The sequence below is a fragment of the Ruegeria sp. BHSA163 genome, from assembly GCF_059613365.1.
The window spans coordinates 114,477-170,577 of the sequence record NZ_JBXWSJ010000002.1; the positions used below are offsets into that span (position 1 = coordinate 114,477).

55 protein-coding genes, 2 tRNA genes and 1 pseudogene (2 of these 58 only partly in view) are annotated in these 56,101 nt (G+C 52.3%); 37 read left to right on the forward strand and 21 right to left on the reverse strand.

What is annotated here, in order from left to right; all coding sequences use genetic code 11:
* The 3 genes in view from AC2FNV_RS01830 to AC2FNV_RS01840 are tightly spaced (each overlapping or abutting the next) and all read right to left on the reverse strand, a layout consistent with a single transcriptional unit that may run on beyond the window.
* Positions 1-119, reverse strand: partial view of a TadE/TadG family type IV pilus assembly protein gene (locus AC2FNV_RS01830; RefSeq protein ID WP_170610318.1) — the start only. 445 nt of this gene lie to the left of the window's left edge; only the first 119 of its 564 coding nucleotides appear in the window; the start codon lies at positions 117-119; its stop codon lies off the left edge, out of view.
* Entirely contained in the window at positions 116-745 is a 630-nt protein-coding gene (locus tag AC2FNV_RS01835; protein ID WP_170603877.1) for a TadE/TadG family type IV pilus assembly protein, read from the reverse strand. The genes AC2FNV_RS01830 and AC2FNV_RS01835 overlap by 4 nt, the downstream gene beginning before the upstream one ends.
* Positions 742-2,559, reverse strand: coding sequence for a TadE/TadG family type IV pilus assembly protein (locus AC2FNV_RS01840; protein WP_170603876.1), 1,818 nt, complete (start codon positions 2,557-2,559; stop codon positions 742-744). The genes AC2FNV_RS01835 and AC2FNV_RS01840 overlap by 4 nt, the downstream gene beginning before the upstream one ends.
* Before the next feature lie 322 nt (positions 2,560-2,881).
* Between AC2FNV_RS01840 and AC2FNV_RS01845 the strand changes: the two genes are divergently transcribed.
* The 9 genes from AC2FNV_RS01845 (at position 2,882) to rpoD (ending at position 14,950) form a co-directional block, all read left to right on the forward strand.
* Positions 2,882-4,312 (forward strand): Glu/Leu/Phe/Val family dehydrogenase, encoded by a 1,431-nt coding sequence (locus AC2FNV_RS01845; protein WP_170603875.1) that lies wholly within the window; start codon positions 2,882-2,884, stop codon positions 4,310-4,312.
* Between the two features lie 24 nt (positions 4,313-4,336).
* A complete protein-coding gene (locus AC2FNV_RS01850; RefSeq protein ID WP_496772240.1) occupies positions 4,337-5,308 on the forward strand; it encodes a hypothetical protein in 972 nt (323 codons plus the stop codon).
* 141 nt (positions 5,309-5,449) lie between these two features.
* Positions 5,450-6,703: a sarcosine oxidase subunit beta family protein gene (locus AC2FNV_RS01855; protein ID WP_170603874.1), complete on the forward strand. Its 1,254-nt coding sequence runs from the start codon at positions 5,450-5,452 to the stop codon at positions 6,701-6,703.
* 55 nt (positions 6,704-6,758) lie between these two features.
* Positions 6,759-7,022 carry a sarcosine oxidase subunit delta gene (locus tag AC2FNV_RS01860; RefSeq protein WP_170475986.1) on the forward strand — a complete coding sequence of 88 codons (264 nt, stop codon included), beginning with the start codon at positions 6,759-6,761 and terminating at the stop codon, positions 7,020-7,022.
* Positions 7,019-9,952: a sarcosine oxidase subunit alpha family protein gene (locus tag AC2FNV_RS01865; RefSeq protein WP_496772243.1), complete on the forward strand. Its 2,934-nt coding sequence runs from the start codon at positions 7,019-7,021 to the stop codon at positions 9,950-9,952. The genes AC2FNV_RS01860 and AC2FNV_RS01865 overlap by 4 nt, the downstream gene beginning before the upstream one ends.
* Positions 9,945-10,490, forward strand: coding sequence for a sarcosine oxidase subunit gamma (locus AC2FNV_RS01870; protein WP_170603872.1), 546 nt, complete (start codon positions 9,945-9,947; stop codon positions 10,488-10,490). Before AC2FNV_RS01865 ends, AC2FNV_RS01870 begins: the two co-directional genes overlap by 8 nt.
* A 34-nt stretch (positions 10,491-10,524) precedes the next feature.
* Positions 10,525-10,821: a hypothetical protein gene (locus tag AC2FNV_RS01875; protein ID WP_170475980.1), complete on the forward strand. Its 297-nt coding sequence runs from the start codon at positions 10,525-10,527 to the stop codon at positions 10,819-10,821.
* Between the two features lie 80 nt (positions 10,822-10,901).
* On the forward strand, positions 10,902-12,848 hold the full coding sequence (gene dnaG / locus AC2FNV_RS01880; protein ID WP_170603871.1) for a DNA primase: 1,947 nt from the start codon (positions 10,902-10,904) through the stop codon (positions 12,846-12,848).
* 113 nt (positions 12,849-12,961) lie between these two features.
* The gene (gene rpoD / locus AC2FNV_RS01885) at positions 12,962-14,950 is read left to right on the forward strand and encodes an RNA polymerase sigma factor RpoD (protein ID WP_170475976.1); all 1,989 of its coding nucleotides are present in this window, start codon (positions 12,962-12,964) and stop codon (positions 14,948-14,950) included.
* 191 nt (positions 14,951-15,141) lie between these two features.
* On the opposite strand, the gene AC2FNV_RS01890 is transcribed toward rpoD, so the two are convergent.
* On the reverse strand, positions 15,142-16,164 hold the full coding sequence (locus AC2FNV_RS01890) for a helix-turn-helix domain-containing protein (RefSeq protein ID WP_170603870.1): 1,023 nt from the start codon (positions 16,162-16,164) through the stop codon (positions 15,142-15,144).
* 95 nt (positions 16,165-16,259) lie between these two features.
* Between AC2FNV_RS01890 and AC2FNV_RS01895 the strand changes: the two genes are divergently transcribed.
* The 5 genes from AC2FNV_RS01895 (at position 16,260) to ribD (ending at position 19,137) form a co-directional block, all read left to right on the forward strand.
* Entirely contained in the window at positions 16,260-16,487 is a 228-nt protein-coding gene (locus tag AC2FNV_RS01895; RefSeq protein ID WP_170603869.1) for a hypothetical protein, read from the forward strand.
* Positions 16,488-16,618: 131 nt separating this feature from the next.
* Complete coding sequence (locus tag AC2FNV_RS01900) at positions 16,619-17,014, forward strand: hypothetical protein (RefSeq protein WP_170603868.1); 396 nt, start codon at positions 16,619-16,621, stop codon at positions 17,012-17,014.
* A 17-nt stretch (positions 17,015-17,031) separates the two neighbouring features.
* On the forward strand, positions 17,032-17,445 hold the full coding sequence (locus AC2FNV_RS01905) for a secondary thiamine-phosphate synthase enzyme YjbQ (protein ID WP_170603867.1): 414 nt from the start codon (positions 17,032-17,034) through the stop codon (positions 17,443-17,445).
* Between the two features lie 121 nt (positions 17,446-17,566).
* Positions 17,567-18,037 carry a transcriptional regulator NrdR gene (gene nrdR, locus AC2FNV_RS01910; RefSeq protein ID WP_170475967.1) on the forward strand — a complete coding sequence of 157 codons (471 nt, stop codon included), beginning with the start codon at positions 17,567-17,569 and terminating at the stop codon, positions 18,035-18,037.
* Complete coding sequence (gene ribD / locus AC2FNV_RS01915; protein WP_170603866.1) at positions 18,034-19,137, forward strand: bifunctional diaminohydroxyphosphoribosylaminopyrimidine deaminase/5-amino-6-(5-phosphoribosylamino)uracil reductase RibD; 1,104 nt, start codon at positions 18,034-18,036, stop codon at positions 19,135-19,137. The genes nrdR and ribD overlap by 4 nt, the downstream gene beginning before the upstream one ends.
* Here ribD and AC2FNV_RS01920 read toward each other — a convergent pair.
* From AC2FNV_RS01920 to AC2FNV_RS01930, 3 genes are all read right to left on the reverse strand, one after another.
* A complete protein-coding gene (locus tag AC2FNV_RS01920; protein WP_170604311.1) occupies positions 19,134-21,122 on the reverse strand; it encodes a capsule polysaccharide biogenesis protein in 1,989 nt (662 codons plus the stop codon). The two genes, ribD and AC2FNV_RS01920, sit on opposite strands and share 4 nt — an antisense overlap.
* A gap of 15 nt (positions 21,123-21,137) precedes the next feature.
* Positions 21,138-22,271, reverse strand: coding sequence for a polysaccharide biosynthesis/export family protein (locus tag AC2FNV_RS01925; protein ID WP_367648107.1), 1,134 nt, complete (start codon positions 22,269-22,271; stop codon positions 21,138-21,140).
* A gap of 80 nt (positions 22,272-22,351) precedes the next feature.
* Positions 22,352-23,650: a capsule polysaccharide biogenesis protein gene (locus AC2FNV_RS01930; protein WP_170603865.1), complete on the reverse strand. Its 1,299-nt coding sequence runs from the start codon at positions 23,648-23,650 to the stop codon at positions 22,352-22,354.
* 139 nt (positions 23,651-23,789) lie between these two features.
* On the opposite strand from AC2FNV_RS01930, the gene AC2FNV_RS01935 reads away from it, so the two are divergent.
* Positions 23,790-24,377 (forward strand): riboflavin synthase, encoded by a 588-nt coding sequence (locus tag AC2FNV_RS01935; RefSeq protein WP_170475961.1) that lies wholly within the window; start codon positions 23,790-23,792, stop codon positions 24,375-24,377.
* Here the strand turns inward: AC2FNV_RS01935 and AC2FNV_RS01940 are convergent.
* On the reverse strand, positions 24,372-25,433 hold the full coding sequence (locus tag AC2FNV_RS01940) for a phosphatase PAP2 family protein (RefSeq protein ID WP_254442444.1): 1,062 nt from the start codon (positions 25,431-25,433) through the stop codon (positions 24,372-24,374). The two genes, AC2FNV_RS01935 and AC2FNV_RS01940, sit on opposite strands and share 6 nt — an antisense overlap.
* A 322-nt stretch (positions 25,434-25,755) precedes the next feature.
* Between AC2FNV_RS01940 and ribB the strand changes: the two genes are divergently transcribed.
* The 4 genes from ribB to AC2FNV_RS01960 all read left to right on the forward strand — a co-directional run bounded on the left by ribB (position 25,756) and on the right by AC2FNV_RS01960 (position 28,288).
* Entirely contained in the window at positions 25,756-26,877 is a 1,122-nt protein-coding gene (gene ribB / locus AC2FNV_RS01945) for a 3,4-dihydroxy-2-butanone-4-phosphate synthase (protein WP_170475959.1), read from the forward strand.
* Positions 26,878-26,879: 2 nt separating this feature from the next.
* Positions 26,880-27,431 carry a 6,7-dimethyl-8-ribityllumazine synthase gene (locus AC2FNV_RS01950; protein ID WP_170475957.1) on the forward strand — a complete coding sequence of 184 codons (552 nt, stop codon included), beginning with the start codon at positions 26,880-26,882 and terminating at the stop codon, positions 27,429-27,431.
* Positions 27,428-27,913, forward strand: coding sequence for a transcription antitermination factor NusB (nusB, locus tag AC2FNV_RS01955; protein ID WP_170475955.1), 486 nt, complete (start codon positions 27,428-27,430; stop codon positions 27,911-27,913). Before AC2FNV_RS01950 ends, nusB begins: the two co-directional genes overlap by 4 nt.
* A gap of 69 nt (positions 27,914-27,982) precedes the next feature.
* The gene (locus AC2FNV_RS01960) at positions 27,983-28,288 is read left to right on the forward strand and encodes a hypothetical protein (protein ID WP_170603864.1); all 306 of its coding nucleotides are present in this window, start codon (positions 27,983-27,985) and stop codon (positions 28,286-28,288) included.
* Between the two features lie 208 nt (positions 28,289-28,496).
* Here AC2FNV_RS01960 and AC2FNV_RS01965 read toward each other — a convergent pair whose 3' ends face one another.
* Together AC2FNV_RS01965 and AC2FNV_RS01970 are read right to left on the reverse strand one after the other, a co-directional pair.
* On the reverse strand, positions 28,497-28,922 hold the full coding sequence (locus AC2FNV_RS01965; RefSeq protein WP_170603863.1) for an SRPBCC family protein: 426 nt from the start codon (positions 28,920-28,922) through the stop codon (positions 28,497-28,499).
* On the reverse strand, positions 28,919-29,239 hold the full coding sequence (locus tag AC2FNV_RS01970; RefSeq protein WP_170475950.1) for an ArsR/SmtB family transcription factor: 321 nt from the start codon (positions 29,237-29,239) through the stop codon (positions 28,919-28,921). The genes AC2FNV_RS01965 and AC2FNV_RS01970 overlap by 4 nt, the downstream gene beginning before the upstream one ends.
* Positions 29,240-29,349: 110 nt before the next feature.
* Between AC2FNV_RS01970 and AC2FNV_RS01975 the strand changes: the two genes are divergently transcribed.
* Positions 29,350-29,781, forward strand: coding sequence for an MmcB family DNA repair protein (locus tag AC2FNV_RS01975; RefSeq protein ID WP_170475948.1), 432 nt, complete (start codon positions 29,350-29,352; stop codon positions 29,779-29,781).
* A 4-nt stretch (positions 29,782-29,785) separates the two neighbouring features.
* On the opposite strand, the gene AC2FNV_RS01980 is transcribed toward AC2FNV_RS01975, so the two are convergent.
* Positions 29,786-29,974 (reverse strand): DUF6324 family protein, encoded by a 189-nt coding sequence (locus tag AC2FNV_RS01980; RefSeq protein ID WP_170475946.1) that lies wholly within the window; start codon positions 29,972-29,974, stop codon positions 29,786-29,788.
* A 74-nt stretch (positions 29,975-30,048) separates the two neighbouring features.
* Here AC2FNV_RS01980 and AC2FNV_RS01985 point away from each other — a divergent pair, with 74 nt between their 5' ends.
* The 4 genes from AC2FNV_RS01985 to AC2FNV_RS02000 all read left to right on the forward strand — a co-directional run bounded on the left by AC2FNV_RS01985 (position 30,049) and on the right by AC2FNV_RS02000 (position 33,214).
* Complete coding sequence (locus AC2FNV_RS01985) at positions 30,049-30,531, forward strand: GNAT family N-acetyltransferase (protein WP_170603862.1); 483 nt, start codon at positions 30,049-30,051, stop codon at positions 30,529-30,531.
* A 47-nt stretch (positions 30,532-30,578) separates the two neighbouring features.
* Positions 30,579-30,655 (forward strand) — tRNA-His (locus tag AC2FNV_RS01990).
* Positions 30,656-30,893: 238 nt separating this feature from the next.
* A complete protein-coding gene (locus AC2FNV_RS01995; protein WP_174823110.1) occupies positions 30,894-31,709 on the forward strand; it encodes a hypothetical protein in 816 nt (271 codons plus the stop codon).
* 368 nt (positions 31,710-32,077) lie between these two features.
* On the forward strand, positions 32,078-33,214 hold the full coding sequence (locus AC2FNV_RS02000) for a DUF1996 domain-containing protein (protein ID WP_170603861.1): 1,137 nt from the start codon (positions 32,078-32,080) through the stop codon (positions 33,212-33,214).
* A 549-nt stretch (positions 33,215-33,763) separates the two neighbouring features.
* Here AC2FNV_RS02000 and AC2FNV_RS02005 read toward each other — a convergent pair.
* Together AC2FNV_RS02005 and AC2FNV_RS02010 are read right to left on the reverse strand one after the other, a co-directional pair.
* Positions 33,764-35,179 (reverse strand): site-specific integrase, encoded by a 1,416-nt coding sequence (locus tag AC2FNV_RS02005; RefSeq protein ID WP_367648106.1) that lies wholly within the window; start codon positions 35,177-35,179, stop codon positions 33,764-33,766.
* A 256-nt stretch (positions 35,180-35,435) separates the two neighbouring features.
* A tRNA-Cys gene (locus AC2FNV_RS02010) sits at positions 35,436-35,509 on the reverse strand.
* A gap of 221 nt (positions 35,510-35,730) precedes the next feature.
* Between AC2FNV_RS02010 and AC2FNV_RS02015 the strand changes: the two genes are divergently transcribed.
* The 3 genes from AC2FNV_RS02015 (at position 35,731) to AC2FNV_RS02025 (ending at position 38,738) form a co-directional block, all read left to right on the forward strand.
* The gene (locus AC2FNV_RS02015) at positions 35,731-36,384 is read left to right on the forward strand and encodes a protein-L-isoaspartate O-methyltransferase family protein (protein ID WP_170475932.1); all 654 of its coding nucleotides are present in this window, start codon (positions 35,731-35,733) and stop codon (positions 36,382-36,384) included.
* A gap of 95 nt (positions 36,385-36,479) precedes the next feature.
* Positions 36,480-37,898: a TolC family outer membrane protein gene (locus AC2FNV_RS02020; RefSeq protein ID WP_170603859.1), complete on the forward strand. Its 1,419-nt coding sequence runs from the start codon at positions 36,480-36,482 to the stop codon at positions 37,896-37,898.
* 75 nt (positions 37,899-37,973) lie between these two features.
* Positions 37,974-38,738 (forward strand): hypothetical protein, encoded by a 765-nt coding sequence (locus tag AC2FNV_RS02025; protein ID WP_170603858.1) that lies wholly within the window; start codon positions 37,974-37,976, stop codon positions 38,736-38,738.
* Between the two features lie 3 nt (positions 38,739-38,741).
* Here AC2FNV_RS02025 and AC2FNV_RS02030 read toward each other — a convergent pair whose 3' ends face one another.
* Positions 38,742-40,199 (reverse strand): cobyric acid synthase, encoded by a 1,458-nt coding sequence (locus AC2FNV_RS02030; protein ID WP_170603857.1) that lies wholly within the window; start codon positions 40,197-40,199, stop codon positions 38,742-38,744.
* A gap of 378 nt (positions 40,200-40,577) precedes the next feature.
* On the reverse strand, positions 40,578-40,898 hold the full coding sequence (locus AC2FNV_RS02035; RefSeq protein WP_039525333.1) for a DUF6280 family protein: 321 nt from the start codon (positions 40,896-40,898) through the stop codon (positions 40,578-40,580).
* A 219-nt stretch (positions 40,899-41,117) separates the two neighbouring features.
* Here AC2FNV_RS02035 and efp point away from each other — a divergent pair, with 219 nt between their 5' ends.
* Positions 41,118-41,681, forward strand: a complete 564-nt coding sequence (gene efp / locus AC2FNV_RS02040; RefSeq protein ID WP_170475925.1) for an elongation factor P — start codon at positions 41,118-41,120, stop codon at positions 41,679-41,681.
* Positions 41,682-41,731: 50 nt separating this feature from the next.
* On the opposite strand, the gene AC2FNV_RS02045 is transcribed toward efp, so the two are convergent.
* Both AC2FNV_RS02045 and ygfZ read right to left on the reverse strand, forming a co-directional pair.
* Positions 41,732-42,673: an ABC transporter transmembrane domain-containing protein gene (locus tag AC2FNV_RS02045; protein WP_170475924.1), complete on the reverse strand. Its 942-nt coding sequence runs from the start codon at positions 42,671-42,673 to the stop codon at positions 41,732-41,734.
* A 111-nt stretch (positions 42,674-42,784) separates the two neighbouring features.
* Positions 42,785-43,522: a CAF17-like 4Fe-4S cluster assembly/insertion protein YgfZ gene (ygfZ, locus tag AC2FNV_RS02050; protein WP_170603856.1), complete on the reverse strand. Its 738-nt coding sequence runs from the start codon at positions 43,520-43,522 to the stop codon at positions 42,785-42,787.
* Positions 43,523-43,594: 72 nt separating this feature from the next.
* On the opposite strand from ygfZ, the gene AC2FNV_RS02055 reads away from it, so the two are divergent.
* Entirely contained in the window at positions 43,595-44,269 is a 675-nt protein-coding gene (locus AC2FNV_RS02055; RefSeq protein ID WP_170475920.1) for a TIGR04283 family arsenosugar biosynthesis glycosyltransferase, read from the forward strand.
* 7 nt (positions 44,270-44,276) lie between these two features.
* Here AC2FNV_RS02055 and AC2FNV_RS02060 read toward each other — a convergent pair.
* Together AC2FNV_RS02060 and AC2FNV_RS02065 are read right to left on the reverse strand one after the other, a co-directional pair.
* A pseudogene (locus AC2FNV_RS02060) lies at positions 44,277-45,032 on the reverse strand (hypothetical protein); the annotation flags it as partial.
* Between the two features lie 77 nt (positions 45,033-45,109).
* Positions 45,110-45,979: a MurR/RpiR family transcriptional regulator gene (locus tag AC2FNV_RS02065; RefSeq protein ID WP_170603855.1), complete on the reverse strand. Its 870-nt coding sequence runs from the start codon at positions 45,977-45,979 to the stop codon at positions 45,110-45,112.
* A gap of 120 nt (positions 45,980-46,099) precedes the next feature.
* On the opposite strand from AC2FNV_RS02065, the gene AC2FNV_RS02070 reads away from it, so the two are divergent.
* From AC2FNV_RS02070 to AC2FNV_RS02105, 8 genes are all read left to right on the forward strand, one after another.
* On the forward strand, positions 46,100-46,885 hold the full coding sequence (locus AC2FNV_RS02070; RefSeq protein ID WP_170603854.1) for an N-formylglutamate amidohydrolase: 786 nt from the start codon (positions 46,100-46,102) through the stop codon (positions 46,883-46,885).
* A gap of 8 nt (positions 46,886-46,893) precedes the next feature.
* Entirely contained in the window at positions 46,894-47,466 is a 573-nt protein-coding gene (locus AC2FNV_RS02075) for a TRAP transporter small permease subunit (RefSeq protein ID WP_170603853.1), read from the forward strand.
* Positions 47,463-48,782 (forward strand): TRAP transporter large permease, encoded by a 1,320-nt coding sequence (locus tag AC2FNV_RS02080; RefSeq protein WP_170603852.1) that lies wholly within the window; start codon positions 47,463-47,465, stop codon positions 48,780-48,782. Before AC2FNV_RS02075 ends, AC2FNV_RS02080 begins: the two co-directional genes overlap by 4 nt.
* Before the next feature lie 51 nt (positions 48,783-48,833).
* Positions 48,834-49,868 (forward strand): TRAP transporter substrate-binding protein, encoded by a 1,035-nt coding sequence (locus AC2FNV_RS02085; protein ID WP_170603851.1) that lies wholly within the window; start codon positions 48,834-48,836, stop codon positions 49,866-49,868.
* Positions 49,869-49,923: 55 nt separating this feature from the next.
* On the forward strand, positions 49,924-51,273 hold the full coding sequence (locus AC2FNV_RS02090) for a glutamine synthetase family protein (RefSeq protein WP_170610307.1): 1,350 nt from the start codon (positions 49,924-49,926) through the stop codon (positions 51,271-51,273).
* Positions 51,274-51,370: 97 nt separating this feature from the next.
* Positions 51,371-52,753 (forward strand): aldehyde dehydrogenase family protein, encoded by a 1,383-nt coding sequence (locus tag AC2FNV_RS02095; RefSeq protein WP_170603849.1) that lies wholly within the window; start codon positions 51,371-51,373, stop codon positions 52,751-52,753.
* A 65-nt stretch (positions 52,754-52,818) separates the two neighbouring features.
* Complete coding sequence (locus AC2FNV_RS02100) at positions 52,819-53,964, forward strand: iron-containing alcohol dehydrogenase (RefSeq protein WP_170603848.1); 1,146 nt, start codon at positions 52,819-52,821, stop codon at positions 53,962-53,964.
* 60 nt (positions 53,965-54,024) lie between these two features.
* On the forward strand, positions 54,025-54,795 hold the full coding sequence (locus AC2FNV_RS02105) for an alpha/beta hydrolase (RefSeq protein WP_170610305.1): 771 nt from the start codon (positions 54,025-54,027) through the stop codon (positions 54,793-54,795).
* Between the two features lie 20 nt (positions 54,796-54,815).
* Here the strand turns inward: AC2FNV_RS02105 and AC2FNV_RS02110 are convergent, their stop codons facing one another.
* Positions 54,816-55,097: a hypothetical protein gene (locus tag AC2FNV_RS02110; RefSeq protein ID WP_170475901.1), complete on the reverse strand. Its 282-nt coding sequence runs from the start codon at positions 55,095-55,097 to the stop codon at positions 54,816-54,818.
* Positions 55,098-55,637: 540 nt separating this feature from the next.
* Positions 55,638-56,101, reverse strand: the 3' portion of a protein-coding gene (locus AC2FNV_RS02115; RefSeq protein WP_496772260.1) for a hypothetical protein. 127 nt of this gene lie beyond the right edge of the window; only the last 464 of its 591 coding nucleotides appear in the window; its start codon lies off the right edge, out of view; its stop codon occupies positions 55,638-55,640.

Sequence of the window (56,101 nt, forward strand, 5' to 3'; positions counted from 1 at the left end):
GTGTAGGATGCAAAGATCGACCAAAACATCATCGGCAGAACCAGCACTGCCTCAACCGTAATAATGCCATCCTCCCGGTCGAAGAATTGCTTCAAAAAACTTGCGATGGCGCGTTTCATGTTGCGCCTCCAGTGTCAGAAGTACCGCCTGTCGCCGCCGGGTTGGTTATTGGGTTCGACGTGTCGCCGCCGAATGGCTCGTGCACGAATACCGTCGTGGCGTGCAATTCCCATTGTCCATCCGGATCTTGGCTTGCCAAGCCGCCGGTCATGGTAAAGCCCCAAACCGGGGAAACTTCTAGACAGGCCCTAATGATCATCAGTTCGTTTGATGTGCCTCGGTCGAAATCAACCTGATCCGGGTTTCGAATCGTCTCGGGCGTGTCAACGCAAAATACCTGTGTGTTCAGTTGGTTGCCGACGCGCGGATCAATCGACTTCATCTCAAGCGCAAGATGAGTGGAGCAGTTCGAGACATGCCGAACCCTGTCACAAACCATGTCCTTGAGAAGGTCATGTGTCCACTCTGTTTCTCCAGCGGGAAGGCGATTGAGGCGAACCTCTCGAATAGTTTCATCAAGCGCCCGTTCAAGGTTGGCATGACTGAAAGACATCAACCCCATGTCCATGCCCGAATAGCAGACATAGATGAACACCGGGAACCAGAACAGAAACTCGATAGTCGACGAACTTCCGTCCTCGCTGCGGCGAAATCGACGCAGGCGCATTCGAAGTAACGGTTTCATTGAGTTAGCCTTAGGTTCTGAATTGTAGCGCTGATCGAGTCAAACACGCCTTGGATCTTGGTTCCGGTGGCTTCGTAGTAACGCCCATCGTCTACCGCACAAGTCTTGAGCATCGGCTTCACGCTTTCGGGCGCTTCATAAGCTATTGAGAAAATAAGAACTTCTTCGGCTTCTGCCTGTGCACAAAGTGAATAAACCCGCGGGTCTTTTTGATAGCCTTGCAGTTCGGTGGTGGATTTATCCCACCACTCCTGTGCTTTCGTAGTGCCAAATGTGTCGCGCAGAAGATAGTAGATCACGTGTTTCTCTGAGTGCGCCCAAACATCCGGCCAATCCAGTTCCAAGGTGTCGCCGTACTCGGTGTCGGTGTAATACGACGATGAGTTAATGCTGTGGCATTTACCATCGTAGAAGCTTGTACAGCGATAGCGGCGGAATGTTTCTCTGCTGCCGTCAGACTTTCGGGCGCCGTAGGCGTGGTTCTGATAGTAATCTCTGGTCCAGCGAGAGCCGTCGTTGTGACGTACAGTTTGCCGAACACTTGACCAAGAATAACGATCATTCGCTTCATCATAGACAGAGTACGTTTGTGCCCCATCGTTCCAGTGAATATCTGACGGGCCCGTGTAGTAGGGCGCGTTGACCATGTGCTGTTTTGTATTGGCTCCATCGGTCATCAGTACCAGAACCTTCAAAGAGTCGGCTGTTCTGTTTCGCCCGGGTCGCCCTGCGAACTCGCTTGGAATGGCAGAGGTGCTTGCAAGGCGCGCAATCAATGGCTGAATGCTGTCATCCAACAGGGTCAATCCCCATTTCAAGCCGACATCAATGGATGTCCAACCACTTGCATTCAAAAGATCGATCTGCTGTTTCAGCGTGTCTACGTCGTTTTGAATGACAGCCATCGCTCGTCGATCGGTGCTGGTTTCCCGTCGGCACACATTACTGGCAACCAAGTTATCACTTTGACGAAAGTCAGTGGACCCATAGTCGTCAAAGTGAAGTGTTTGAGGGATAGCAGTGCCCGGGCGGATCAGAGTGCCGCCGGAGTCAAAGATATCATAATTATCGAATTCCATGGTCGAGAAATCGGCAAGTGGAAAGTCGATGCAATTCGCAACCTCGTTAGCGCCGATAGTGGTCAGCTCGTTCATCAGGTAGTTCGGGACTGAAACTTGTTCCGAATATGGGATGATCGAAATAGACAACTTACCATCCTCGGATTTGTTAACCATCTCATCAACAAAATCCTTGGCTGCAGTCTGAAGATTGGCCAGTTTTGTTCCGTCCATTGAACCGGAAACGTCAAGAACCAGGGAAATCTCAACGTTACCGATGGATTCTTCTGCAACGCTGGTGGCATTGGACGCAATATAATCGACGCCATTCCATTGCATGAAATGCGTTGCGACGTTCATTTCAGCGCTAGCTTCGACTTTACGCTTGCCTGCCAAACGAGCGTCCGTTGCACCGCAGGTTTCCGGAGTAACCTTGATGGAACCTTCGACCAAGTATTGATCGAGGTTTTCTTTGCTCAGGTAGTCTTTGACCACGTCGGCAGGGCACAATTCCTGATCAAGGTCGGCGGCCGCAAGCACTGCGCGATCCAAGGCGTACTGAAGTTTTACCCGTTCGCTATCGTAACGCATCATGTCGACGGCAAATCCGGCTACCATGAAGACCGCCATTATAAAGAATAACGACAGGATCGTCATGGATCCGTCGGTTGAATTGGCAAACCTGCGCGCATGCTGGAGACTGAGGTTAGAGCGAAACGAAATAACGAATTTTGACTTCCAAATCAATTTTTGCATAACAAATCCTTGTGCCGAAAAGGCACGCAAATGGTTCTTTGCGACGACGATAAATTAGTTTCGGATCGTGGCGAGATTTGGGCCATTAGGATGCTATAATGTTATTATTAAAAGATATTTGTCTTGAGTGCGGACGAATTCGCCCTCTTTGTTTCCCGAATTTTGACAATGGCGCGCCGTTTTTTAGTTCAGCCGACTCACCATTGGCCGTAACGGGTTCTTCGTAAATTGGTGAAAAAAAGTGCAGATGAGAATTGCAGCACAGGCTTAGTGGTGCGACAAAAAGTCATGACGTTTGTCATTTACCAGCACGGAGGAATTTATGACCGGCATTAAAGAACCAAGTTTTCGCGAGAGCGTTGATCTGATGTTCAACAGGGCGGCGTCTTTGATGGACCTGCCGCCGGGTCTGGAGGAAAAGATCCGTGTTTGCAACGCAACCTATACAGTTCGCTTCGGTGTACGGCTTCGGGGCCAGATACACACATTTACTGGTTATCGCTCGGTTCATTCTGAACATATGGAGCCGGTAAAAGGCGGTATTCGCTATGCGCTTGCGGTTAACCAAGATGAAGTGGAAGCGCTTGCCGCGTTGATGACTTACAAGTGCGCCTTGGTAGAGGCACCATTCGGAGGCTCGAAAGGGGGGTTGTGCATTGACCCGCGGCAATACGAAGAACATGAGATGGAGCAAATCACCCGTCGCTTTGCCTACGAATTGGCCAAACGCGACCTGATCAATCCGTCACAGAACGTTCCCGCCCCGGATATGGGAACAGGTGAGCGCGAGATGGCCTGGATGGCCGACCAGTATGCGCGGATGAACACCACGGATATCAATGCTCGGGCCTGTGTTACGGGAAAACCGCTGAATGCGGGAGGGATTGCTGGACGCGTTGAGGCCACGGGTCGCGGAATTCAATACGCTCTGCGGGAGTTCTTCCGAAATCCCGAGGATGTTCAAAAGGCAGGTCTATCTGGTTCATTGGACGGGAAGCGAGTGATCGTTCAAGGGTTGGGAAATGTGGGTTATCATGCCGCAAAATTCTTGAGTGAAGAAGATGGATCACGTGTCATCGGTATCATTGAGTGGGATGGCGCACTGTTCAATCCAGATGGGATCGATGTCGAAGCTGTGCGCCAATGGATCGTCAAGCATGGTGGCGTAAAAAACTATCCGGACGCCACGCATACTGCTGAAGGCGGCGCTGTGCTGGAAGAAAAATGTGACATCCTTATTCCGGCGGCTCTGGAGGGCGTTGTCAACATGTCCAACGCCGAGCGCATCAAGGCACCTTTGATTATCGAGGCAGCCAACGGTCCGGTGACTGCTGGAGCCGATGAAATACTACGTAAAAAGGGGACGGTTATCATACCGGATATGTATGCCAACGCGGGTGGGGTAACGGTGTCCTACTTTGAATGGGTCAAGAACCTGAGTCACATTCGATTTGGCAGAATGCAGCGCAGACAGGAAGAGGCGCGTCACGAGTTGATCGTAAGCGAGCTGCAAAGGCTCGATAGGTATCTCGGAGACGCTTGGTCGATGTCTCCAGATTTTAAGTCCAAATACTTAAAGGGTGCAGATGAACTGGAACTAGTGCGTTCGGGGCTCGATGACACCATGCGTATCGCTTATCAGGCTATGAGTGAGGTGTGGCATGATCGCGACGACGTCGAGGACCTGCGTACCGCGGCCTATATCGTTGCTATCGATAGGGTCTCGAAAAGCTATCGCGCTAAAGGCCTCTGACGACACGAAAAAAGGTAACCGGACATGGACGAAAGGTTCGGTTGCCATACCTTTTCAACTGGCTCACAGAAAGCCAAGAAGGACTCAGAGCAGATGATAGTTTCAGAAAAGATCGCCGTAGCCGCTATAGCAGTTGCGGCAAATTTTGCCGCTGGCGCCGCCCAGTCGCAACAACCTATCGGTTGGGGCGGCATAGTCGACGGTCTAGCCGTTTATCAGGGCAAAGCCGACCTTGATGATGGTGGCGACTTTAGCGCATCGCGGGCTTTTTTGCGAACGGGCATCATCAATCGGTTCGCGGACGGTTCGTTTGCGGGGCTGGTTTTAAGCTACGGACAGTTCAGCTACGATTTTGGATTCCCCGGAAACCAGCCGTGGGAGGATGTCCGCGACATACGGATTTCGGTGCCGTTGCGTTTTGCGTTGGATGGCGGCGCAAGTGTTTTGATTTCCCCTCAGTTAAGGTGGGATTACGAGCGTGGTGCCAGCGCATCGGACGGTTTCACCTACGGCGTATTTGGCGGAATTTCGTGGGCATTAAGTCCCAATTTACGGATCGGACCGGCGCTTGGAGTCTTCTCGGAAATTGGCACCGATGATCTGGAAGTCTTCCCGGCCGTTCTTGTGGATTGGACTTTTGCCGAAAGATGGAACCTGAGTACTGGTAGCGGTTTGGGCGCGACGCAAGGCCCCGGTGTTTCATTGGAATACGCGGTTTCTGACGCAGTCAAAGTAGGTATGGCGGTACGATCCGAGAGCATTCGTTTCCAACTGGATGATGAAGGCTTGGCGCCGGATGGTATCGGCGAAGACAGCAGTATTCCGGTTGTTTTGTCCTTACAATATGCCCCCAATCCAGGTGTGTCTTTCACTGCGTTTGCTGGAGCCGAACTAAATGGCGAACTGAAACTGGAAAACGCGGCGGGGCGCGAGGTTAGTCGCCAAAGTTATGACACTGCTCCAATTGCTGGAGTCGCATTTCAACTTCGCTTTTGAAATCGTTATTTGAACTGCAGTGCGATAGATTTCGTCGCGCACAGGCAAATGCGGGTCGAAAACGGAGGTGGAACCAACCTGAGACGTTGCTACTGCTAACCAGAGTTGGTTTGATGCCAACACAGCCGCAGGGAGGTTCGAATGCGTTTTTCCGGCTTGCGCGTCCTCAAGGAGGGACTGACCGGCAATAAAGGCTGGACGCCACATTGGCGCGATCCTCAGCCGAAGGTCGAATACGACATCGTTATCATTGGTGGCGGAGGTCATGGTCTGAGCACTGCGTATTATTTGGCAAAAGAGCACGGCCTTACAAATGTGGCCGTATTGGAAAAGGGTTACATCGGTGGCGGCAATGTCGGACGCAATACCACGATTGTGCGGGCGAACTACTTTCTTCAGGGCAATTCTGAATTCTACTCCCACTCCCTAAAACTGTGGGAGGGGTTGGAAGAAGATTTGAACTACAATGTCATGCACTCGCAGCGGGGCATCATTAATCTGTTTCACTCTGACGGACAACGTGATGCAGCAGCGCGCCGGGGCAACATGATGATTAGTCAAGGTGACGATGCAATCCTTCTTGGCCGGGACGAATTGAAGGAAATGGTGCCTTACCTGAATTTCGATGATTTACGGTTTCCGCTCTATGGCGGGCTTTACCACCCACGCGGCGGCACAGCGCGGCATGATGCTGTAGCTTGGGGTTTTGCTCGCGGAGCGGATCAACGCGGCGTAGACCTGATACAAAACTGTGAAGTAACAGGAATCGATGTCGAGAATGGTGTGGTGCGGGGTGTGCAGACCTCGCGCGGCCCGATCCGAGCTAAGAAAGTTGCGATGGTTGCTGCTGGTCGTTCAGGTCAGGTTGCGGCAATGGCTGGGATGCGGTTGCCGATAGAAAGCCACGTACTTCAGGCCTTTGTGACCGAAGGGTTGAAGCCGTGCATCGATCATGTCGTCACTTTCGGTATGGGGCATTTCTATATAAGCCAGTCCGACAAGGGCGGATTAGTTTTTGGTGGCGACCTTGATTTCTACGCTTCCTACGCGGCACGAGGTAACCTGCCGACGGTAGAGACCGTAATGGAAGCGGGCATGGCCCTAATGCCGATGATCGGCAAAGCCAAGGTGCTGCGGTCGTGGGGTGGGATTATGGACATGTCGCCGGACGGATCCCCAATAATCGATAGGACAGACATCGAAGGACTCTATCTGAACTGCGGATGGAATTACGGCGGCTTCAAAGCGGTGCCGGGTTCTGGCAACGTCTTTGCCCATCTGCTCGCGACCGATCGATATCATGAAAACGCTACCGGGTTTCGGCTCGACCGTTTCCGTACGGGGCGGGGCATCATCGACGAAGAGGGCAAAGGCTCTCAGCACAACCTGCATTGAGGATTGTGATGCCAGATTTGAATTCCGGTGAAAAGACGAAGCAGGGATATGGAACATGAGGATCAGCTGTCCATTTTGTGGTGAGCGAGACCGCCGCGAGTTCTATTATCGCGGAGCCGCAGTGGATCTGGAACGTCCGTTGCCGGGTGCTGGTGCCGACGTTTGGGACGCGTTTGTCTATCTCCGCGAAAACCCAGCGGGTGAAACACGTGAACTTTGGTATCACGAAGGGGGATGCGGTGCTTGGATTGTTGTAACCCGAAACACTGTGACGCATGAGATTTTGCGTACTGAGCATGCCTCGGAGGCGCGGTCATGAGGATTGACGGGAAGGGTTTGATAGACCGCAATTCACCAATCGAATTTGAATTCGACGGTGTCAGTTATTCAGGGTATCAGGGCGACACTCTGGCTTCAGCCTTGTTAGCAAACGAACAACGTTTGATGGGGCGCTCTTTCAAGTACCATCGGCCTCGGGGCGTATTAACGGCTGGCAGCGAAGAACCGAACGCGTTGGTTACAGTAGGCCAAGGAGGCACGCAGGAACCGAATGTTCGTGCAACCATGCAAGAGATCTATTCTGGCCTGTCCGCCCGCAGCCAGAATCGTTGGCCCAGTTTGAACTTTGACTTGCTTTCGGTGAATAATCTGGCCGCGCCATTTCTTGGTGCGGGATTCTACTACAAGACTTTTATGTGGCCGAAGAGTTTTTGGGAAAAACTGTATGAGCCCATCATTCGCCGTGCTGCAGGGCTGGGTGCGCTGTCTGGCCAGAACAATTCCGATAAATACGAATGCGCGTACGCTTTTTGTGACATTTTAGTGATAGGCGCGGGGCCGACCGGATTAATGGCTGCTGTGGTTGCCGGACGAGCCGGCGCTGACGTAATTCTAGCTGATGAAAACGCCCTTATGGGCGGACGTCTTTTGGCGGAAACCGATGCGGTAGACGGCAAAGCGGGTCACATCTGGGTTGATGAAGTTCTCGACGAGCTTCGAGCAATGGACAATGTTCGCCTGATGACGCGTACCACGGTTTCGGGTGCTTACGATCAAGGTACTTTTTCCGCCTTAGAGCGAGTGCTTCACCATACCAACGATCGACCCGATGGCGCTCCGCTGGAAACCTATTGGAGAATTTCAGCAAAACGTTCAATCCTAGCTGCGGGAGCTTTGGAACGCCCAATCGCATTTCGCGACAATGACAGGCCGGGAATAATGACGGCCGGAGCCGTCCGCGCTTACCTAAACCATTGGGGAGTCAGCCCCGGGCGAAACATAACCATTTTCGGCAACACTAACGATATACATCGAACCGCGCGGGACCTTCTTTCGGCAGGTGTTCATGTAGCCGCAGTTATCGACAGCCGCCACGACGCGCCTTTGTCGGATGATTATCAGGTGCTTCGAGGTGCACAGGTCTGCGGTAGCGCGGGCCGAACAGGACTAGAGTCCATCACTGTTCGTCGCGCGAGCGGCGAAGATCGCATTCACACCGATTGCCTTGCAATGACTGGCGGGTGGAACCCCTCGGTTCATTTGACCTGCCACATGAATGGACGCCCGGTTTGGGATCGAGAGCTGGCTGCGTTCGTTCCAAGCCCGGACGCAGTTCCTGGCATGATTGCGGCTGGTGCCTGCAACGGCGCATTTAGCACCGCAGCTTGCTTACGGCAGGGGATCGAGTCTGCCAAAGCCACGCTGACTGCATTGAGTTTGAAAACACCGAATGTTTCGGCACCTGATGCTGAGAACGCACCATATGAAATTACTCAATTGTGGTCAGTACCCGGCAGAGGACGGGCGTGGTTGGATTTTCAGAACGACGCAACAGTCAAGGATGTCAAACAGGCGGCAACCGAGAATTTCCGTTCGGTCGAACACATGAAGCGTTATACTACGCAAGGGATGGCCACCGATCAGGGCAAGAACTCGAACGTGGCAGCTCTGGCAATTCTTGCAGACGCAACAGGGCGGGGCATTCCTGAGACGGGAACAACAACATTCCGCCCGCCATATTCCCCGATTGCAATTGCCGCGTTTGGCGCAGGGGCCGAAGGCTCTGGGTTCAAACCGCAGCGTTTCACCACTTCGCATCATGCTTCGGTCGCTCGCAATGCACCTATGATCGAAGCAGGGTTGTGGTACCGCCCAAGCTATTTCCCTAAGCAGGGCGAAACGACGTGGCGACAGTCTTGCGATCGCGAAGTCAACATGGTGCGCCAAGCGGTTGGCGTATGCGATGTTTCAACCTTGGGCAAAATTGACATTCAGGGACCAGATGCGGGCGCGTTTCTGGACTTTGTTTACACCAATGTGTTTTCGACTTTGAAGGTCGGTCGCGTCCGGTATGGTCTGATGCTACGTGAAGATGGATATGTCATGGATGATGGCACGACGGCGCGGCTTGGCGAAAACCACTATGTCATGACAACGACCACCGCCGGTGCGGGCGATGTCATGAAGCATCTGGAATTCGTGCATCAAGGATTGCGTCCTGACTTGGACGTCTCTTTTACGTCTGTCACAGAACAATGGGCGCAATTTGCCGTTGCGGGTCCAAAGTCACGTGACTTGTTGGATGAACTTATCGAGGAAACTATCGACGACGAAGGCTGGCCGTTTATGGCTTGTGGGTCGGTTCAGGTTCTGGGTATCCTCGGGCGTTTGTTCCGTATCTCGTTTTCGGGCGAACATGCCTACGAAGTCGCCGTCCCTGCAAGCTATGGCGCTAGCCTTTTCGATGTCCTCTCAGAGCGAGCCGAGGCGCTGGGCGGCGGCTTGTACGGTATGGAGGCGCTCAACGTTTTGCGGATTGAGAAGGGATTTATCACTCATGCTGAAATCCATGGCCGCACAACGGCTTACGACGTAGGCATGGGTAGGATGGTTTCCCAAAAAAAGGACTGTATTGGCAAAACAATGTCAGAAAGACCAGGGTTGGAAGAAGCGGGGCGTGAACGTCTGGTGGGCCTCAAACCCATCGGTGAAAGCAAGCAATTACTGGCCGGCGCCCATCTTTACAATGAAGAGGCCGAGCCAGTACGCACCAGCGATCAGGGATATGTGACATCGGTCTGTTACTCTCCTACATTGGAGACGATGCTTGGCCTTGCTTTTCTTGCGGATGGACCCGAGCGATACGGTGAAATCGTTAAGATGGTCGATCACCTGCGAGGTGTGACAACCTTGTGTGAGGTTACAAATCCGGTGTTCTTTGATCCTGACGGAGGACGCGTACGTGGTTAATCTGATCGCCAAATCGCCCTGCGATGGAATTCTGCCAATCACTATCGGATCCGTTACGCTGAGCGAGGAAGATGTCGGCGTGATCCATTCGGTCTCTCCCTACAAAGGACAGAAAAAGGCGCTGTCGGCGGCCATGAAGTCTGCGCATGGGATGGCCTATCCAGCGGCCAATCGTGCCACGGGAAAGTTAAGTGCGCGGGCTGTTTGGTTTGGCCATGCACAAGCTATGTTAGTGGGTCCTGAACCGAACAGAGCATTGTCGGAACTCGCCGCCGTTGTTGATCAAACTGATGCTTGGGCAGTAGTGCGGCTTGAGGGTCCCGCGGTCGAAGATGTCCTGGCGCGATTGGTGCCGGTTGATTTGCGAAGCACAAGCTTTAAACGCGGGCACACGGCGCGAACTTTATTGTTCCATATGTCGGCTTCCGTGACACGTGTCGGAGAAAAAGCTTTTCAGATCATGGTTTTCAGATCCATGGTGCACACTTTGGTTCACGATTTGAAAAGGGCCATGGAAGGTGTCGCATCGCGCAGCTAAACTGCGCGCAAAGAAACGAATCCGGGAGACATCAATGTTGCGTATTGCCATCGTCGCTATCCTGCTGGCCACCCCTACGGTTGCTCAGGAGACGAAAGCACAAAGCTGCCGATATCAGTCGGATGTTGTCTACGCTATTCAACAAGCTCGGCTTAACAAGGTGAAAGAACGGGATGTCGCCCAAGCGGTGGCTGACGGCAATCCATCTTGGCCTGAAAATTACAATGCTGCAATTCCGTTGATAACGCCTTGGGTCTATCAACAGAAAATGCGGGACGTAAGAAACAAGAACTTAGGTGCCGCTTGGTTGGAGTTGTGTTTACAACAATAATCCACAGGCAGCGAAATTCGCTGTGGACAATCCGGCTTCGTGCCCTTGGCGGGCGTTCCGGTTTCTGTCAGGTTTGACATATGTCTTTGCCCCCCGGATTCCTGGATGAATTGCGTACGCGTCTAAGCCTGTCGCAGGTTGTCGGGCGGAAAGTTACCTGGGATGCGCGCAAATCCAATCAGGGCAAGGGTGATATGTGGGCGCCTTGCCCGTTCCACCACGAAAAGACGGCCTCATTTCACGTCGACGACCAAAAGGGATTCTATTATTGCTTTGGGTGCCACGCCAAGGGGGACGCAATTAGCTTTGTGAAAGAGACCGAGAACGTCTCGTTCATCGAAGCAGTTGAAATTCTTGCGCGTGAAGCTGGAATGCCTATGCCAGCGCGCGATCCGAAGGCGCAGGAAAAACAGGATCGTAGAACTCAACTTGCTGATGTGATGGAACAGGCGGTCCAATTTTTCAAACTCCAGCTGAAGACTGGTGCTGGAACCGCCGCCCGAGAATACCTGACGCGTCGCGGCCTAGATGCGCAAGCATTGGACCGTTGGGAAATTGGCTTCGCCCCCGATGGCTGGCAGGGTTTGTGGGACCACTTGCGCAGCAAGAACGTGACCGAGGATTTGATCATCGGCGCAGGGCTGGCTAAACCTTCGAACCAAGGCAAAAAGCCTTATGACACTTTCCGCAATAGAATTATGTATCCTATCCGCGATTCACGTGGGCGATGTATCGCCTTTGGTGGCCGTGCGTTGGACCCCACTGACAATGCAAAATACCTGAACTCGCCAGAAACAGATTTGTTTGACAAAGGCCGGAGCTTGTACAATCACGGGCCTGCTCGGCAAGCAGCGGGGAAGGGACATCCCCTGATTGTTGCCGAAGGTTATATGGACGTTATCGCTCTGGCAGAGGCAGGTTTCGGAGCCTCAGTCGCACCACTGGGTACTGCGATAACTGAACACCAGTTGAATTTGCTTTGGCGTATTGCAGACGAACCAATTATTGCTCTGGACGGCGATACAGCAGGATTACGTGCGGCAATGAGGGCCGTAGATCTGGCCTTGCCAATGCTGGAGGCCGGTAAGTCGCTTCGTTTTGCCCTTATGCCAGAAGGAAAGGACCCCGATGACTTGCTGCGGGCCGAAGGTACAGAGGCTGTACAGGCGGTATTGGATGGCGCCGTTCCAATGGTCAAGTTGCTGTGGCAGAGGGAAGTTGAAGGAAAGGTTTTTGACAGTCCTGAACGCAAAGCGGCGTTGGACAAATCCCTTCGTGAAAAGATCAAGCTAATCCGTGATCCGTCGATTCGTTCCCATTATGGGCAGGAAATCAAAGACCTACGCTGGCAATTGTTCCGTCCGGAACGAAGGCCAAACCGCAACTGGCAATCGGGCGGCAAGTGGCAGCCACAACAGCAGCCAGCATCACCTGGTGCTCGCGCATCGTTTCTTGCCTCTTCGGAAAACGCTGATATCCAACTGCGCGAAGCGGCTATCTTGGCCATCGCAATCTTGAACCCGCAAGTTGTCATTCAATTCGAGCATCAGCTCGAGGATATGGAATGTCAGAATCCTAACCACGCTGAGCTTCGCGATGCCGTCCTGAGGCATGCGATTGAAGACCCGGAAAATCTGAGAGAGCACATTGTTCAAACTTTGGGATCACAGGCCCTTGAAAACCTTTTGAACCTTCGCCATGTCGCTGTAATCCCCTGTGTGTTCAAACCAGGCGACGTTGAAAAGGCCGAGATGACACTGGCCGAGGAACTCGCAAAAATCAAAGCGCTCCGGGGGTTGGATGCCGAAATTGCCGAAGCTGCCGAGGAGCTGTCTAATTTGGACGACGAAGCGCTGACTTATCGGTTGGCTCAAGCCGCCGAGGAACGTAATCAAGCAAGTCGGAGTCAGAACAAAGACAGGGGTCATTTCGACGTTGCCGATAACGGAGCGCGAATCAACCGTGACGAGAAGGATGCATTCGCGGCAATCATGTCAGGTATCAAATTCGAACGTAAACGCCAGTAAGTGATGTTTTCATAAGGCACTGGTAAAGAAAAACGGGTAAACGGGTGGCCGAATCACTTCTATGCGCTAATGATTCGGTTCTAACGAATCACCCATCCCTGCAGGAGCATTGAATGGCCGCCAAGGATACGAACGAAGACCGCAAATCCGACGAGCAGGAACAGGAAATCTCGCTGGACATGAGCCAAGCTCAGGTCAAGAAGATGATCGCCGAAGCCCGCGAGAAAGGCTACATAACCTATGACCAGCTTAATCAGGTGTTGCCACCCGATCAGGTCAGTTCAGAACAAATTGAAGATGTTATGTCGATGTTGTCCGAGATGGGCATCAATATCATCGAAGATGAAGAGGCTGAAGACGAAGAGAACAAGGGGTCTACCGAACTTGTAGCCACAGACACCAACCGTGAAGTAACTTTGGCTGGTGCGCAGACTGAAAAGCTGGACAGAACCGACGACCCTGTCCGAATGTATCTGCGCGAGATGGGTTCGGTTGAGTTACTGAGCCGCGAAGGCGAGATTGCCATTGCTAAGCGGATCGAAGCTGGTCGCAATACTATGATCGCGGGCTTGTGTGAAAGCCCGCTTACATTTCAGGCGATCACGATCTGGCATGACGAATTGCTGTCCGAGGACATTCTATTGAGGGATGTTATCGATTTGGAGACCACTTTTGGTAACCAGATGGACGAAGACGGCGATGTCGAAGAACCGGTTGTCGATACCTCTGCAGTGCAAGCGGTAAAACCTGAAAAAGACACCGGGCCGGAATTGGATGCGGACGGCAATCCGATTGCTTCTGATGACGACGATGACGAAGACGATCAAGCCAACATGTCCCTGGCGGCAATGGAAGCTGCGCTTAAGGATCAGGTCCTGACAACGCTGGAACGCATTTCCACCGACTTTGCCATGCTGTCAGAAATGCAGGACAGCAGGATTTCTGCCACGTTGAACGAAGACGGATCTTTTACCGATAAAGACGAAGAGACTTATCAGAAGCTTCGTGCCGAAATCGTTGAGCTGGTTAATGGTCTTCATTTGCACAACAACCGCATCGAAGCACTGATTGATCAGCTTTATGGTATCAACCGTCGCATCATGTCGCTGGACAGCTCTATGGTTAAGCTGGCGGATCAGGCGCGTATCAACCGTCGTGAATTCATTGATGCTTACCGGGGTCGTGAACTCGATCCGAACTGGTTGGCCGAGATGGCGGAAAAACCGGGCCGGGGTTGGCAAATGTTCATCGAACGCTCAACTGCCAAGGTTGAGGAATTGCGCAACGATATGGCTCAAGTCGGACAGTATGTTGGTCTGGACATCAGCGAATTCCGTCGCATTGTCCAGCAAGTTCAGAAAGGCGAGAAAGAGGCGCGTCAGGCTAAGAAGGAAATGGTCGAAGCGAACCTGCGCCTCGTTATTTCGATCGCCAAGAAATACACGAACCGTGGCCTGCAATTCCTTGATCTAATTCAGGAAGGTAACATCGGCTTGATGAAAGCGGTGGATAAATTTGAGTATCGCCGTGGCTACAAGTTTTCGACCTACGCGACTTGGTGGATCCGTCAGGCGATAACGCGCTCGATCGCGGATCAGGCAAGAACGATCCGTATTCCGGTCCACATGATTGAAACGATCAACAAGTTGGTTCGGACTGGTCGCCAAATGTTGCACGAAATCGGTCGTGAACCGACGCCGGAAGAACTGGCTGAAAAGCTGCAGATGCCGCTTGAGAAAGTGCGCAAGGTGATGAAAATCGCCAAAGAGCCGATCTCTCTGGAAACGCCGATTGGCGACGAAGAGGACAGCCAGCTTGGTGACTTTATCGAGGATAAGAATGCTGTGCTGCCTCTGGACAGCGCCATTCAAGAGAACCTCAAAGAAACGACAACGCGAGTTTTAGCCTCGCTCACCCCACGCGAAGAACGGGTTCTTCGGATGCGATTTGGTATCGGAATGAACACCGACCACACGTTGGAAGAAGTGGGTCAGCAATTCAGCGTTACCCGCGAACGAATTCGTCAAATTGAGGCCAAAGCGCTGCGCAAGCTTAAACACCCCAGCAGATCGCGAAAACTGCGGTCCTTTCTAGATCAGTAAAAAATGGGCGCCCAAATCGGGCGCCTTTTTCTTGGCGTTTCCAATTATCAACCAAACTCACTTTGGCTGGAAATCGGATAATATTGGCGCGAAGTCGCAAGGACGGTTATGCTCTGGCATTTATATCGATTGTGTCCACTCACGGGACGGGCCGGGGTGAGGTTGAACGCGCTGATGACCCCCGGCCATCCTCATCCCGGCCGCAAAGGATGATCGACGCGATCACGAAAAGCGGAAGGAGACTGACCGGTCCACCGTTTGAAGGCGGTCGAAAATGCGGCCTGATCGGCGTAGCCTAGGGAATAGGATATCTCAGAAAGGTTCATACCGTTCTTGATGAAGGTCTGGGCTAGATCACACCTGAGATCGTCGACAATCTCCCGATACGTCGTGCCCTCGTCCGTCAAGCGACGCGCAAGTGTTCGAGTACTGAAGCCAAGTTCGGCAGCCACGTTTTCTACGTTAGGGATGCAGCCCGGCATGCATCGGGTAACCAAGCCTTCGACCAATGCCCGGGATTTTGGTCTAGCTGAATACCGTTCGGCCAATAGTCTTTCGCCATATTCCAATAAATGCTCCCTCAAACTGGGATCATAGGTTGGCACTGGTAGATCCAGCGATTCCAGCGAAAGGATGATTTCCAGTCGCTCTGTGCCAAACTCCACCGGGAACCCGCCGATTTTCTCATATGCTGCAGCGTGACGCCCGACCTCATGCTGAAAACGCATTTGGATTGGACGAACGTTCACTTGGGTCAGCGCCCTCATCCGTGCAACTCCTGCGAACAGAAGGAATTCGGTCCTTCTGTGATAACGAGAAAACGTTGCATCCTTCCATTCCGCCTCCAGAGTTGCGGAATTTCCCGACACATGCAGGTTGAATGCCAGCGAGGGGTCAATGATCTTGTGAAAACGCGAAGTGTTTTCCAAGACTTGTTTCAGATCACGCGAATATTTGCTGATATATGCGGTGACACTTGAAGATGAACTGAATTGCAATCCGGCTTGCGCGCCGAACGTGATGTCCGCAACCGCGTCACATGCTTTTCGTACAAACCGCGCTTCTCCGTGGGAGTTGTAAGTCGTTGCAGGTGGCGCAATTTCAGATCTGCTCAAACCGCTGTCTTGCAAGACCTGATCCACCAATGTTGGATCCTGTGTGCGGTCTTCCAAGACACGGGTGAGTAATTGAATCCTTGCAATATCTACATCCATACTAATGTCTGACCGTCGGCTTGACCAAACGTCAAGCCCATCTGAAAACGTTTTGTTAGCAAAAATTAGTAGATATCCGCAAAGAACGAGCATTTATGTCGCCGACACTTACGTTTTTGGCTGGAATTCGAAAAGAACTGTCAGACGCGACCAAGACGGGATGGCAGGGTGAGAATAAGTTTGCCGCGTTGTCGGGTAAGAACCCTATGGGGATGGGGCAGAGCCTGAATGTGCGGATTACCAACCCGCTCAGTGGGCTCCCCGACACAACAAAATCAAATCGTGCCGCAATATGCCATTATGATCGGGGTTGGATAGGTTGATCCGAAATCACGACTGGCTAACTCGATTTCACGATGATACGGATCACGCTTAAAAGTGCGTGAGGTGTACTTTTTTACCTGGAGATAAGGCCTAGTCTACCATTCATGTTCCAACATGAAAGAAGTTAAAGATGAAAAGTTTTTTTGCCTATTCAATCGCCGCGGCGATTGCTTTGACTGTTCCGACTGCAGCAAGTTCTGCTCCGAACGGGTATAGAACGGAACCTATGAATTCCACGGATTTTGAAGTGATCCCGCGGGCGCGTCAGGATGTCGACGGGTATTGGTGTGCTGCTGCTGATTTCGCACGCAGAAAGCTTGGTGCAGGTTGGCAGCAGCGGATATATGTTCTGCGCGGCTATGGCCCTAGTGTGACAACGGGTCGTCGCACTGCCGTTCAGTTCTCTCTCAAAATGCCTACAAATGTTCCGCAACAGAACAGCTCGTTTCAGGCATTTGCTGTGGGCGAAAGCATGTCTGTGCAAGGAGCGAATGGAAGGTGCCGCGCAATCCCGATTTTGCGATGACGAGGTCAGGTTTTTAAATGTTGAGCGAGTTCGTCATTAATACAAACGGAGCCGGACTTTACGAGTTCACCGGCTCTGTTAGTGAATGGGTCAATCAGATCGCGGGGGATGGCTTGTTAACGCTGTTCGTACGCCACACCTCCTGTTCATTGCTGATTCAGGAAAACGCTGATGCTGATGTGCAGATGGACCTTCGCGCATACTTCAACAGGTTGGTGCCATCTGCGGATCATCCCGAAATGTCTTATCTGTGTCACACTTATGAAGGGCCAGATGACATGCCGGCGCATATCAAGGCTGCAATGTTGCCGGTGTCACTGTCGGTTCCGGTCTCAAATGGTCATCTGGCACTTGGTACTTGGCAAGGATTATTCCTGTTCGAGCACCGCAATGCTCCACATAACCGCAAAGTAGCCGCCCACTTCGCATGACCCCTTTATCTTGCGGTTGAAATTTCCGACTACCCAAACTCTAGCGGCTGCCCTATAGTTGTGGATAAGTGAGCCGAAGCGCTTACAATAAGAGGCGGAAAAAGGGACGAGGAGACGGCGTATGCGCTGCCCGTTTTGCGGAAATATTGATACTCAGGTAAAAGATTCACGCCCGGCGGAGGATCACGTCGCGATCCGCAGGCGTCGATTTTGTCCTGCATGTGGTGGCCGTTTCACCACGTACGAACGGGTGCAGCTGCGCGATCTCGTCGTCATTAAAACCAACGGAAAACGTGAGGATTTTGATCGCGACAAACTTGAGCGATCGATCCGCATCTCGATGCAGAAGCGTCCAATCGATCCGGAAAGAATCGATCAGATGATTTCGGGAATTGTGCGCCGCTTAGAAAGCATGGGTGACACAGACATTCCATCCAACAAAATTGGTGAAATCGTCATGGAGGCGCTGGCCCGGATCGACACAGTTGCTTATGTTCGGTTTGCGAGTGTTTACAAAAATTTCCAGGCGGCCGATGACTTCGAGGAATTTGTCCACGAGCTGCGCCCGCCGCAGCCTAATTCGGACGAGTGAGCGAAACAGATAAGCGATTCATGGCGTTGGCCCTTTCTCTTGGGCGGCGCGGTCAAGGGGTGTGTTGGCCAAATCCTTCGGTCGGTTGTGTTATTGTGCGCGATGGGCGGATCGTAGGTCGAGGTTGGACGCAAGCTGGTGGTCGACCGCATGCTGAGACTGAGGCCCTGACGCAGGCTGGCCAATTTGCGCGGGGCGCGACGGCTTATGTGTCGTTGGAGCCGTGCGCGCATTTTGGAAAGACCCCACCTTGTGCTCAGGCCCTGATCGACGCTGGCGTTGCCCGGGTCGTGAGTGCAATCGAAGACAGCGATCCACGTGTGGCCGGGCAGGGATTTGCCATGTTGCAAGACGCTGGCGTCGAAGTAACAACCGGCGTTTTGATGGAACAGGCATCCCGCGATCTATCGGGTTTCTTTCTAAAAACAGAGCAGGGACGGCCGTTTGTGACACTCAAACTCGCCAGCAGCTTCGATGGTCGAATTGCGACCGGGACTGGCCACAGTAAGTGGATTACTGGCCCCAAGGCTAGACGGGCCGTTCATGCAATGCGAGCGCGTCACGATGCGGTGATGGTTGGCGCAGGAACAGCACGTGCCGATGATCCTTCACTTACAGTCAGGGACCTTGGTATAGACAGCCAACCGGTTAGAGTTGTTGTTTCTCGGCACCTTGATCTTCCCCTGCTTGGGCAATTGGCGCGCACGGCTGCCGAAATTCCACTTTGGTTATGTCACGGGCCGCATCCGGACGCGGAAAAGGCCCGTACATGGGAAGGTTTGGGTGCGCGTTTGATCCCGTGCGCATTGGACGACCATCAGATTGATGCCGCTGATTTGTTAAAGCAACTTGGACAAGCTGGACTAACACGAGTGTTCTGTGAAGGCGGATCTGCGCTCTCGGCATCTCTTTTGGCCGAGGATTTAGTGGATGAACTTGTGGTGTTCAGTGCCGGGTTAGCCATCGGCGCCGAGGGGTTGCCAGCAATCGGTTCTTTGGGCTTGGATTCGCTTGACGGTGCCCCGCGTTTCGATCTGATTGAAGCTCCAGTTATTGGCGGAGACGTCATGCATCGGTGGGGACGCGCTGGATCGGCTTAACGCCAAAGGTGCGCATGAGTCGCCAGCGCCCCCTGCAGTTTTGACAATAAGCTATTGCCAAGGCCGCTTTTGGCCTGCTGCCGCGATGCCAGACGATCCACAACCACCTCGACGGGGCAGGGTTGCCCAGTGATTGGGTCCAGATAGCGTGGATAGTCGATCAAAGTCGCATGCACCAATCCCATCAGAGATGGTCGGGCACCGCGCCGGGCAGGAACGTTGTCCAAATCCGTTGTCAGCCCCCATCCGGCATAAAACGGAGCACCAAGCGTTGTAACCGGAACACCTCGCAGTAAAGCCTCGAACCCCAATAGAGAGGTCATAGTCCAAACCTCATTTACTTGGATCAGCAATTCCGCGGGATCACAGTCTTGGACAACATAATCTGCTGAATAGTTTGCGTCCAACTGTCCCTCTCGCAGACCGGCTTCGACGTCGGGGTGAGGTTTATAAATCAGAATTGCATCCGGGTTAGCTTTGCGTACTTCAAGCAAAAGATCTCGATTGGTTCTGATACTGCCAGTTCCAAGCTGTATCGACGCATCATCCTCAACTTGCCCAGGAACAAGGATGCGGTGACCTTTCGGCAAGCCGGGAGTGGAATTGCCGATATTGTATTTACTCAATCGATCCGAAACCAAACGCGCAGTCAGGCGTTCCGCACGAAGTCTTTGATCTGCGCGCAAAGTTTCGCGTCTTGTGATCAAGTCCTCTAACTGACTTGGGCGAGTTGGATCGTAATAGATGCCCTGATTGTCTGTCACCAATGACATTGGCGGCACGAGTTGGGCACCAAGTCCACGGGACCTAAGGAACCCATCTTCTATACGCGTTACGTCTTGATCCTGTCCCGCATGTCTGGCCCAGGTCATATGAGGGCGTTCGCTATCCGATGGAGGACCGCCCGTAAATCGTATTTTTTGCTCGCGCCCGAACATCATTTGAAGGTGTCGACGTTTCCAAATGCGCATTCCAGAAGCAGTCCAGCCTTTTCGATCTTCGCGCCAAGCACGAACCTGCGCCTCAAGAGTGTCCAGAACTGTCTCTAACTGACACAGCTGATCTCGATAGGGGTCGTACCAAGAGGGATACAGGATCATGGCCGCGGCGAATATTTGTGCCCTGGTAAGGTTCCGATGCCTACGGGGTAGGGGATTTTCATCACTTGTCAGTCCCCATCCTGAATAAAATGGCTGCCCAAACACCCTTGGTTTGTGACCAGCCAATATCGCCTCGAACCCAAGTTGAGAGGACAAGGTGTAAACACCTACTGCACCTTCCAGCAACGGCCACGGACTTATCGGATCAGTCAGCAGTGACACTCGTTCATTTTGATCTGAATCTGAGTAGAAACCCTGTCGGTAACCAGAGATGCTTTCAGGGTGCGATTTAATGACTACCCGAGCACCCGGGTTTTCTTCTTGCGCCATGACCAGCATCTCACGAAACCGCGCCGGGTTGCCTGCGCTGGCCCTCACCGCCGCATCGCCCTGCGTTTGATCAACCACTAGTACATATCCGGGGTCGGGTGGGGCGCATTCCGGGTCAAATGCGGAAAATTTGCTGAGGTTTAGTTCGCGCAAACGTTCGATTGCGCCGCGCGCGCGATCCAGAAGCGCGGTGTCATCCAGTGGGTGAGTCGCTAGTAGCTGCTCTAGATCTGATGGTTTCGAAGGGTCGAAATGAGCCCCGGCTCGATCCAGCAACAATCCCAACGGTGCTTCGCCCTCGCGACCGGGGTGCAGTGATCGCAAAAAAGCGTCCTCGACGCGCAGAAGCGGGGAATCGCGATTTTCGGCTATGTGCCTTCCACGATGCGATGTGGGACTGTCGCCCCAAATCCCGACCATATCGTCGGTTCCGGGCAGACCAATCCTCAGGTCGTAGCCGGATAGGGATAAAATTCGGCGAACTTGTCGCTGTGCAAGAAACCCGCCATTATAGACAAACAACCGCCTGCGCTCGGTCCCGGCCGCATGGTCCATTTCAGGACGCACAGTTCAACCGCCCGTCAGGGTAGCTACGTTCGCAAAGGGCGTTAGACCTCCGGCAATCAAGGAAACGGACTTGGACCACTGAGAATACGGCGCTTCGGTCACGTAGATCGTGTCGTCATCGCGAATGACAAAGTCCCGCGCAACAAACAGGCCATTGGGCGAGGTCAGGTTCAACAAGTAGATCATCCGTTGATCGCCTTGCAAATCGGCGCGGCCTATGACGTTGCGGGCAATATCCTGTCGCTCCCTACGAAGCACAAAAATGCCTGTCGGGTCCGACGATAGAGGCTGGAGACCGCCAACCTGGGCGAGCGCCTCGAGTGCAGAAAGATCCTGGCTTTCAAAAGACACACGGGATTGGCCGCCCGTGGCACCCAGAGCAATGTAGGATCGGCTGTCCTCTTCGACCAAAATCCGGTCGCCGTTGCGCAGGGCGATGTCGGTGCCAGGTGAGCGGAACAGGTCCTCATACCAGACCGTGCCTTTGTGTTTGCCTCGGATCACAGTCACCATCGCAATGTCCGAAGCCACCGTTACACCGCCCGCGTTAGCCAGCATTCCCGAGAGAGTACGGGTGGGCCGTTCGATCGGATACACGCCCGGCGCACCAATGGTACCTGTCAAGGAAACAGTCGCACCATCGCCAGCAACGCGTCGAACTTGAACCTGAGGGTCTGGGGTCTGCTCCTCAAGCCTGGATGAGATAAGGTTGCGTAATTGCTCAGGAGTATTTCCAGCTGCGCGAAGACGACCTGCGTAAGGGACGAAGATAAAACCATCGCTATCTACTTGGACCTCTTCCAGCGCAGTGGCGGAACCGGTTCCAGTTGTCAGCAGGCCATCGTCGACGTTTTCCCAAATTGTTAAGCCCAAGACATCACCAGGGCGCACAGTGTCCGATGCCAGACTTTGCGCACTACGAAATGACTGCGAGAAGCCGTATTTCGGCACGGCAGCAGTCGCACGGGTCACACGATCATCCACTTCAACGACATATGCATTGCCGCCGTTTACGGTAGACCCGGCCAGAATCTCGTCCTTGTTAGGGCCGGCCTTAGGAAGTTGGCAGGCCGCCAGCAAGCCAGCGACCACCACAAAAGATGCCGCCCGTATCCATCGGGTAGGAATTCGAGTCACTGCCGATTGTCCTCAGTTTTCTTTCTTTTGGGTAGGTTACACGGTTTTGTTTGCAACTTCCAGCAACAGGTAGCCGTTGTTCAGTTTACAATTTTCAACTGTGGCGTGACAGCCGCGTCGCCATTTAGGACGATTTGATAAGGGTCCTCCGACTGAAGCATCATATCTACGGCCCGTCTCAACAATTGCCGCCGTCCGCGGCGAGAATAATACCCGCCAGGCACTTGGCTGGTTTTAAGAAGAAAACGACGGTAAGTGCGATATGCTGCTGCGTCCGGCGTTTCAGGATTGGCAAAGAATGCAGCGACTGGCTGCCGGGATACAAATTCCGGTTTATCATAGACTGAACGCCCAAAAACGCGGAGCGGAATGCCGCGCCATAACGCCTGCTGGCCGGCTGTCGAGTTTATAGTCATGGCCGAACACGCCTCGTCCAGCAATCCAGCCATTTTGCCACCCGGGACATAATGTATTCGTTCGCTGACTCCGTATTCTTTCGCTAGCTGTCGAACCCTTTTCCGCAATGGTTCGCGATGGTTCTCTAATGGGTGTTCCTTAATAACGAGATGATGGTGCGAGGGTGCGCCCATGGCGAACCCGGCTATGGCCTGCTGAAGAAACTCGCACATTCCTGAATACTCAGAATGGGATTGCACTGAACTGTCATGCCCAAGTTGTAACAGAACCAAATGATAGGGAAATGCTCCACGGCGCACCCTATTGGTGGCCCACCTGCGCTGTAGGCGATGTATCGGCATGAACAGCAGGCGCTTAAAATAAAGCCGGAACTCTGTCGGTACAGGCAGCTCTCGATGAGTGCGAAAGTTGCGGTAACCGCGATTTAGAAACAGCAGGCACCAATGGTAAGCGGCGCCATAAAAAATATGCTGTCTCATGTCCCCCCAATGCGACGGTGGCGGGGGGCTTTGAACATGGGACTGTGCAAGCGCGTCCTGCATGCGAGCAACGTCAAGGTCCATTAAACGCGAGTTCCCGTTGGAGCCATCGCGCTCATAAGTCACCCACCATGGCCGCAGGTACCCTTCCTCGAACACGTGGACAACAAGACCTAGGGACTTGGCAGTTTCTACCGCGTGGGCATGGATTGGGCGGGTATCTCCGTAGAGAACGATGTCCGTCACATTCCGTTCTCTGATTAGACCTTCAAGAAAAATTGGCCACTCGTCGACCGGTTCCCGAAAGGCGATATAACTAGCCGGATCTGTCCAGAATACCTGATCGCCTGCGTTGAATCCTACGCGCCAGACATGAGCACCTGCTTTTCTCAACATACGGCCCAGTGAATAAAAAAATGGACCGTGTGGCCCTTGCAGAAACAGGAACACGCGCTGTTTGGAATTGTCTGCGACCTGAAACATTGTCTTTTATGTGCTGCTCTTGGTTATGTTTGTTGCCAGAATAATGCCGGTTTGTCAGTTTCCCGGCAAGACAGGTCTTGCCGGGAGGGACGGTGACCTTTACCTCGGCTCTCAACGCTAGGCTCAAAGGATTTATCGCATGTTTACAGGGATTGTCACTGACATTGGCACAATCACCGAGCTTGATCAGCAGGGCGATCTTCGCGCACGCATTCGCACCAGCTATGATACCAGCTCTATCGATATTGGAGCCTCCATCGCCAGCGACGGGGTATGCCTTACCGTGGTTGCGTTGGGTGAAGACTGGTACGATGTGCAGGTGAGCGCAGAAACTATCTCAAAAACCAATCTGGATTCTTGGAAGCTGGGTAAGCGCGTAAACCTAGAACGCGCGTTAAAAGTTGGGGATGAACTAGGCGGTCACATTGTCTCGGGTCATGTGGATGGTGTTGCCGAGGTCGTGGCTGTTGAAGACGAAGGCGACAGTACCCGCGTGACATTGCGCGCTCCCAAGGAATTGGCACGATTTATTGCACCAAAAGGCTCCGTTGCTCTGAATGGCACGTCATTGACAGTCAATGACGTGGAAGGATGCGACTTTGGCATAAACTTTATTCCCCACACGAAAGAGGTCACTACATGGGGAGACGTCGCCATCGGTGATCGGATTAATTTGGAAATAGACACTTTGGCGCGGTATGTTGCTCGATTGGCCGAGATGTCATAGGCGTGGCGCTGTCGGGCCAAATCGCCTGTTTAACAACTCGGCAGTTCGCCAACACAAAATCGCCAGTAGGAGCGCTGCATAGCCGTCGACTGCATAGTGCCATGCCAAGTGGATGGATCCCACAAGAATGACCACCGCGAAAGCCGTCATCAACCATCCTAACCAGCGTGTATAACTGAAAGCGTAAATCGCCAGCAGGGTACTGGTCGCAACATGCATGCTGGGCATTGCTGAAATGCCGCGAATTGGACCGCCGTTGAAATGTCCATCGAACAGGACTTGTTGCCATTGCAAGGCCGCGACCGGGCTGATTTCGTTGGATGCGTGCAAGAGTTCCATCTGGTAAGTAAATGTGTCACCAAAACCGAAAACTTCGAAATAAACGGGCCCAACTGATGCGAACAAGGTCGCGAACAGGTTGCCGCCGAGTGACCAACACAATGCGAAGGCAACTAGGAAAACCATGCTGCGGCCAGGATTTCGCCGGTCAAAACAAGCAAGGCATACTGCTATATAAATAAGGAAAAACCAGCTGTGGTAGGCAAGGTTGATCAAGGTTGTTACGTAAGGGTTTCCAAGAACCGGCCACAGCAGTTGCCAAGTATCTTGGCCGTGCAAAGTTCTGTCTAAATTCGCGAACAACGGGTCCCAGAAATAAGGTTGAAGCAAAGGTAAAACGGTTTTGAGATAAGAATATGAAACTGTGAGCACGGCGATGCACATAAAACCAATCAACGTGTCTGAGGTCGCGGAACGGTTTGAAACGATCTTTCGGAAATCCGCGATCATCCAACTTATTGGTTTCTTTGGTTTCACACGAAAAACTGCAACCGCAAATCGCGACAATACGTAGTTGGCGAAAGCAAATGCAGACAGGTTTAACAAAACACCCAGTATTTTTGTGGAAGCCGACGACCAATACGATATGCCAAGATGCTGTCCCACGGCTATTCCAGCAAGTGCGTGGAGCGCGACAATAGAAACCAAAAGCCGATTTCGCCAAATTACCTCTTTCAGAGAGGCGCCGGAGGCCGTGTTGCCCAACGGATATGTCAATTCACTAGTCCTAAATTTGTAAAATCAATTTTTGACCGATCAGGCTTGGCATTAATTAAAAATGGGCGACTTGGTGCGCCGCTTTTTGGATAATCACACGCTGCTAAGCGCAAATTAGTTAACATTTGGATAATGAAATTCGGGAAATCCGGGGGAGGTGGCAATCGACACCAATCTCTGACAGCGGGCAAAAGGGGCGGGAAATGAGCCGAGATACTTAGTCGAATGCACATTTCAACCGCATGGTCCTTTAAGCACTCTGGTCATTGGGGTTCGACTGGTCTATCCCGCCCAGCATGAATGCTCAGCGAGAGGCTGCCAAATGAGCTTTGAAACTCCAGGACCGGTCGAGGCCCAGTTAAGTGAGGCGATCAGCCCGATCGAAGAAATCATCGACGAAGCGCGTAAGGGTCGGATGTACATTCTGGTTGATCACGAAGATCGTGAAAACGAGGGTGATCTGGTGATAGCAGCGGAATTCGCGGATGCGGCGGCTATTAACTTTATGGCCACGCATGGCCGAGGGTTGATCTGTTTGCCAATGACGGCTGAACGCATTGATGCGCTTGGGCTGCCACTGATGGCCGTAAACAACTCGTCCCGTCATGAAACCGCGTTCACTGTGTCGATCGAAGCACGCGAAGGCGTATCGACGGGTATCTCAGCTGCAGATCGCGCTTTGACAGTCTCTACGGCCATCAACGAACAGAACACGATGGCCCACATCGCGACGCCCGGTCATATCTTTCCGTTGCGGGCAAAAAGGGGCGGTGTACTGGTGCGCGCTGGCCATACAGAGGCGGCAGTCGATATATCGCGTTTGGCGGGTCTGAAACCCGCTGGTGTGATTTGCGAAATCATGAATCCGGATGGCACAATGGCCAGACTGCCGGATTTGGTAGAATTCGCGAAACAACACAATATGAAAATAGGTACGATAAGCGATCTGATTGCCTACCGTTCGCGCAATGACAATCTTGTTGTCGAAACTTCGCGCGAGGTGGTGAATTCGGAATATGGTGGTGAGTGGGAAATGCGCATTTTCACTGACCAAACGCACGGCATTGAACATGTTGTTATGGTAAAGGGCGACATTACCACCCCTGAACCGGTTCTGACCCGAACACATGCCCTGCACGAAGCGCCGGATATCTTGGGATTGGGCCCAAAGTCACCGCGTGAGCTACCGCGTGCGATGGAAAAGATCGCGGAAGAAGGGCGTGGTGTTGTTTGCCTGTTTCGCCAGCCTCGCAATTCGCTGTACGCTGCGGAAGAGGAAGGTCCTAGAACCATTAAGCAAACCGGTCTTGGGGCTCAGATCTTGTCCAAGATGGGTATTCAGGAATTGGTTCTACTGACCGATTCACCGGAAACCAAATATCTGGGGCTTGACGCATTTGGCTTGTCCATCGTTGGCACCCGCGCAATTCTTGGGGATGATTGATCGTGGCTGAACAAGACAAACATGGCGTACTGCCAACGCCCGAATTTGACAATCCGGTCAAACTTCTGATCGTCGTTGCGCCTTTCTATCGCGCCATTTCTGACAATTTGGTTGCCGGTGCCAAAACCCAGATCGAAGCAGTTGGCGGCACGTGTGAAGTGGTCGAAGTACCTGGTGCGTTGGAAGTTCCCACAGCGATCGCGATGGCGGATCGACAATGCAACTTCGACGGCTACGTCGCACTGGGCTGCGTCATTCGAGGTGAGACAACTCATTATGAAACTGTTTGCAATGACTCCAGCCGTGCAATTCAACTGATGGGACTTCAAGGTTTATGCATTGGCAATGGCATTTTGACTGTTGAGAATGAAGAGCAAGCAGAAGTACGCGCTAACCCTGAAAAAATGAACAAAGGCGGCGGAGCGGCCGCAGCAGCCTTGCATCTGATTGCGCTCAGCCGTAAGTGGGGGGCTTCTCGTAAGGGCGTCGGGTTCAAACCGCCGTCCGAGTCCATTCTCTTGGCGGACGGCAGTAACGGATCCACAACGGCATGACCCGAAAAGAAGCGACCCAAAAACCGGTCGACAAAAAGCGTTTGATGAAATCTGCCGCGCGGCTCTACGCCGTGCAGGCCCTTTTTCAGATGGAACAGTCCGGGCAAACAACAGATCAAGTGGTTCGCGAATTTTTGGATCACCGTTTCGGCGCTGTATATGAGGGCGAAGAAATGTTGGACGGCGACATTTCGATCTTTCGCAAGCTTGTGGATGACGCGGTAAACTACCAAGCACCCATTGATCAGATGACCGACCGAGCTTTGGTGGCAAAGTGGCCCATCGACCGGATTGACCCGACGTTGCGGGCCACGTTCCGGGCCGCTGGTGCAGAATTGACCCAAGGGCAGACACCGCCAAAGGTCGTCATTACCGAATTTGTCGACGTTGCGCGCGCTTTTTTCCCCGAGGGAAAAGAGCCAAAATTCGTTAACGCGGTGCTTGATCACATGGCGCGTGAGGCCAAGCCCGAGGCATTCTGACACGCCCCGGACCATTTTACCCAAACCAAATTCGAGCTATTCTTTGAATGGCGCGTAAGGAGGTCTGAAATGCCTAAGCTCATCCGCCTTTACATCACCCAAGTTGCACTTGGTTTTTTGATTTCGGCAATATTCGTCACGGTTCTTCTGGCACTTAACGTTGCTAATCTTCGCGATCTCATTATGGGGTCCGAGATTGGTCTGATGGCCTTGCTGATGATCTGGTTTATGAACGGGATCGTTTTCGCGGGTGTCCAATTCGCTTACGCAATCATGAATTTGGCTGAAAAGCACGATGGTCCGCGTCGAGGAACGCCGATCACGCAAAGTTTGAAACCAGCGTTGATCCGGCAAGAGTCGCGATCCTCACGTTGAAGGATCAAGTGGCGGGACCGCCAGTCATCCGTGGGGCTTTGATTCCCGAGGACCTGTTAATACAGGTGGGCGCCAGGTAATCAGGCCAGGACCTGAACAGAGCCAGCTCCCTCGGAATTGCTTAAGGCCACCGGAATGCTGCCTAACACGAGAAGGGCAGAACCCGCCACGCGCCTAGTTAGGGTCTGAAGCGGGATTCCACAAGAGGTCATGCGTCAACAGTTTCGTGTAATGCCGTTCGCATCTTGCCAAAGTGTTCGTCCCAACCATTGTCCAACGCCAGGATCAACCCAAAGGCCTCTGCTCCTTGTGGGAGGCCTTCGTGAACAAGGCCAAGCCGCGTGCCACCTGAAACTGGCTCTAGCGTCCATCTTACGACGCTCACAGCATCTCCCATGGGTTTGACCGTAAAAGTATACTCAAGATATTCCGGCCTCCGCGCCTGACGGACCTCGCCCCAGATCAATAGGTCGCTGCTTGTCGTTCCAAACATTTCAAGTTTTTGACCTTCTGCCAGACGGCGTTCGGGTTTGTGAAACCATTCCGCAAGCCGGTCAGGTTCGGTTAGATAGTCCCAAACCGTTTCGGGTGTTGCGCGAAGAAAAATGGTTTTCTGCAAAACTGCGTCAGTCATCTATTTGTTCCTTCAATAGCATTTTTGAGATTGGCGAGGCGGTCGTCCCAGAACCGGTCAAAGTATCTGAGCCAGTCCAGAACAGGGGCCATTCCCTTAGGTTCAAGTCGGTTGATGCGTTCCCGTCCGCGAGCCTCGAACGTGATCAGCCCGCCGTCTGAAAGAACGGTTAAGTGCTTTTTGACGGCAGCGCGGGTCATATCGAAATGTCCGGTCAACTGCGCGATTGTCATGTCTTCGGACGCCAGCATTTGAACTATGTCCCTGCGTGTTGGATCTGCCAGCGCGCGAAACGCGTTTTGAGTTTGTGTGTTCATGCGCTCCTCGATTAGATACCTTTTGGTTTCGTGTTTTTACGATACCGATAGGTATCATGTCAAGAGAAGTCGTGCTTGATTTTTGTTCACTAATTGTTCACATTTTGAGAATGAATCTAGAATTGCATCCTGGACAAAGATTGGCCCGAGGGGTTTCGCGGCACCTTGTAACCCATGGTTATGTTTCCATTGAGGAATTTGTCCCGACCCGCGGTTTGCGTGTAGACGTTATGGGATTGGGACCAAAGGGTGAGCTTTGGGTGATTGAATGCAAATCAAGTCGGGCCGACTATCAGTCAGATTCGAAATGGCAGGGCTATCTGGAATGGTGCGATCGATTTTTTTGGGCCGTCGACACAGAATTTCCCGTCGATCTCTTGCCGCCTGAAACCGGATTGATCATTGCAGATGCTTATGACGCTGAAATTATCCGCATCGGTCCTGAGACCAAGGTCGCACCAGCGCGGCGAAAGAAAATGATCCAGAAATTCGCCACCGACGCTGCACGCAGATTGCACGTGCTGCGTGACCCGCGTGTCTGACAGCCTAGTCCCTTAACGCCCGCGCTGCTTGGGCTGCGGCGCGAATTTCTTCGGCGATCTCTTCAGCTTCGTCCGGGTCAAAGTCCATCGGAATCTCAGCATCCGAAGCTTCGATGAACAGACGAACCATGCCCTGATCAGTCGGTCCGATCTGCAGGTTCGCTTCTATGTCGCGTTCGGTATTTATGCCCATGTGCGCCTCCGATGAGCCTTTTTGCTACAGCGCGATGGGTTGAGAATCAAGCGACCAAAGCGCACAAAAGAAGTATGGATAATGTTACCCTTCGGCCCTTTCACGCCGATGATGCACAATGGTTGGTTAAACAGCATGACTTGCTATATGCGCGCGATGAAGGGTTCAACGAATCCTTCGGGCGATTGGTGGCCCAAATCCTGAATGACTTCCTTGCGGATTATGATCCCAGGCGCGAGTGCGGCTGGATCGCCGAGAAGAACGGATTACGCTTAGGCAGCATTTTTTGTGTTGCTCAGGACGATCATAGTGCCAAGCTGCGCTTGTTCCTGTTAGTGCCTGAAGCCCGGGGGCAGGGGATTGGGAGGCACTTGTTAGATGAGTGCATGGAGTTTGCTAGGACTGCAGGCTATCGCGAGATGGTGCTTTGGACACATGAAAGCCATCGCGCGGCCTGCGCTCTCTACCGCGCGTTTGGGTGGCAGTTGGTCGATAGTAAGCCGGTGCATTCTTTCGGCGTGGATTTGGTCGAACAAAGCTGGAGAATTCAACTTTAATAGACTTGCAATCCCAGTGCGTGTTCGATAAATCGCCCTCCACGAGTGCCGCCTTAGCTCAGTTGGTTAGAGCGCTGGATTGTGGATCCAGAGGTCCCCTGTTCAAGCCAGGGAGGCGGTACCACTTCTCATACTAAAACTTTAGGCAGAAGATTCGGGTCACCAATTGCGTGATTGGTCGCTTTGATGGGCTGCCGCTAGTGATCGGCTGTTATGCCAGACCGCATTTTCACCTGACGTTTGGTGGCGTCAACGCAATTTGTCTTCTATCCTTCGGACAACAAAACGGATTTTTTTCTGGTCGGCACACCCACTGACCCTCTACCATACTGATTACATGAAATCAGATTTGGATATGAAGAATGTTGAATGTTAGAAAGGTTGCTTCGTTTGCAGCGTTAGGCGCATGTATTGCGATTTCGACGCCGAGTATTGCTGATGCCCAGGCGCTTTCACGATCTCCGGCTGAAGATGGATCTTGGCGCCATTCGATTACTCCTTATTTGTTTCTGCCATTCTCTACCAAGGGCACATCAACGGTCGACGGTAGCAGTGTCGATTTGGATTTGAGTCTGAACGAAGTGTTGGACATTTTGCAGGGTGCTCTGTCCGTTCGGTATGAGGGATGGAACGGAGATTTTGGCATCGTTTCCGAACTCTACTATGTAAAGCTTGGCGAAGACGGCACTTTACCAATTGGCGCAGGACGAACGGATGTCGAAGTGGATGTCCGTCAAACGTTTTTTAACCTGCAGGGCGCTTACCGGTTCGCAAACGGTGTAAATGCTTCGGGCAGAAGATACGCTGCTGATGCGGCGATTGGTGTTAAATGGAATCGGCTCAAGCAAGAAATTGACATAAATACCCCGGGTCCAAGTCTTTCCCTTGGTGGTACTGAAGAATGGTTCGAGCCGCTGATTACCCTGCGGTATGCGACTGAAATCAATGATAAATGGGGTTTTGGAGCCCGTGCGGAACTGAGCGGATTTGGCGTGAACGGCGATGATCTTCAGTATTTAGTCTTGGCCGGGTTTGACTGGCAGGGGTGGGAGAATACGTCTTTGCGCTTCGGCTATCAATTCTATGGAATAGACTATTCCACTGATCGCGATAGTGGCGAGTTTGCTTATGATGTCGACCAGAACGGGATTTATGCAGCGGTGGCGTTTCACTTCTGAGCTGCCGTGATTTTCGCAGACCAAAGCGTCTGAGTAACGGTTTATGGATTCACGATTCAGTGGATTCCCGTCAGATTGCGTCTTCGACTTCGACTTCGTCTTTAAGTCTTAGGGCCGGGCAAAAAGCCCATAGTCGAGCCACATTCTCGCGGAACTGAAGAACTCACTCAGGCAACAGACCTACAGGATTAAACAATATGTTCTGATTTGGGTGCATTTATTCACAAAGACTTCCGTTGTTGGAAGTAGCTGCGACAATTTTTTTTAAGGATTTGATATGAGCGCGGGGATAACTAAGTTATTTTAGTAATCAACCGAGTGCCCGCCATAGAGGTGGTAGTTTGTAGTTAGTGAAAGGAACAGCAAAGATGACCGATCGTTTTTTTCTGGCGGCCTTTGTCGAGAGCTTTTCAAGTTCCTCAGGGCAAACCAAGCGCAGGTCTGTCGCTGCATCTGGTTACGTCAATTTGCTAATGACGATGTGCATATTAGCCGTCGGAGGGACAGCAAGCCAAACAAGCGCGCAACACGCGTCGTCGGATTTCCACCATGTCGTCACGCGCGGTACCGATAAGGGGTCTATGCCTGTACCTCGCGGTGAGAAGGGCAACATAGACGGTCATGGTTTTCGCTTTTTTTGCGTGCCTTCACACTTTTCGTATGATGACCCGGTTGTTTATCCCGGGCAACCCGGTGCAGCTCATCTGCATATGTTTTTTGGTAATTCCGAGGTTGATGCTAACAGCACTAGTAATGACATTATCCACTCGGGTCGGACGACCTGCGATGGTGGTGTGACGAACCGTTCTGCTTATTGGATTCCGGCGCTCTTTAACGAAAGAGGGGAAGTTGTTCTCCCTACGTCTATAATAAATTATTACAAGAGTTGGGTGAATGATCGCAGCAAGATCAAACCAATTCCGCAAGGCCTTGAAATTTTGACCAACGCAGATGTAAAAGGGTCTAACGGTGTCGTTGTAAGCAAGAAAGATCAAGAAATTTGGGGGGGTGACATTCGGATTTCTCCTCACGATGGTTTGACATTAGAAGTCATTTTTCCTGATTGCGTTGCCGTGAATGCCGACGGATCGCCGATACTTTCCAGCCCTGGAGGCACCAAGCACGTCGCGTACTCCATTCATGGCCGTTGCCCGCGCTCTCACCCCTATACGATTCCACAGCTGACCCAGAATGTTAACTGGGCGGATGTACCGTTTGACTCTGACTGGTATTTTGCATCAGATCGCATGGACAATCTGTCAAAGGGTATGACTGCTCATGCTGACTATGTCGCCGGTTGGACAGAAGAATCCGCACAGATTATGGCGGATTGTATGCGCGATGCTGTCTCAGAGTGCGGGCCCGACCTCCATTCGCACAAGCATGATCAGTTTTTTGCGCCAGATGGCAGTCGAGTATACGGTGATTTCAAAGTTGCAGATGGGGTGTCTTCGACGCCTGCAGCGCTTAAGGGATGGCCTTGGATGCTTAATCATAATCATTAGGCTTTTGGAGGTCGAACGCAGAGATCTTTGATATCCCTGGCTGTAGACCCGATAAGGTCTCGTCCTTGATTTATCCTAGAGCCAATGGGCGTCTGTATTGTGACGAAGTGTCATTCACCGGAGTGCTTTGTTCTTTTTGATTTTGCTGCACTAAACACTTGGCGCTGAAAAGACACAGTGGTGGACGTTGCTAGGGTCGCGAGGAGTAGTTGTGAGGCTCGATCAAAAGGAGGCCGAAATGGTTGAGTGCGATCTACAAAAAAGCGATTTGTCAGTTGAGATGCGTTGAAACGTTAATTTTCCGGGGTCGACGACAGAAAATCTACTTTGATATACCAGTACCATTCTTTGTTTTGGGACGACTAACGCCGGGGCAAAAACGGTGTTCGCAAAACCGAGACCGAGTTTAGTTCTTTGAGATTATTCTCCACGCAAATAATGCGCACCCTCAGCTACTTTATGATGCCCTAGGATTTGCAGTGACGGTAAATTCGCATCCAACTCTCTTGCCAACTTTCTGACTAGTATAGAGCCTGAGTTTTGCTCGTCTCACAAACCCCTTTCCACCGGGTTGGCTGAACGTTCAATAGTTTCTCCAAGCTGGTTGAGTGTGTAGCCCTCCCGAAGATACACTTCCTGTGTGACACCGGAGCGAGCGTGTCCAACAATGCACTGAATGATTGGCTCTGCCACATTTGCCTGACCAAGCCGCGTAACGACCGTATGTCGAAAGCTGTGAAACACCAATCCTGGCTCTTTGAGGCCCAGCTTTGGTAGGAAACTTTCGTTGCACCAGCGTCCCAAGGCACGACCGTACCCTCCGTTGGCATTGAAATTGTAGTCGGGGAATAGACGGGTTCCATTCCGGCGGGTATCTACGAAGTCTAAAAAGCCCAGATTGATCAAATCTGGGTGTATCGGGACCTTCCGTCGCGCCGCTGTCGACTTTACGCGCTTGTTGTCGTCGTCGCCTTCATCCGTGATGTTGAGGAACCATGTTCCGCATTCTTGCTGCACATCCTTGATGTCGAGTTGGCATATTTCATTCAGCCGGGCTCCAGTGAATATGCCAAGCAGCATCCCCCACTTGTGGCTGTCCTTTCGCACTAGACCGGACGGGTTCGTGGTGAGTTCGGTGTACAAAAGCTGGATATTTTCAGGAGAGAAGGGTTTGCGCTGGCCTTTACTGTTTTTCTCTTTGGCCACCTTCATGCCATCGAAGAGGCTGTGCGGAGAATAACCGTGCCGCTCAGCCCAATCAAAAAAGCCTTTGAACATTTGTATGTGGCTATTGATCGTTTTGGGGGCGATCTTTTTCTGGCCGGGCAGCTTGATGACGTCCATCAAAGGCATGTTTTTCAGTGCAGGTTTAGTGTTCCGACTGGATGGCAAGGCTTGCAAAACCTTTTTGACTTCGTTTGCATCCTGCTTCGTAATCGTGCCCAGCAACCGGTCTGGCCCGAAGTACTCATTGAGAATATTCAGGTATGCACGGTTCTGCCCGATTGTTTTTTGAGCCCACTGACGCGAATGTTCCGTGATGAAGTCATCAATTGCGGGGCCTATTGGTGAAGAGGCGGGGAGCGTCCTTGCGGGCGGCGATAAAGTAACGGCTGGGGCGTCATCATAAGAGTAGTGTTCAAGGCGTTCTACGGCCTCCAGAACGCGCCTGAGCATATCTCTGCGCCCCTTTCGCCACTCACGGCGAAGGTTCATCGCGTTATCGTCCCAGTCCTGTGTGCTTATGTCAGAGGCTTTGCAAAATTCTTCGCTGTCGAGATAGAGGTCAGACAGTAAATCCTCGCCTTCACAAGCGTTTTCATGGATTTCAATCTCTTGTTGCATCGCACTGATTGATTCATCTGGAAAGCCTTTGTCGTTTAGCTGTTCCAAATATTTATCCAGCGAAGTCTTGAAGTACCGATACACCATTGATCGGATTTGGTCTTGTCTTAGTCGGGGCACGTTCTTTTGATCCGGTATTAATCGACCGCAAGATGCAAGAAAGCGCGCCAGATCACCAGCCCTGTGCGGGCAGCGGGTACGCAGCGATATTCTTACAGATGTTCGCTTTTGCTGGTAAGAGGGAGGGATAGGCCAACGGAAGTAATAAATACCATGTCTTGAAAGGGATAGGTAGGATGAGTGCATCATTGTAGGTGTGTCCCACTTTGTGTCACACCCGAGCACCACTGGGCTAAGTCAATGATTTAGAATAAAATGGAGGCGAGTACCGGAATCGAACCGGTGTACACGGATTTGCAATCCGCTGCGTCACCACTCCGCCAACTCGCCTTTTCTAGCAAAATCAATTACTTGCTGTGGTGTGGTGGGCGTTCTACCAGCTTTCTAAGAAGACGTCCAGTGGTTTGAGCGGAAATCTGACGACCGGAGTCATATCAAGCTTTGGCCAGGTATCTATAGACTCGCAGTACTGTTTCGGTCTTAACGACGTTGCCGCAACCGAATGGATGTGGCACAAGCCGCAGAAAGATGGAACATGAACGAGCGATGACATGACAGATTTCGCATCCCGCCGCCTTACAATGGTTGATACTCAAGTCCGACCTTCAGATGTGACCAAGTTTCCCATCATAGACGCAATGCTGTCAGTTGAGCGCGAAAACTTCGTTCCCGACGCACAGCGCGAGGCCGCTTATGTTGAGGATTTGATCGATCTGGGTAACGGGCGCTGTATTCTAGAACCACGGACCTTCGCCAAGATTTTGGACATACTGAATATTTCCAACGACGAGGTTGTCTTGGATATTGCCCCCGCACTTGGCTATTCAACGGCGGTGGCAGCTCGAATGGCTCAGTTGGTGGTTGGCGTCGAAGATGACGAAGAACTTGCGGTAGATGCGCAGACAATTCTAATGAATGCAGATGTTGACAATGCAATTGTGCACACTGGTCCGTTGGAACTGGGCGCTGCGGAGCATGGTCCCTATGACGTCATTATGATCCAAGGCGGTGTCGAGCGGGTTCCCGAAGCAATTCTGGATCAACTAAAGGATCAAGGACGTATCGCCTGCATATTCATGGAAGGAGACTTGGGAACCGTAAAAATCGGACACAAGTCGGCCGGGCACGTTACTTGGCGATATGCATTCAACGCATCGGCCCCAGTTTTAAGTGCTTTTTCCAAAATGTTTGCATTTTCGCTATAGTCGTTCAGCAAAATTTTTTGTTGCCTTGATTACTTGAAAACAAAGACGCAAATTGTTCCAGTCGCTGCCTAAATTTGGTTTGAGAGGAATTTGACATGCGTGGGACGGCAAGTAAAAAGCTGATCAAAGCAATGGCTTTGACAGCAAGCATTGCTATGGTGGCCCTTCCCGGGCGGCCTGCCTGGGCTGATAATCTAACGGACGCATTCATTGGCGCGTACAACACAAGTGGTTTGTTAGAACAGAACAGGGCTTTGTTGCGTGCAGCGGATGAAGATGTCGCAATTGCGCTTTCTGCTCTGCGGCCGATCATCGACTGGACGGCACGTGTTCGTCAGGATTTTTCGCGCGCTCGCACCGGTGGTGTTTTGACCACGGATGAACCGTCGACCTTTTTCACCGGGTTGACGCTCAGCCAATTGATATACGACGGCGGAGCATCTGTTCTGGGAAAGCAATCCGCGCAGGAAAGGGTACTTTCAACACGGCAGTCCCTTATCGATATCGAACAACAGGTCCTTTTTCGTGCAGCAAGGGCCTATTTGGGCGTGCTTTTACAGGAAGAAACGGTCGGCATCCGTCAAAACAACGTTGACCTGTCGGCTGAGGAACTTCGGGCCTCGCAAGACCGTTTTGAAGTAGGTGAAGTTACACGGACAGACGTTGCCTTGTCGGAGGCCCAGCTTGCCAGCTCTCGTGCGGACCTGGCAGGGGCACGCGGCGATTTAAGCACCGCTCAGGCGGAATATGTTAATGTTGTCGGAAAGTTACCCGGACGCACGACAGGACAGCCCGGCTTGCCAAACCTTCCAAGTTCGGAATCCGAGGCGCAGTCTCTGGCTCAGCGTAATCATCCGGCTATCTTGTCTGCCCAGCACCAGGTACGAGCATTAGACCTATTTGTTCAGCAACAAAGGTCGAATTTAGGACCCAACGTCAGATTGAACGCGGACGCTGGAATTACTGAAAGCTACGAAGACGACGACTATAGGAATGACGCAAGAGTTTCTTTGGATCTAACGCAACCAATCTATGCGGGCGGGCGGTTGGCTGCGTCAGTCCGGCGGGCAATGGCGGAGCGGGACTCTTCGCGAGCGAACTTGCTGATTGTGCAAAAGGACATTACCCAAGGTGTCACGGATGCTTATGTTCGCTTTCAGACAGCAACTGCCAGCCTGACGGCTTCGACAGAACGAGTTCGTGCTTCGCAAGTCGCGTTCGATGGAATTCGCGAAGAGGCCACTCTCGGCGCTCGGACAACGTTGGACGTCCTGGCGGCGCAGCAGGACCTTTTGGACGCGCAATTGGCCGAAGTAGTTTCACGTACCGAGCGGTCGCTGGCAGCTTACCAGTTGCTTCAGGCGCAGGGTTTGCTTACCGCAGAGCGTCTTGGCCTCGCGGTGCAGATTTATGACCCTACACTGTATTACAACCTAGTCAAAAGGGCGCCTGCGCAGGTCAGCAAGCAAAGTCGTGACCTTGACCGCGTTCTCAAGGCATTGCGACGCGAATAAGAGATAATACAATCGGTTGTGAGTGCGGTCCGGATTGGGTACTATTGTTCTCAAAGGTTAGAGTGATTGAGAACTATGTCTGACAGTGTAACGAATGCGGATGTTGAAGATGTTCTGTCCTCGGTTAAGCGATTGGTCAGTGAAGAAGTACGCGAAGAATCGGAGTTCATTTTTATTCCGACGGCCGCGCGCAAACCGGGCAGGTTGGTTCTGACCGAAGCGCTTCGTGTCGGCGAGGAAGAAAAATCCGCGCCACTGAAGCTGGTCACAGAATCTGAGGGTGGCGAAGAGGCAAAGAAAGCTGAGGCTGAGACAGCAGGCATCGCTGCGCCAATGCGCTTACACCTCAGTGATATTGTTCGACCACATGCTGAAACGAGCGAACCTGACATTCAAGACGAAGAGTTCGACGACGGGCCAATGCCCATCGTCCCTTTAAGGCTTGGTGAAAGGCGGGATCTCGCGGGCAGCCTTAGCGCGAAGATCGAGGCGCTAGAGGCCGCGATAGCCAGAACTGAGGATCAGTGGGAACCGGATGGCGAAAGTGATGACGCTTATTCCGGAACGCCGAACCAAGCTGTTGAATGGCCGCAGGATCCTGCCGATCAATCGGCAGAGGAGGAAACGGAAACGCCTTTGATTTTCAGCCATCGTGCCGATGCTCCTGCGTCGGTGGAAGAGGGTTCGAAGGCGTTGGACGAAGACGTGCTTAGCGAATTGGTGGCTCAGATCGTTCGTCAGGAACTACAGGGTAAGTTGGGCGAAGGCATCACGCGCAACATACGCAAAATGGTACGACGAGAGATTAACAAGGTTATCGCTTCGCAGGAAACGAGTTAGCATCTAAGCGCGTTTTGGATTTTCTGCCATAGAAAGCAGCAAATCTAAGTCCATGTGTCTTTCCAGATGCTCAGCAAGTTCGTCCAAAATATTCTCTACGCCGTCTTCATAGGCCAGGTCAGATTTTGCGCCCAAATTTTTGAGAAAGCTGGAGCGAAAGGCATCTGACGCAAAAATTCCGTGTAAATAGCTTCCGCGAACTCGTCCATTAGGGCTGGCCGCACCTTCGGGGCGACCGTCAATCTCCAACCATGCGCGGGTGCAATCGGGTCCTTCGGTCCGACCCATGTGAATTTCATATCCGCTGACACTTTCCTTGCCTGGCATAGCGATCGCGTTGCGTAAGCTCACCTTCTTTTGCCCGGACATTGTGGTGGTTACATCAAGCATGCCCAATCCGGGTACATTCCCGGGTCTTCCGTCTACTCCGTCTGGGTCTGATATTGATTTACCAAGCATTTGGTAGCCACCGCACAGACCTAATACATGCCCCCCACGCCGCACATGCGCATAAAGATCCACATCCCAACCCTGAGCGCGAAAGAAAGCAAGATCCCCGATTGTTGACTTGCTTCCGGGCAGCAACACCAAATCAGCGTCCCCGGGCAAGGCTCGGCCGGCGGGCACAATTTCAACTGAAACTTCGGGTTCTGCAGACAGGGGGTCGAGATCGTCAAAATTGGCCATTCGCTCCAGCTGTGGCACCACTACCTTCAGCGCGCCTACGGGGTGAGAACGGATATCCATCATATCCTCTGCCGGTAGCCTCCATGCCTGATCAAACCATGGCACAACACCCAGACATGGCCATCCCGTGCGAGCCGCAATTACATCTCGTCCTTCATCAAACAAAGATACATCGCCCTTGAATCGGTTTATGGAAAAGCCGCGGATCATTGCGAGGTCATCAGAATCCAGAACGGCCTGCGTTCCAACTATTTGCGCGATGACGCCGCCACGGTGGATATCGCCGACCAAAATGACCGGAACACCAGCTGCACAGGCAAAGCCCATGTTGGCTATGTCTCCCTTGCGTAGGTTGGTTTCAGCCGGGCTACCAGCCCCTTCGATCAGAACTAGATCAGCATCTGCGCATAATCTGTCAAAACTCTCCAGCGCCGCACCAAGCAGTTTGGATTTGTCTTTTCGGTAGTCTGCGGCTCTCATCGTTCCGGCGCGTTGACCGTGCACGATGATTTGTGCTCCAGTATCTGTTTCCGGCTTTAACAGAATTGGGTTCATATCGGTGTGCGTTTTTCGTTTCGCTGCGCGGGCCTGCAATGCTTGAGCCCGTCCAATCTCGCCGCCGTTTTCGGCAACCGCAGCATTGTTTGACATGTTCTGAGGCTTAAATGGCACCACCTTCAATCCGCGACGGGTGAAGGCGCGTGCCAGACCGGCCACAAGAACCGATTTCCCGACATTGCTGCCGGTGCCCTGTATCATAATGGACCGAGCCATAAGTTGCCTCCAGCATTTACGCGCAGATGACCTGATTTATGGACAAAGGAAAAGCCAAAGTTGAACAAGTCCGCCCATGTTTTGACAGGCGCCACAGCTTTTATCGACCTGCTTTGGATAGTTTCCTTTGGCCGGTGATAAAAGGGTCGCGGTTTAAAATCTGTTTCGTAAATTGTTTGGCCGGGGTTTCGATTTACCCTTCTAGCATCCGGTGATCGCCAATTCACTGTCACTCAAAGGGACTGGCCCTTCTGCCATGGGTCGGTTAACGCCAGCATAGGCGGATTCGACAAATCCGGCTTTATTTGCCGCACGCTGTTCCAAAGAAAAACGCGCCCCAGTTTAAAGAGCGCGTTTTTTCCATCAAATTAAGTGCGATCAGGCAGCTTCGGCCTGATGCGCTGCATTACGGCGTTCGCTTTCTTCGCGTGACAACGCGACAGAGGTCCTGACGCCACGACCGACAAACTCCATCAGGCCGCTGACGACGCGTTCGTTTGGGTCGATCCCGGCGCACGACAGTACCTCGCGTCCATCGCGCGAGCGGGCCCATCGGGCAATCTGTTCAGGGCCATTACCGTATTTCTTGTCGTCGGCTATGGCATCATCCAGTGCGGCCAGTACGACGGCCGCGAATAGTTTCCGAGCACGGTTGCCTTGCTCATTGTTAAAGGCTGTGCCGTCAACGAAATCTCTCATCTCGTTTTCCCTATTTTTCTTGCTCTTGCATTTTTCGGCGTGACGGTCCTTATGACCTATTTGTTGCGATTCGGATACACCTAAAATGCATAGTTGCGTTGCGTAATTTGCATGGCTCTCTGCAGGTGCAGCACTAGGTTTCGTTGTCTTGCCAGGGGTGTTCCCGCCAGATATAGGGACGACAACTGGCGCATCAACCATTTGTGAAGGATTTATGTCATGCCCAAGATAAATGGGAACGAAATTCGCCCGGGCAATGTGCTTGAGCACAATGACGGACTTTGGGCAGCAGTCAAAGTAGATCACGTAAAGCCCGGTAAAGGCGGCGCTTTTGCTCAGGTCGAATTGCGTAACCTGCGAAATGGTTCGAAACTGAATGAACGCTTCCGTTCGGCAGACAAAGTCGAGCGCGTGCGCCTTGAACAGAAAGATCAGCAATTTCTTTATGAAACCGACGGAATGCTGGTGTTCATGGACACCGAATCTTACGAACAGATCGAACTGCCTGCTGACCTGCTGGGTGAACGCCGACCATTTCTGCAGGACGGCATGACCATAGTTGTGGAATTCTACGAAAGCGAGGCGCTCAATGCGACGCTACCGCAAAAAGTCACTTGCAAAATCGTTGAGACTGAACCCGTAGTCAAAGGACAAACCGCAGCAAATTCGTTTAAGCCAGCGGTTTTGGACAATGGCGTCAAAGTTATGGTCCCACCATTTATCGGTCAGGACGAGATGATCGTGGTTAACACCGAAACCATGGAGTATTCGGAACGCGCCTGACTTATACATCCAGTTGGCAACAAGGACCGCTTTGGCGGTCCTTTGCGTTTTTAGGGACGCCGTATTCTGCGGTACTGCTCGGGATGGTCGCCAAATAGCTCCAACAAAAGATCGTATTTTATCCGGTTGGCGCTGACCTGACGGTAAAACGCAATAAGGAACGAAGTCGGGCCCTGAATACGACCAAGACCGCTGGTCGCCGCCACAACTGTTCCGACATCAGTTTTTCCGTTCAGAACCAGCCAACCGCCTAACATTAGGACGCCGACTGTCCCAGCGCCATTGATAACGCTAAGCAAAAATTTGGCGGACAGTTTCCATATGAACATCTTGCGACGCGTTTCAAAAATCTCATCAAACTGTACGTCGATTTCTTTCGCCAATTCATTAATGTCGCCAATTGTCAGTTTGTCCGTGGCGCTGCGTAAGATGTGGACCCTTTCGGCGACAAAAGTGTTAACTTTGCGTTGGGAGACGAGAACTATGATGATCTGAGGAATGATCATAGAAAATGCAATTAGCCCCAGACCGGGTTGGGTGGACGAAATATAGCCAATCACACTGATCAGGGTTCCGATCTGCACGACCGGATCGGAAAATGCGCCACCGGCAAATTTTCCAAGTTCCTCTGCTTCGGCGGATATGGCGGTGGTCATTGTGCCTTTGCGGACATCCTCACCCGTTTCGTTTACGTCGATGGCACGAACCAGAAGGCGTTGACGGATCAGACGAATTAGATCCTCACCCAGTGTTCCGGCGCGAAATCCGAGTATCCACTTTAAAACCAGGCTCAATAGAATGACCCCCATCATACCGGTTCCCAGCATAATGAGGTGGTCAGTTTTGATTTCTTCGCTTGTCAGGTGGTTGATGATGTCGCGCTGAAACTCCAGTGGAACTGCAGCCAACGCTGCGATCGCAAGAGAGAGTAGAATTAGGATGATCTGCCGTCCGGCGCTGGCGCGCCAGATCGCGGCGTAAAGGCGAAACATGCGAATATCCTGACCAGTTATTTGTATCCAGTGATACCGTGCATATCGCCAGGGTCAAACGAACTTGACTTGAGTTTACAGAACAGCTTGTCGGCTTGGAGGCAATTAAGGTTATTCAACTAGTCGAATTTTGGCGTCACCTGCGCGCATGTCGTTGCCTGCTCGGTCGAGGCGAAGAAAAGCTATTGCCCGATCTCCCGACTGCGTAAAAAGTGTTCCTGCTGATTTTCCGCCCGAAGTGATTTCAGTGCCAACCGGTGCCGCGCCGTCAATGGCGACTTGCCGCAGGCCCTTGCGCAATGCGGTTTTGTGCTTCATGCGGGCAGTTACTTCCTGCCCAACATAACAGCCCTTTTTGAAATCCAGACCGTTTAACGCCTCGAACCCGGACTCCAGGATATAGCTGTCAGGCGTCAATTCGATTCCCGGTTCCGGAATGCAGTGGCGAACGCGAATTTCATCCCAATCGGTTCCATCCTCGCTGGGTGCCGCACTGGTATAGGCGCGCCAGCCCAAATCCGGATGCCGAGGGTCGGGCAGGGCGCCTGCTGGCGTTTCCCCCGTTCCACGTTGCAAATTTAAGTTAGCGTCTTCTATCGATACATCCGCCCGCAATTTATACATATTTAGGCGTTTGATTAACCCATCCGCCAAACCGCCAGATACGTCCAGCAAGACGTCCGATCCATGCCGCATAAGAAAGAAATCGGCCAAATACTTGCCTTGGGGAGTCAGCAATGCTGCATAGACCAAACCGTCATCCAACCGGTTTACGTCATTAGTGACGATGCCTTGCAAAAAACTATCTGTATCTGACCCGGTTAGGCGCAATATGCGGCGGTTGTGCATTGAGTATCCTCGTCTTTCGTCTTGGCACCGTGATATAGGTGATCGCATCGCCGTGACCAGAGGGTTTCGTGAATGACCGCTCCGATCAGCATCGTGATCCCGACCTTAAACGCAGGCGCCGAACTACCTGCGACCCTGCAGGCTTTGTTCGAAGGGGTGCAAGCCGGTCTTATACACGAACTGATAATCAGTGACGGTGGGTCCACCGATTCTACTATTGAGTTGGCCGATCAAGCCGGAGCGGTCATTGTTGCCGGTGCCGCTTCTCGCGGGGGACAATTGCGTAGGGGGTGTGATCCCGCCAAGGGAGAATGGCTGCTGATACTACATGCCGATACGAGATTGCAGGAAGGCTGGAGCGAGGTCGTAGCTGATCATCTACCTTTAGGGCATCCGGCTACATTTCGTTTGCGATTTCGTGCCACTGGTTTCGGCCCAGCTTGGGTAGCTGGGTGGGCGAACCTGCGCAGTCGGCTGTTTGCTTTGCCCTATGGGGATCAGGGACTGTTAGTTCGTAGGCAAGATTATTGCGCAGCTGGAGGTTTCCCAGATCAACCATTGATGGAAGATGTAGCCCTTGTTAGGGCGCTTCCGCGCGTAACCGTGCTGGATGCAGACGCAGTCACGAATGCGGAACGCTATATTCATCATGGTTGGCTGCGGCGGGGCGCTCGGAATCTTTGGGTTCTTGCCCAGTACTTTCTTGGGGCTGACACTGAGCAATTGGCCCAGAAGTATCGCCGCTGAGAGATGCGCGCAGCTCTACAACTGATTTACCCAATCGGAACGGAGCGGCAAAGCTGACCAAGCACAAAGCAATAATTTGCAAAACCAAAATATGCGCGTTCTCTTGTAAGAATTCCCATTCATCTTTCAGTTTGCTTACCTGTTCGATCAGATCATCATAGCTTTGCGCCAAAATCATGTAATCTCCGGCTATGGCGGGTACTTTGCGCCGTAAACTTTCGATAGCGGATTGGGTTGCATCATCTAACGATGTGAACACAAGAAACTGTTCAATATCGAATGCATCTGCCTTAGCAGCCATGCCGCGGGCCCCATCCATTTCGTCTTTAGAGCCGCGCCCGAACAGCAGATGAAGCCCTTGGAGCGGTGCGACTTCGTTTGTAACTGCGATAAATAGCGGGAGGTCGGCGTTGCTGGCCGTTGATGCAGACAAGAATTCGACCTTGTCGCACAAGACGGCAGTGTCCGGATCATAGGCCGGATCGCAAAATCGCAGGCGAAACCGGGCTGCATCGCGGTCAAACGCCAAAGTCGCGGCGTAGGCAACATCGATTTGGCGGTCCAGTCGTGAGCTATCAGAGGTATACAGACCAGCCAGTACTGCAACCAACGCTCCGATTCCTCCTAACACGACCCAAACCAGATCGGCGAGTTTCCAAGCGCGATGTCCGGCGGGTTTGCGGAACAAAAAGGCAGTACCGATCGAACCGGCGAGAAAAAAGAGGATCAGCAAGGAGAGTTGGTTTTCCGCAACAAAGGTCATGGGACCGAGTGTACGTCTTGAGTGAAGGCTGGCAACAGTCCTCACGCGCAGTTGTATTCGCTAAACCCGGCCAGCGATCATGAGCTGGCACTTTGACCAAATTTGCGGAATAGTTTTGTTCGATCAAAAGCCTTTTCCAGTGCGTCTGTTCGTTCCTTTACGCTGTCCCAAAGTCGTTCTTGAACCTCTGCAATCACGCATTCCAATAAAACCAACAGTGCAGCCATTGAGTCCCATGCAGATGGAACGGCGATACGCGCTGCAAATGTGTGCTTCGCCAGCCGATGGATAGGTGAACGCCACTGATCTGTAAGCAGTACAACTTCCGCCTCACGCTCGTGGCACAGTTGCCCGATTAGCAACGTGGTATTTTCGTAACGGCGAACATCCAAAGCCACTAAAATATCACCCTTGCGCACCTCTAACAGATCATGTGTCCAAGACGCGGCATCAGCCAGCAGTTTAACATCTGGCCGTATCATTTGCAGGTGCAGGTACAGATATCTCGCTAGAGTTCCGGTGATCCGGCCGCCAGTTATGAACACGCGTCGATCGGGGTCGCACAACATTCGGCAGAAGCTGTCGAACTCCTCTGGGTCGATCTCGTCGATTGAACGCTTTTGGTTTTCGAGTGCCTGACGCGAATAACGGTTGAGGATGTGTTCTTCCGGAAGGTCGTTCTGCCAGACGTCGCGCTTGGCTTCTGGCCCAGAAATCATCTCTTTGACTTCGCCACGCACGGCGGCTTGGAACTGCGGGTAGCCCTCAAATCCTGTCTTTTGCAACATGCGTGCAACGGTGGTTGTCGAAACCGAGGCGATACTGGCCAGCTCAGTTATGCTGCCAAGACCCGCCATAGGATAATCATCGAGCAACACGTTTACCAATTGACGTTCCGACGGGGTCATATCCTCCCGGTGTGCAAGGAGCTTTTCTGTCACTCGCATGGATCACTCCCTAGTTTGCAAAGGCCGGTTTGTCCATTTTTTGACATGAGAGGCAAGCCTGAATAAATTTGTACAGGAAAAATATTGACAGGTGAACATCCAATGTAGAGATTTTTCCGCATGAGCCAGATGGAATCGCATCAAGGTAAGTCAGGGTATGGCCCGGTCGTGCACAAAGTGTCCGCTCAGGGTGCGCCTTCGATTGTGGTGGTGTGTGAGCATGCGTCTAATCGGGTACCTGGGTTTCTGGATAATATGGGGCTGAGTCGTGACGCGTTGCGCACCCACATTGCCTGGGACCCCGGAGCGTTATCAGTAGCACGCGGCATCGCAGGTAGCATGTGTGCTTCACTAGTTTTCGGCGGGGTATCGAGGCTGGTTTATGACTGTAACCGCCCGCCTGATGCCGATGACGCGATGCCGTCTCAGAGCGAGGATATCACAATACCGGCGAACGCGCGTATGACCCAAAAGGAAAAGTCGAATAGAGTTACCGAGGTCTACCACCCTTTTTTTTCTGTTCTTTCTAACGAAATCGCAAAAAACCGCGAAACCTTGGAGTTGATGGTTACAATACACAGCTTCACCCCTGTCTTTCGCGGCAAGACACGCACGGTCGAGTTGGGTCTCTTGCACGGAAAGGACGCGCGGTTTGCTGAGGCAATGTTAGCGAACCGTCCCGTACCACAGCCTTACACCATCCGGTTGAACGAACCGTATTCTGCGGTCGACGGCGTTGCGCACACTTTGGATGTACATGCGGTTCAAAACGATCTGCTGAATGTAATGATAGAAATCCGAAACGACTTAATTGAAACGCCCCAACAACAAAAGACTATGGTTGACTGGTTAACGCCGTGGATTGGGCAAACGCTCGCTGGTTTGAACGAAAGGCGCTCAGCGTGATCGGATTTATGGCCAGATATGTCCGGATCGTGGACGCGGTAAATTACCGGGTTGGCCGCGTTATGATGTGGGGTCTTTTTGTGATGATGGGGATCTTGTTGTGGTCCTCAGTATCAAAGACTTTTTTTACACCATCTCTTTGGACGCTGGAAATGGCGCAGTTTGCTATGGTCACCTATTACATTGTAGGTGGGCCATATTCGATCCAATTAGGGTCCAATGTGCGAATGGACCTTTTTTACCACAATTGGAGCCCGCACAAAAAAGCGTGGTTTGATGCGTTCACTGTGCTGCTTTTGATTCTGTATTTGGGCGTATTGTTTTACGGAGGCATGGGTTCCACCGCTTACAGCCTAGGGTATTGGGGCGATGCGCCGTTTTCATATTTCACGGGGCTTTTGACTGGCAATGAGGAAATTGGACGCCTGGAACGCTCGTCCACGGCGTGGCGCCCATACATCTGGCCAGTCAAAGTCATCATGGTCTTCGGCTTTTTTCTGATGCTGCTTCAAGCGGTTTCCGAATTCTTCAAAGACATTGCCCGAATAAACGGGCAGGAAATCGGGGTCAGGCGGGCATGAGCCAGGAATACATCGCCATTTTCATGTTCGCGCTAATGATGCTGATGCTCTTTACGGGTCAACGCGTCTTTGGCGCAATCGGGGCTGTGGCGACAATTGCGGCGTTGGCGCTGTGGGGCACTGGCGGGCAGGACATAACGTTTTCTGCAGCGATGAAGCTGATGAAATGGTACCCGCTGCTGACATTGCCGATGTTCATTTTTATGGGCTACGTGCTTAGCGAGAGCCGTTTGGCCGACGATCTTTATCGCATGTTCCATGTCTGGATGGGGCCAGTGAATGGCGGTCTGGCCATAGGCACAATTGGCCTGATGGTATTGGTCTCGGCGATGAATGGTCTCAGTGTGGCAGGAATGGCCATTGGCGCGACGATAGCTTTGCCCGAACTTTTGCGGCGAGGTTATGACAAGACAATGGTGACGGGAGTCATTCAGGCCGGTTCAAGCTTGGGGATACTTGTTCCGCCATCGGTGGTGTTGGTTTTGTACGCGATGATTGCGCGCCAGCCCGTTGGTCAGCTTTGGTTGGCTGGCATCGTACCGGGGTTGATGATGGCGGGCATGTTCATTCTTTACATTTGGATTCGCTGTCGAATTCAACCGCATCTTGGTCCTGCAATGGAGGACGTGCACGAAGTAACGCAAACCGAAAAAATACGGCTGCTTGGGGCAGGGGCGCTGCCGCTAATCATTTTTGCCGCGATGATGGTGCCTTTCGTGAACGGGTGGACCTCGCTTGTAGAAAGCTCGGCCATCGGTGCGCTGACTGCTCTTGTTATTTCTGTCCTAAAGCGTCGAATGACGTGGAAGATTTTCGAGACATGTACCAAGCAGACATTGGCGATTTCCTGCATGTTCATGTGGATCATTTTGGCCGCGCTTGGGTTTGGTGCTGTGTTTGATGGTCTGGGTGCTGTGAAAGCCATCGACAATCTTTTTACAGAGCAGCTCGGTCTTTCTCCCTGGATGATCCTGATCCTGATGCAGCTAAGCTTTATTGTAATGGGGACATTTCTGGATGATACGGCGATGTTGGTTATCGTGGCGCCATTGTATGTGCCGTTGGTCGGAGCACTGGGCTTTGATTTGATTTGGTACGGTGTTCTGTACACGATCACCACGCAGATTGCCTATATGACGCCGCCATTCGGTTACAACCTGTTCCTGATGCGTGCGATGGCCCCACCTGAAATCGGGCTCAATGACATTTATCGGTCGATCATACCGTTTGTGGGCGTGATGGTTTTGGCCTTGATCATAATAATGGTTTTTCCGGAGATCGCTCTTTGGCTGCCCGGATACATTTATGGAAACTAACAAGAATGCCCGGCGAACGGGTGCGGGAACTTTAACGGAGAGGAAATTGACATGACGACAAGACGTAAGTTTCTGAAAACAGCTGGGGTTGGTGTGGCTGCTGCCCCCTTGGCAGCGCCAGCATTGGCGCAGAGCACGATAACATGGCGGATGCAGACCTATGCCGGACCTGCACTGGCGGCGCATGTGATCGATCCTGCAATCGAAATGTTCAACAAGATCGCCGGTGACAGGATGCAGATCGAACTGTTCTATGCCGACCAACTGGTTCCTACGGGTGAACTGTTCCGTGCCATGCAGAAAGGCACGATCGACGCGGTGCAATCTGATGATGACTCGATGGCTTCGCCGACAGAGGTTACGGTTTTCGGGGGATACTTCCCATTTGCTTCGCGCTATTCTCTGGACGTTCCGGTGTTATTTAATCAATGGGGCCTGAACGAGATCTGGGACGAAGAATACTCCAAAGTCGGCGTGAAACACATCAGTGCTGGCGCTTGGGACCCGTGCCACTTTGCAACAAAGGACCCAATCAACTCGTTGGAGGATATGAAGGGCAAACGTGTCTTTACATTCCCAACAGCTGGCCGTTTCCTCAGCCAGTTCGGTGTGGTTCCAGTAACTCTGCCGTGGGAAGACATTGAGGTTGCTGTTCAGACGGGCGAGTTGGATGGTATCGCGTGGTCGGGCATCACCGAAGACTACACCGTCGGTTGGGCAGATGTGACCAACTATTTCCTGACCAACAACATCTCGGGTGCTTGGGCGGGTCATTTCTTTGCCAACATGGACCGTTGGAATGAATTGCCCGAAGATCTGCAGACCCTGTTCAAAGTGTGCTGCGATCAATCGCATTATTATCGCCAATGGTGGTATTGGGGCGGTGAGGCCAACCTACGTGTGAACGGAACCAAGATGCAGCTCACCACCATTCCAGACGAAGAATGGGCAACTGTTGAAGAAGCCGCTGTGAAGTTCTGGGATGAGATAGCCGCTGAATCTGAGACTAAAGCCAAAGTCGTCGATATCTTCAAACGCTATAACGCCGAAATGCTCAAGGCGGGTCGGCCATATCGCTACGGCTGAGACGAAACGGGGCAGGCGAGGGCGCCTGCCCTGAAACTCTGGGAATGAGGCTTAAATGACGCTGGACGATCTCAAGACGCAGGTGGCAGCTGGTGAAACTGATACAGTGCTGGTCTGCATGGTCGATATGCAGGGGCGCTTGATGGGCAAGCGGTTCCACGCTGGCCACTTTGTGGCTGGGGCTTGGGAAGAAACCCATTGCTGCAATTACTTGCTAGCCACGGATATCGAGATGGGTACACCGGACGGATATGCCTCGACCAGTTGGGAAAGGGGGTACGGCGACTACGTAATGAAGCCCGACCTTGGCACTCTGCGCCCGGTTCCGTGGTTGGATGGCACAGCGATGGTAATGTGTGATGTGTTGGATCACCACACCCACGAAGAAGTTCCGCACGCGCCCAGGTCAATCCTGAAAAAGCAGGTTAATCGACTGAAAAATATGGGTTTAGAGGCAATGTGTGCTACAGAGCTGGAGTTTTTTCTTTTCGAAAAAAGCTTTGACCAGATCCGAAAGGAAGGCTTTCGCGATCTGGAACCTATTTCGGGTTATAACGAGGACTATCACATACTTCAGACCACCAAAGAAGAACATGTGATGCGCCCGATCCGCAATCATCTATGGAATGCGGGTATACCGGTAGAAAACTCTAAGGGTGAGGCCGAGACAGGACAGGAAGAGCTGAACATCAAATATGCGCCAGCGATGGCTACAGCTGAATACCACTCAATCGCCAAGAACGCGGTAAAGGAAATCGCGTGGCAGCACGGCCATGCCGCCACGTTTTTACCGAAATGGCATCACGACAAAGTTGGTAGTTCCTCACACGTGCATCAATCGCTTTGGTTGGATGGGCAGCCAGCGTTTTACGACAAGTCTGACGATCTGGGCATGTCTGCACTAATGAAAAACTACATGGCTGGATTGCTGAAATACGCTGCCGACTACACCTATTTCATGGCGCCCTACGTCAATAGCTACAAGCGCTTTATGAAAGGCACCTTTGCGCCTACAAGAATCATTTGGTCGGTAGACAACCGAACGGCTGGTTTCAGACTTTGCGGGGAAGGAACAAAGGCAGTCCGGGTCGAGTGCCGCATCCCGGGTTCCGACATGAATCCTTATCTTGCGATGGCAGGGATGCTGGCGGCAGGTATCGCCGGCATTGAGGAAAAGCTGGAGTTGCAACCGCCAGCCAAGGGCGACGTTTATCAGGGAGAAACTGGTATGATCCCTGGAAATCTGTGTTCTGCAAGGGATGCGCTCAACGATTCCAAAATGCTGCGGTCAGCGATGGGTGATGAAGTCGTAAACCATTACGTTCGCGCAGCCGAGGTCGAAATCGAAGAGTTCGATCGCGTAGTGACGGATTGGGAGGTGGCCAGGGGGTTCGAACGGGCGTGAGCTCTGATCAGGTATTCGGGCGCATCCTTTAGCCTCGGGCACAGTTTTTGGACATGGTGACGCAGTTGATCTGCATTTTTTTGATAATGGAGAGACCATGGGTCAGGTGTTAAAATGCATTTCGCCGATTGACGGATCGGTTTATGCCGCGCGTAACGTTCTGTCCCGAGATGAGGCGTTCGAGATCGCGTCAAATGCACGTGCTGCACAGCCAGCATGGGCGGCGCGGCCGTTGAGCGAACGGATTGATCTCGTGATGGCTGGCGTTGCCGCCGTCGGCGCGATGAACGAGGAAGTTGTGCTGGAACTGGCGCATATGATGGGCCGTCCTGTCCGTTATGGTGGTGAGTTTGCGGGGTTCAACGAGCGCGCAAGCTATATGGCGGAGATCGCAGACTCTTCTCTCGCTGATATAGAGGTCGGAGAAGACGAATCTTTCAGACGCTATATCAAACGCATTCCGCATGGAGTCGTCTTTGTTGTCGCGCCTTGGAACTACCCCTATATGACGGCCATCAACACAGTTGCTCCGGCACTTATTGCGGGCAATACCGTCATCCTGAAGCACGCAACACAAACCCTTTTGGTGGGCGAGCGTATGGCAAATGCCTTCCAAGCCGCAGGGGTACCCGAGGATGTCTTTCAGAACGTTTTCTTAAACCATGACCTTACCAACGAGCTGATCTCAGGTAACGCGTTTGACTTTGTGAATTTCACGGGGTCCGTTGGCGGCGGCAAATCAATGGAACTGGCAGCTGCGGGAACATTTACAGGCGTCGGAACTGAGCTGGGGGGCAAAGACCCAGGATATGTAATGGACGATGCTGATCTGGATGCAGCAGTCGAAACCTTGATCGATGGGGCAATGTTCAATTCAGGGCAGTGTTGCTGCGGGATCGAAAGAATCTATGTCCATGAAAGCCTCTATGACGATTTCGTTGCCAAGGCGATTGAGGTGGTTAAAGGATACAAATTGGGCAACCCCCTGGACGCGGAAACGACGATTGGTCCGATGGCAAATATCCGATTTGCAGACGAGGTTCGGGCCCAGATTTCTGAAGCAGTCGCGGCAGGCGCAGTCGCGCATATAGACAGAATGCCGGAAGATGACGGCGGTGCATTTGTTACACCGCAAATCCTGACTGACGTGTCCCATGACATGCGTGTAATGCGGGACGAAAGTTTTGGTCCCGTCGTCGGCATAATGAAAGTGTCTTCTGATGAACAAGCGATTGCTTTGATGAATGATAGTGAGTTTGGGCTTACCGCATCGCTTTGGACCCAGGATTTGGATCGGGCAGAGCGCGTGGGAAACGAGATTGAAACTGGGACTGTTTTCATGAACAGGGCTGACTATCTGGACCCCGGTTTATGCTGGACGGGATGTAAAAATACTGGGCGCGGGGGCGGTCTGTCTGTCATTGGATATCATAACTTGACACGTCCCAAATCGTTCCATTTGAAAAAGGTAACGGGCTGAATTCTCCATTTTAGCCCGAAAAATCAATTCTTTAGGACACCGCAAAGCAAAAAAGGAAAACAGAAATGTCTCTTGTTGGAAACTGGTCTTATCCGACCACGATCAAGTTCGGGGCAGGTCGTATCCGGGAGCTGCCAGAGGCTTGTGCAGCGGCGGGTATGAAAAATCCTCTTTTGGTTACCGACAAAGGACTGGCAGACCTTCCTATAACGCAGTCAACGTTGGATATCTTAGAAGACTCTGATCTGGGCCGCGGTTTGTTTGCCGATGTGGACCCGAACCCCAACGAAAAGAACCTCGATGCGGGCGTGGCTGCTTATAATGCAGGCGGTCATGACGGTGTGATCGCATTTGGGGGCGGATCTGGGCTGGATCTGGGCAAAATGGTTGCTTTTATGTCCGGTCAAACACGTCCGGTTTGGGACTTCGAGGACATCGGCGATTGGTGGACCCGCGCTGATGCCGACGCAATCGCACCAATTATCGCGGTACCGACAACCGCTGGAACAGGCTCTGAAGTAGGTCGCGCCAGTGTTATTACCAACTCTCAATCCCATGCCAAGAAGATCATTTTCCACCCCAAGGTCTTACCGACGGTAGTAATTTGCGATCCAGAACTGACGGTAGATATGCCAAACTTTATTACCGCCGGTACTGGGCTGGATGCGTTTGCCCATTGTGTCGAGGCGTTTTCCAGCCCGCACTACCACCCGATGAGTCAGGGGATTGCTTTGGAAGGCATGCGCCTTGTCAAAGATTATTTGCCGCGCGCATATGCTGATGGAACAGACATCGAAGCCCGGGCACAGATGATGAGCGCGGCAGCCATGGGCGCAACAGCGTTTCAGAAGGGTCTCGGCGCGATCCACGCGATGAGCCACCCGATTGGTGCAGTCTTCAACACCCACCATGGCACAACCAATGCAGTGTGCATGCCTTCGGTGCTGGATTTTAACGCAACGGCAATTGCTGATCGCTTCCAAGCCGCCGCAGCTTACCTCGGCATCGGCGGAGGTTTCGACGGATTTCGTAAGTTTGTTCAGGACTTTAACGATAGCCTTGGCATACCTCGCGGACTGTCAGAATTGGGCGTGACCGAGGCGGATATCCCCGAATTAGTGCGGGGGGCCATCATAGATCCGTCTTGTGGCGGCAACCCGATTGAGCTGACCGAGGCCAATCTGACCGCTCTGTTCAAAGCTGCGCTCTAAGGCTCTTGCGGAACATCTCCCTCACCTTTCATACTGCTATGAAACGAGGGAGCATTTTCCATGGCGAAAGAGATTGTTCTGATCCACGGTGCATTTGCCGGACCGTGGTGTATGGCGGATTACGCTGGTTTTTTTCGCGACCGGGGTTGGACTGTCCATACGCCAGCGCTGCGATATCACGGTGGTAATCCAGAGGCCGCGCCTGATCCGGGACTGACTGATACCAGTGTCATGGATTATTCAAATGATATCGCGCAATTCGTGGAAGGGCTTGATAGCAAGCCGGTTATTTTAGGCCATGCTATTGCAGGCGTCGTGGCGCAGCAGGTGGCGTCTCGCGGGTTGGCCAGCGCAATCGTACTGATCAATCCCAACGCGCCGTGGGGCACTTTGCCAGAAACTGACGACGAACGTGCAGTTCCGCGGGCGCTGATGGAGGGTGGGGCGTTTTGGAAACAGCCCATGCGCGTTGAATTCGATCTGATGGCACCCTTTGCTCTCAATAAGATGCCCGAAGCGCAGCAGCATGAGGTCTTCGATCAGTTAGGTGCCGAAAGCGGGCGGGTCATGTTCGAGATGTTTTTTTGGATGTTTGACGACGACCATGCGATGAAGGTTGATATCGAAAAGGTCGATTGCCCGGTCTTGATCGTTTCGGGGACCGAGGATCGCGCAGTGAACCCTAATACCTGTCGTGCACTAGCTAAACTGTACGGAGACCGTGCCACTTTCTTGCCCGTAAAGAACCACGCGCATTTTCTGTTTATGGAGCCCGGCTGGGAAAAACCTGCCGGGCAAATTGTGGATTGGCTTGAAAACAAGGTAAGCTAAAATACTCACCTTTCAGCGGGTTACTTGTTCAACTGGAAAGTGCTCTGAGGTCGCCACGAGAGGGATCCGTCATCGTTGCGATGGCACCGCAACAACCGCTCCTCAATCTTGCTGACGGTAGAGGTCACGGTGTTATCACCCACAAGCAGGATAAATGAATCTGGTGAATAGGCCATACCATCGTAATAGCAAAACCGCGTCTCGGCACCGTCTGGAATGGGTGAAGCGGTGCTCAGCATCTGTTGCGCCGATGCATGCGAGGCCAGCAGGGTCAGGGCCAGCCCAAGGGTCAATGTCTTCATGTCGTCCTCCCGTTCGAAAGTTTGTTGTCGTTCAACTTGGGTCTTGGACGCTCGGAACCTCAAATATCGTTCTTGGTTGACGGTTTGAGGGTAAGTGTGAACGGGATCAACAGGTTAGGCAACGAGAATTTTGCGAACCGCGTGCCGAGACGTCCTGCGCCACCCAGATTTTTTATGATGCATGGCACCATGCACGAACCCGACCCGACTTCGAAGGCGGGCCCCTTCCGTACCCTCGTGGGTAGGGCGCGTGGGTAGTGTTGGCGAAAACGGTCGCATACAGTTCGCAATTTCATAGTTTGACCGGGTTGAATATCAGTCGTAAACCGACGCTCAAGTTCGGTTGGTTGTCTTCAAGGCTTACTCCATTGTTCCAGCCGGCTTACAAGTGAATCAACATCTGCTTTGATTGCACTATTCTTAATTTCCAACGGTCGAATGCAGATTCCGCGTTCACGAACATTTACGTCATTTCCTTCCGGCACCGACCACATGATATCCACAAGCGCGTTCAATAGAACCGTCCCCACTTTGTCTTTATCAGGCTCGGTAACGACAAACCGGTAGGCTCCGGTTATGACGTCTGCAATAGACGTTAAATGAGAATGTCCCATTGCTGTATTGTCGATGTGAACTATGCGTTTTAGTTTCCTTCTTGTTTTTTTGTTCCGACCATATCCCAAGCTTAAAGGCGTCTTTGAGGTAAGTCTTTTGTTTGTAGTCTTCCGATTTGTCGAATAGCGCTACGCCACCATCAACATTTTGTTCAAACATGAATTGTTCGAATTTATAAAGCAGGGTGTTGACGCCAAATTTAAGTTTTTTTTCATGTGGTTGTCGCTTTGCGATAACGTGAGGAACAACGTAGCAGCAAATCTTGCAACCATGTTTCGCGGCGGACGAAAGTATGCCGTTCTTAATTGCAGTGTGTTTACGACCTGAATACCCTTTGGGACTACTACCTGTTGAAAATTTCAAATCATGCTCTGAAGGAAATTCGTTTT

Excerpts from the sequence above, each read along its gene's own strand:
- AC2FNV_RS01835 (WP_170603877.1), bottom strand. The coding sequence starts at position 745 with ATGAAACCGTTACTTCGAATGCGCCTGCGTCGATTTCGCCGCAGCGAG.
- AC2FNV_RS01840 (WP_170603876.1), bottom strand. The coding sequence starts at position 2,559 with ATGCAAAAATTGATTTGGAAGTCAAAATTCGTTATTTCGTTTCGCTCT.
- AC2FNV_RS01845 (WP_170603875.1), top strand. The coding sequence starts at position 2,882 with ATGACCGGCATTAAAGAACCAAGTTTTCGCGAGAGCGTTGATCTGATG.
- AC2FNV_RS01850 (WP_496772240.1), top strand. The coding sequence starts at position 4,337 with ATGGACGAAAGGTTCGGTTGCCATACCTTTTCAACTGGCTCACAGAAA.
- AC2FNV_RS01855 (WP_170603874.1), top strand. The coding sequence starts at position 5,450 with ATGCGTTTTTCCGGCTTGCGCGTCCTCAAGGAGGGACTGACCGGCAAT.
- AC2FNV_RS01860 (WP_170475986.1), top strand. The coding sequence starts at position 6,759 with ATGAGGATCAGCTGTCCATTTTGTGGTGAGCGAGACCGCCGCGAGTTC.
- AC2FNV_RS01865 (WP_496772243.1), top strand. The coding sequence starts at position 7,019 with ATGAGGATTGACGGGAAGGGTTTGATAGACCGCAATTCACCAATCGAA.
- AC2FNV_RS01875 (WP_170475980.1), top strand. The coding sequence starts at position 10,525 with ATGTTGCGTATTGCCATCGTCGCTATCCTGCTGGCCACCCCTACGGTT.
- dnaG (WP_170603871.1), top strand. The coding sequence starts at position 10,902 with ATGTCTTTGCCCCCCGGATTCCTGGATGAATTGCGTACGCGTCTAAGC.
- rpoD (WP_170475976.1), top strand. The coding sequence starts at position 12,962 with ATGGCCGCCAAGGATACGAACGAAGACCGCAAATCCGACGAGCAGGAA.
- AC2FNV_RS01890 (WP_170603870.1), bottom strand. The coding sequence starts at position 16,164 with ATGGATGTAGATATTGCAAGGATTCAATTACTCACCCGTGTCTTGGAA.
- AC2FNV_RS01895 (WP_170603869.1), top strand. The coding sequence starts at position 16,260 with ATGTCGCCGACACTTACGTTTTTGGCTGGAATTCGAAAAGAACTGTCA.
- AC2FNV_RS01900 (WP_170603868.1), top strand. The coding sequence starts at position 16,619 with ATGAAAAGTTTTTTTGCCTATTCAATCGCCGCGGCGATTGCTTTGACT.
- AC2FNV_RS01905 (WP_170603867.1), top strand. The coding sequence starts at position 17,032 with ATGTTGAGCGAGTTCGTCATTAATACAAACGGAGCCGGACTTTACGAG.
- nrdR (WP_170475967.1), top strand. The coding sequence starts at position 17,567 with ATGCGCTGCCCGTTTTGCGGAAATATTGATACTCAGGTAAAAGATTCA.
- AC2FNV_RS01920 (WP_170604311.1), bottom strand. The coding sequence starts at position 21,122 with ATGGACCATGCGGCCGGGACCGAGCGCAGGCGGTTGTTTGTCTATAAT.
- AC2FNV_RS01930 (WP_170603865.1), bottom strand. The coding sequence starts at position 23,650 with ATGTTTCAGGTCGCAGACAATTCCAAACAGCGCGTGTTCCTGTTTCTG.
- AC2FNV_RS01935 (WP_170475961.1), top strand. The coding sequence starts at position 23,790 with ATGTTTACAGGGATTGTCACTGACATTGGCACAATCACCGAGCTTGAT.
- ribB (WP_170475959.1), top strand. The coding sequence starts at position 25,756 with ATGAGCTTTGAAACTCCAGGACCGGTCGAGGCCCAGTTAAGTGAGGCG.
- nusB (WP_170475955.1), top strand. The coding sequence starts at position 27,428 with ATGACCCGAAAAGAAGCGACCCAAAAACCGGTCGACAAAAAGCGTTTG.
- AC2FNV_RS01960 (WP_170603864.1), top strand. The coding sequence starts at position 27,983 with ATGCCTAAGCTCATCCGCCTTTACATCACCCAAGTTGCACTTGGTTTT.
- AC2FNV_RS01965 (WP_170603863.1), bottom strand. The coding sequence starts at position 28,922 with ATGACTGACGCAGTTTTGCAGAAAACCATTTTTCTTCGCGCAACACCC.
- AC2FNV_RS01970 (WP_170475950.1), bottom strand. The coding sequence starts at position 29,239 with ATGAACACACAAACTCAAAACGCGTTTCGCGCGCTGGCAGATCCAACA.
- AC2FNV_RS01975 (WP_170475948.1), top strand. The coding sequence starts at position 29,350 with ATGAATCTAGAATTGCATCCTGGACAAAGATTGGCCCGAGGGGTTTCG.
- AC2FNV_RS01980 (WP_170475946.1), bottom strand. The coding sequence starts at position 29,974 with ATGGGCATAAATACCGAACGCGACATAGAAGCGAACCTGCAGATCGGA.
- AC2FNV_RS01985 (WP_170603862.1), top strand. The coding sequence starts at position 30,049 with ATGGATAATGTTACCCTTCGGCCCTTTCACGCCGATGATGCACAATGG.
- AC2FNV_RS01995 (WP_174823110.1), top strand. The coding sequence starts at position 30,894 with ATGTTGAATGTTAGAAAGGTTGCTTCGTTTGCAGCGTTAGGCGCATGT.
- AC2FNV_RS02000 (WP_170603861.1), top strand. The coding sequence starts at position 32,078 with ATGACCGATCGTTTTTTTCTGGCGGCCTTTGTCGAGAGCTTTTCAAGT.
- AC2FNV_RS02015 (WP_170475932.1), top strand. The coding sequence starts at position 35,731 with ATGACAGATTTCGCATCCCGCCGCCTTACAATGGTTGATACTCAAGTC.
- AC2FNV_RS02020 (WP_170603859.1), top strand. The coding sequence starts at position 36,480 with ATGCGTGGGACGGCAAGTAAAAAGCTGATCAAAGCAATGGCTTTGACA.
- AC2FNV_RS02025 (WP_170603858.1), top strand. The coding sequence starts at position 37,974 with ATGTCTGACAGTGTAACGAATGCGGATGTTGAAGATGTTCTGTCCTCG.
- AC2FNV_RS02030 (WP_170603857.1), bottom strand. The coding sequence starts at position 40,199 with ATGGCTCGGTCCATTATGATACAGGGCACCGGCAGCAATGTCGGGAAA.
- AC2FNV_RS02035 (WP_039525333.1), bottom strand. The coding sequence starts at position 40,898 with ATGAGAGATTTCGTTGACGGCACAGCCTTTAACAATGAGCAAGGCAAC.
- efp (WP_170475925.1), top strand. The coding sequence starts at position 41,118 with ATGCCCAAGATAAATGGGAACGAAATTCGCCCGGGCAATGTGCTTGAG.
- AC2FNV_RS02045 (WP_170475924.1), bottom strand. The coding sequence starts at position 42,673 with ATGTTTCGCCTTTACGCCGCGATCTGGCGCGCCAGCGCCGGACGGCAG.
- ygfZ (WP_170603856.1), bottom strand. The coding sequence starts at position 43,522 with ATGCACAACCGCCGCATATTGCGCCTAACCGGGTCAGATACAGATAGT.
- AC2FNV_RS02055 (WP_170475920.1), top strand. The coding sequence starts at position 43,595 with ATGACCGCTCCGATCAGCATCGTGATCCCGACCTTAAACGCAGGCGCC.
- AC2FNV_RS02065 (WP_170603855.1), bottom strand. The coding sequence starts at position 45,979 with ATGCGAGTGACAGAAAAGCTCCTTGCACACCGGGAGGATATGACCCCG.
- AC2FNV_RS02070 (WP_170603854.1), top strand. The coding sequence starts at position 46,100 with ATGAGCCAGATGGAATCGCATCAAGGTAAGTCAGGGTATGGCCCGGTC.
- AC2FNV_RS02075 (WP_170603853.1), top strand. The coding sequence starts at position 46,894 with ATGGCCAGATATGTCCGGATCGTGGACGCGGTAAATTACCGGGTTGGC.
- AC2FNV_RS02080 (WP_170603852.1), top strand. The coding sequence starts at position 47,463 with ATGAGCCAGGAATACATCGCCATTTTCATGTTCGCGCTAATGATGCTG.
- AC2FNV_RS02085 (WP_170603851.1), top strand. The coding sequence starts at position 48,834 with ATGACGACAAGACGTAAGTTTCTGAAAACAGCTGGGGTTGGTGTGGCT.
- AC2FNV_RS02090 (WP_170610307.1), top strand. The coding sequence starts at position 49,924 with ATGACGCTGGACGATCTCAAGACGCAGGTGGCAGCTGGTGAAACTGAT.
- AC2FNV_RS02095 (WP_170603849.1), top strand. The coding sequence starts at position 51,371 with ATGGGTCAGGTGTTAAAATGCATTTCGCCGATTGACGGATCGGTTTAT.
- AC2FNV_RS02100 (WP_170603848.1), top strand. The coding sequence starts at position 52,819 with ATGTCTCTTGTTGGAAACTGGTCTTATCCGACCACGATCAAGTTCGGG.
- AC2FNV_RS02105 (WP_170610305.1), top strand. The coding sequence starts at position 54,025 with ATGGCGAAAGAGATTGTTCTGATCCACGGTGCATTTGCCGGACCGTGG.
- AC2FNV_RS02110 (WP_170475901.1), bottom strand. The coding sequence starts at position 55,097 with ATGAAGACATTGACCCTTGGGCTGGCCCTGACCCTGCTGGCCTCGCAT.